At 46.3% G+C, this 47,730-nt stretch carries 38 protein-coding genes; 18 read left to right on the forward strand and 20 right to left on the reverse strand.

All coding sequences use genetic code 11. The annotated features are described in order from the left end of the window. Window positions 1-256: 256 nt before the first annotated feature. The 3 genes from QUA50_RS19405 to QUA50_RS19415 form a co-directional block, all read right to left on the reverse strand. Window positions 257-682 (reverse strand): hypothetical protein, encoded by a 426-nt coding sequence (locus tag QUA50_RS19405; protein ID WP_333052491.1) that lies wholly within the window; start codon window positions 680-682, stop codon window positions 257-259. 208 nt (window positions 683-890) lie between these two features. Then, entirely contained in the window at window positions 891-1,079 is a 189-nt protein-coding gene (locus tag QUA50_RS19410; protein ID WP_333208418.1) for a hypothetical protein, read from the reverse strand. A gap of 324 nt (window positions 1,080-1,403) precedes the next feature. Then, the gene (locus tag QUA50_RS19415; RefSeq protein ID WP_333266133.1) at window positions 1,404-2,984 is read right to left on the reverse strand and encodes a photosystem II high light acclimation radical SAM protein; all 1,581 of its coding nucleotides are present in this window, start codon (window positions 2,982-2,984) and stop codon (window positions 1,404-1,406) included. 375 nt (window positions 2,985-3,359) lie between these two features. Here QUA50_RS19415 and QUA50_RS19420 point away from each other — a divergent pair, with 375 nt between their 5' ends. The 4 genes from QUA50_RS19420 (at window position 3,360) to QUA50_RS19435 (ending at window position 6,424) form a co-directional block, all read left to right on the forward strand. After that, a complete protein-coding gene (locus QUA50_RS19420; protein ID WP_333052487.1) occupies window positions 3,360-3,749 on the forward strand; it encodes a DUF1830 domain-containing protein in 390 nt (129 codons plus the stop codon). A 237-nt stretch (window positions 3,750-3,986) separates the two neighbouring features. Next, window positions 3,987-4,577: a hypothetical protein gene (locus QUA50_RS19425; protein ID WP_333259650.1), complete on the forward strand. Its 591-nt coding sequence runs from the start codon at window positions 3,987-3,989 to the stop codon at window positions 4,575-4,577. Window positions 4,578-4,674: 97 nt separating this feature from the next. Then, window positions 4,675-4,815, forward strand: coding sequence for a hypothetical protein (locus tag QUA50_RS19430; RefSeq protein WP_333266129.1), 141 nt, complete (start codon window positions 4,675-4,677; stop codon window positions 4,813-4,815). Next, window positions 4,802-6,424, forward strand: a complete 1,623-nt coding sequence (locus tag QUA50_RS19435; RefSeq protein ID WP_333266127.1) for an IS1634 family transposase — start codon at window positions 4,802-4,804, stop codon at window positions 6,422-6,424. The genes QUA50_RS19430 and QUA50_RS19435 overlap by 14 nt, the downstream gene beginning before the upstream one ends. 432 nt (window positions 6,425-6,856) lie before the next feature. Here the strand turns inward: QUA50_RS19435 and QUA50_RS19440 are convergent, their stop codons facing one another. The 5 genes from QUA50_RS19440 to purL form a co-directional block, all read right to left on the reverse strand. After that, window positions 6,857-7,942, reverse strand: coding sequence for a DUF3474 domain-containing protein (locus tag QUA50_RS19440; protein ID WP_333266125.1), 1,086 nt, complete (start codon window positions 7,940-7,942; stop codon window positions 6,857-6,859). A 733-nt stretch (window positions 7,943-8,675) separates the two neighbouring features. Beyond that, a complete protein-coding gene (gene purF / locus QUA50_RS19445) occupies window positions 8,676-10,142 on the reverse strand; it encodes an amidophosphoribosyltransferase (RefSeq protein WP_333266124.1) in 1,467 nt (488 codons plus the stop codon). Window positions 10,143-10,505: 363 nt separating this feature from the next. Beyond that, the gene (locus QUA50_RS19450) at window positions 10,506-10,772 is read right to left on the reverse strand and encodes a hypothetical protein (protein WP_333266122.1); all 267 of its coding nucleotides are present in this window, start codon (window positions 10,770-10,772) and stop codon (window positions 10,506-10,508) included. A 17-nt stretch (window positions 10,773-10,789) separates the two neighbouring features. Then, window positions 10,790-12,793 (reverse strand): bifunctional serine/threonine-protein kinase/formylglycine-generating enzyme family protein, encoded by a 2,004-nt coding sequence (locus QUA50_RS19455; RefSeq protein ID WP_333266120.1) that lies wholly within the window; start codon window positions 12,791-12,793, stop codon window positions 10,790-10,792. 295 nt (window positions 12,794-13,088) lie between these two features. Continuing rightward, window positions 13,089-15,650, reverse strand: a complete 2,562-nt coding sequence (gene purL / locus QUA50_RS19460) for a phosphoribosylformylglycinamidine synthase subunit PurL (protein ID WP_333266119.1) — start codon at window positions 15,648-15,650, stop codon at window positions 13,089-13,091. 135 nt (window positions 15,651-15,785) lie between these two features. Here purL and QUA50_RS19465 point away from each other — a divergent pair, with 135 nt between their 5' ends. Further along, window positions 15,786-16,391: a pentapeptide repeat-containing protein gene (locus tag QUA50_RS19465; protein ID WP_333266117.1), complete on the forward strand. Its 606-nt coding sequence runs from the start codon at window positions 15,786-15,788 to the stop codon at window positions 16,389-16,391. Between the two features lie 169 nt (window positions 16,392-16,560). Here the strand turns inward: QUA50_RS19465 and QUA50_RS19470 are convergent, their stop codons facing one another. Then, window positions 16,561-17,187 (reverse strand): Uma2 family endonuclease, encoded by a 627-nt coding sequence (locus QUA50_RS19470; protein ID WP_333052464.1) that lies wholly within the window; start codon window positions 17,185-17,187, stop codon window positions 16,561-16,563. Window positions 17,188-17,302: 115 nt separating this feature from the next. Between QUA50_RS19470 and QUA50_RS19475 the strand changes: the two genes are divergently transcribed. Then, the gene (locus tag QUA50_RS19475; protein WP_333298877.1) at window positions 17,303-19,057 is read left to right on the forward strand and encodes a DUF3352 domain-containing protein; all 1,755 of its coding nucleotides are present in this window, start codon (window positions 17,303-17,305) and stop codon (window positions 19,055-19,057) included. A 130-nt stretch (window positions 19,058-19,187) separates the two neighbouring features. On the opposite strand, the gene mrdA is transcribed toward QUA50_RS19475, so the two are convergent. Next, complete coding sequence (gene mrdA, locus QUA50_RS19480) at window positions 19,188-21,011, reverse strand: penicillin-binding protein 2 (protein WP_445243182.1); 1,824 nt, start codon at window positions 21,009-21,011, stop codon at window positions 19,188-19,190. Window positions 21,012-21,563: 552 nt separating this feature from the next. On the opposite strand from mrdA, the gene QUA50_RS19485 reads away from it, so the two are divergent. Next, window positions 21,564-22,046 (forward strand): hypothetical protein, encoded by a 483-nt coding sequence (locus QUA50_RS19485; RefSeq protein ID WP_333266113.1) that lies wholly within the window; start codon window positions 21,564-21,566, stop codon window positions 22,044-22,046. Window positions 22,047-22,226: 180 nt separating this feature from the next. Next, window positions 22,227-23,033, forward strand: a complete 807-nt coding sequence (gene cysE, locus QUA50_RS19490; RefSeq protein ID WP_333266111.1) for a serine O-acetyltransferase — start codon at window positions 22,227-22,229, stop codon at window positions 23,031-23,033. 185 nt (window positions 23,034-23,218) lie between these two features. On the opposite strand, the gene QUA50_RS19495 is transcribed toward cysE, so the two are convergent. Further along, window positions 23,219-23,800: an Npun_F5749 family FMN-dependent PPOX-type flavoprotein gene (locus QUA50_RS19495; RefSeq protein WP_333266109.1), complete on the reverse strand. Its 582-nt coding sequence runs from the start codon at window positions 23,798-23,800 to the stop codon at window positions 23,219-23,221. Window positions 23,801-23,886: 86 nt separating this feature from the next. Between QUA50_RS19495 and QUA50_RS19500 the strand changes: the two genes are divergently transcribed. Further along, window positions 23,887-25,005 carry a tocopherol cyclase family protein gene (locus QUA50_RS19500; RefSeq protein ID WP_333266107.1) on the forward strand — a complete coding sequence of 373 codons (1,119 nt, stop codon included), beginning with the start codon at window positions 23,887-23,889 and terminating at the stop codon, window positions 25,003-25,005. A 96-nt stretch (window positions 25,006-25,101) separates the two neighbouring features. Next, complete coding sequence (locus QUA50_RS19505) at window positions 25,102-25,602, forward strand: plastocyanin/azurin family copper-binding protein (protein ID WP_333266105.1); 501 nt, start codon at window positions 25,102-25,104, stop codon at window positions 25,600-25,602. Window positions 25,603-25,609: 7 nt separating this feature from the next. Here the strand turns inward: QUA50_RS19505 and QUA50_RS19510 are convergent, their stop codons facing one another. The 6 genes from QUA50_RS19510 to pflB form a co-directional block, all read right to left on the reverse strand. Next, window positions 25,610-26,515 carry an MvdC/MvdD family ATP grasp protein gene (locus QUA50_RS19510; RefSeq protein WP_333266103.1) on the reverse strand — a complete coding sequence of 302 codons (906 nt, stop codon included), beginning with the start codon at window positions 26,513-26,515 and terminating at the stop codon, window positions 25,610-25,612. Between the two features lie 179 nt (window positions 26,516-26,694). After that, complete coding sequence (locus QUA50_RS19515) at window positions 26,695-27,012, reverse strand: hypothetical protein (RefSeq protein ID WP_333266101.1); 318 nt, start codon at window positions 27,010-27,012, stop codon at window positions 26,695-26,697. Between the two features lie 123 nt (window positions 27,013-27,135). Next, window positions 27,136-27,429: an ATP-dependent Clp protease adapter ClpS gene (clpS, locus tag QUA50_RS19520; protein WP_015178834.1), complete on the reverse strand. Its 294-nt coding sequence runs from the start codon at window positions 27,427-27,429 to the stop codon at window positions 27,136-27,138. A 359-nt stretch (window positions 27,430-27,788) separates the two neighbouring features. Beyond that, entirely contained in the window at window positions 27,789-30,419 is a 2,631-nt protein-coding gene (adhE, locus tag QUA50_RS19525; RefSeq protein WP_333266099.1) for a bifunctional acetaldehyde-CoA/alcohol dehydrogenase, read from the reverse strand. A 134-nt stretch (window positions 30,420-30,553) separates the two neighbouring features. After that, the gene (gene pflA, locus QUA50_RS19530) at window positions 30,554-31,294 is read right to left on the reverse strand and encodes a pyruvate formate-lyase-activating protein (protein ID WP_333266097.1); all 741 of its coding nucleotides are present in this window, start codon (window positions 31,292-31,294) and stop codon (window positions 30,554-30,556) included. A gap of 377 nt (window positions 31,295-31,671) precedes the next feature. Then, window positions 31,672-33,900 (reverse strand): formate C-acetyltransferase, encoded by a 2,229-nt coding sequence (gene pflB, locus QUA50_RS19535; protein ID WP_333266096.1) that lies wholly within the window; start codon window positions 33,898-33,900, stop codon window positions 31,672-31,674. A gap of 424 nt (window positions 33,901-34,324) precedes the next feature. On the opposite strand from pflB, the gene QUA50_RS19540 reads away from it, so the two are divergent. Further along, window positions 34,325-37,072: a bifunctional acetate--CoA ligase family protein/GNAT family N-acetyltransferase gene (locus QUA50_RS19540; protein WP_333266094.1), complete on the forward strand. Its 2,748-nt coding sequence runs from the start codon at window positions 34,325-34,327 to the stop codon at window positions 37,070-37,072. A gap of 501 nt (window positions 37,073-37,573) precedes the next feature. Here QUA50_RS19540 and QUA50_RS19545 read toward each other — a convergent pair. Next, complete coding sequence (locus QUA50_RS19545; RefSeq protein WP_015178829.1) at window positions 37,574-38,176, reverse strand: superoxide dismutase; 603 nt, start codon at window positions 38,174-38,176, stop codon at window positions 37,574-37,576. 381 nt (window positions 38,177-38,557) lie between these two features. On the opposite strand from QUA50_RS19545, the gene QUA50_RS19550 reads away from it, so the two are divergent. Then, the gene (locus tag QUA50_RS19550; protein WP_333266092.1) at window positions 38,558-39,097 is read left to right on the forward strand and encodes a phosphate-starvation-inducible PsiE family protein; all 540 of its coding nucleotides are present in this window, start codon (window positions 38,558-38,560) and stop codon (window positions 39,095-39,097) included. 475 nt (window positions 39,098-39,572) lie between these two features. Here the strand turns inward: QUA50_RS19550 and QUA50_RS19555 are convergent, their stop codons facing one another. Then, window positions 39,573-40,124, reverse strand: a complete 552-nt coding sequence (locus QUA50_RS19555) for a peroxiredoxin (RefSeq protein WP_333266090.1) — start codon at window positions 40,122-40,124, stop codon at window positions 39,573-39,575. Window positions 40,125-40,242: 118 nt separating this feature from the next. On the opposite strand from QUA50_RS19555, the gene QUA50_RS19560 reads away from it, so the two are divergent. Next, window positions 40,243-41,589, forward strand: a complete 1,347-nt coding sequence (locus QUA50_RS19560; RefSeq protein ID WP_333266088.1) for a peptidylprolyl isomerase — start codon at window positions 40,243-40,245, stop codon at window positions 41,587-41,589. 66 nt (window positions 41,590-41,655) lie between these two features. On the opposite strand, the gene QUA50_RS19565 is transcribed toward QUA50_RS19560, so the two are convergent. After that, entirely contained in the window at window positions 41,656-42,366 is a 711-nt protein-coding gene (locus QUA50_RS19565) for a tetratricopeptide repeat protein (protein ID WP_333266086.1), read from the reverse strand. A gap of 175 nt (window positions 42,367-42,541) precedes the next feature. On the opposite strand from QUA50_RS19565, the gene QUA50_RS19570 reads away from it, so the two are divergent. The 5 genes from QUA50_RS19570 to QUA50_RS19590 form a co-directional block, all read left to right on the forward strand. Then, window positions 42,542-42,688, forward strand: a complete 147-nt coding sequence (locus QUA50_RS19570) for a hypothetical protein (protein ID WP_333266084.1) — start codon at window positions 42,542-42,544, stop codon at window positions 42,686-42,688. Window positions 42,689-42,904: 216 nt separating this feature from the next. Next, window positions 42,905-43,609, forward strand: coding sequence for a pentapeptide repeat-containing protein (locus QUA50_RS19575; protein WP_333266083.1), 705 nt, complete (start codon window positions 42,905-42,907; stop codon window positions 43,607-43,609). Between the two features lie 627 nt (window positions 43,610-44,236). Then, window positions 44,237-44,968, forward strand: a complete 732-nt coding sequence (locus QUA50_RS19580) for a cytochrome c biogenesis protein CcdA (RefSeq protein ID WP_445243183.1) — start codon at window positions 44,237-44,239, stop codon at window positions 44,966-44,968. Between the two features lie 338 nt (window positions 44,969-45,306). Further along, on the forward strand, window positions 45,307-46,719 hold the full coding sequence (locus QUA50_RS19585; RefSeq protein ID WP_333266081.1) for a cytochrome c biogenesis protein: 1,413 nt from the start codon (window positions 45,307-45,309) through the stop codon (window positions 46,717-46,719). A 412-nt stretch (window positions 46,720-47,131) separates the two neighbouring features. Beyond that, the coding region (locus tag QUA50_RS19590; RefSeq protein WP_333266079.1) for a hypothetical protein at window positions 47,132-47,730 on the forward strand (599 nt) is incomplete at its 3' end.

Consider the following 47,730-nt stretch of genomic DNA (forward strand, 5'->3'; position numbering starts at 1 on the left):
TCCCGCCCGTCCACTCATGACGGGCGGGACGCCCATCCCACTTTCAAGAGTGGAAGTTATTTAATTCTCATTCCTTAAATCATGTCCAATCGAGCGATCGCAATTTTTGTAGGGGCGGGTTCACCAACAATACCTGCCAATAATTGACAATCTCAAAAACCCGCCCGGCCGAAATATTATGGTTAATCCATAGGACATGATATTAAATAAAATACACCCTAAATTTAGTGAATTTCTCATTAAATAACAGTTAGTGTTACTTAATGACAGCTTCGGTCAAAATTACCTTACCATTCTGGCGGACTTGCAGGCGTTGGGGGTTGATCGAGTAGATAATATTGCCGTTAGTCGCTTCATAACTTCCGTCATCACCTGCTGTTACTTGCATGACATTGATTTGGGTGCCATTTATTTTGCTAAGGCCGCGGTAAAAAATATCGCCTTCCTGGGTTTTGCAAATGTATATAGAAAAGTTGGGCGTTGCGAAAAATTGCACCATTTCGGCCCTCGGACATCCCTCAACTTGAGCAATTTGCAGCGGTTGATTATTGCCCAAAGTGTTGGGTGCGGGTTGATTTAGTGCAGTTGCTTCTGCTGAGGCGGTCAAAAAGCCTATCGCACTAATCCCCGCCATAACTAGAACTACTGCTTTAATGTCCTTAACTGTATCTTTATAAAACATCCTGTTACTCCTGGTTTTAACTATATAATTACATCTTAAGCTATCTTTGCTGGATATTAATAATATTTAATCTCAGAGGTGAGAGGTGCAGGGAACCCGGTATACCCTCGGTTTAAGTAAGGTGCGAACTGTGCACCTAACACCCGTGAAAATACACAAGTATGTCAATGCGATCGCAGGCAAGCAATCTCTTGTATTTATGACATTTTTAAGATTTTATGACTTGTTCACGCCGATTTGAGAAACCGGGTTTCTTCATATATTTCTCGTTACTAAACCTTTGATTTTCGTAGAAACCGGGAATCAGCGCCCCCATGTCGCGAACGGACTCTTTTATATCAATTCCGGTTGCATTGGAATGATTAAACCGCAGAGAACGCAGAGAACGCAGAGTCAATCGATTTTAGATTTTAGATTTTAGATTTTAGATTAAAGAATTGACCCCACGGATAAATTCGGGGGCTTGTTTATCGCATACAGGTTTTTTATTTCTCCGTCCTGAGTCTGCGAAGGAATGAATCCGGGGGCTTGTATCCTGGATGCTTTCGGTCAGAGAACAGAGAGATGAATACAGGACTCGGAAGGGCGGATTTGATATTACACGGTAATGTTTATTTGCACTTACCTATTTATTAAATAATAAAAAGGGAAACAGAAGATAGATTTTTCCTCCCATTTCCCCTTTTGAAAAGAACCGTCTTCCTGACTGCGAACCTGGTAATTAATTAACTGCTGCCAATTGTTTGTCTTTGATTTCCACTGGCGCGGTTAATGCTTCTTCCAAATCCGCACAGCCGAGTTTTTCCTCCAGAATTGCCATCACTTCGCGACCGAAATCATTGGAATTACGCTGCCAAGCTTCTAAACAAATTTGCCCGAAAAAGGAACCCAAAGGCTCGGGATTCCATAGCAATTTGCGCGCTGTCCAAGGCATCAAACTCATCGGATCGTAACCCGGTTGCAGAATCTCCTTTTTAAAGGCGTATTCTTCTAAAATTGTGTGCGGCTGCAACCCGATAAAGAAAATAGCTGGTTCTACTTTATCTGCTCCGAAAATCCGCTCTAGTTCTCGGTGATAAGCAATAGTTTGCCGGATGGTTTCAAAGGTTTCGTCAATGACGTTAAACGAGTAATTAACGGAAACCACATCGTTGTAACCTGCTGCTTTTAAATCGCGACAATTTTCCAAAACTACTCGCAAGTTGTAGCCCATCCGCATTTTCCGAACCAGTTCTTGGGAACCGCTGGTGATGCCGATTTCAAAGTAATTCATCCCCGTTTTTACCATCAAATCGCACAACTCTGGTGTGAGATTGTCCGCACGGATGTAAGCGGCCCAGTGTATGTCGTCCATGCCGGCGGCGATGATTTTTTGCAATAATTCAACTGCATCATCGATGAATTTGCGTGCTGGGATAAATTGAGCGTCGGTAAACCAGAAATTGCGGATACCTCGATCGTACAATTGCCGAATCTCCGCCACCACCTCATCCGCCGGATTGATCCGCACTTGTTTCCCCTCAATCACCGTATAAATGCAGTAACAGCAATTGTGAGGACAGCCGCGCTTGGTTTGGACTCCCACGTAGAAGTCCATATCCTGTAGATAATAGGAAAATTCTGGCCAAATGGTTTCGATGTAGTTATAGTCGCAAGCAGTTTTCTCGATGTTGGCTGGTTTTTCGTGAATTAGCTTCGCGCGCGGCACAGTTTCTCCCACCACATAACACCTTTCCTCGGCCAAATCTTCGCCCTTAATCAACTTCTCCAGCAAAGCTTCGCCTTCCCCCACCGAAACCACAGTGCCCGTGGGCAAACTGCGTCCCAACTGCTCGTAAAACACGCTCACAGCACCGCCTCCGACCACTGCACGAGCTTCGGGGCGGTATTTCCGGGCCCGCTTCAATCCGCGCTTAATCAGTCCCAAATTGCGCCAGAGTTCGGTGTAGTAAGACGCGGCTAAACGCAGTCCTCCGAGTGCTCCCCGGAACTTGATCAGGGGATTTTTGGCGTAGTAAAACTCGAAGGCATTTTGCAGCGGGTTGCCGCCCCGGCCGCCCACGGGGGCGTAAATTTGAATGTCCCGCCAAGAGAAAACTAGCAGAGTCGGCTTAAACTCGTCTATGCTGGCATCTAAAGCTTTAGCGAAATCCAGGGGGGGTACGGCACCTAAATCGAAAATGCGCTGTTCGACATCGGGAAACAGCTTGTGTACGTGATCCGAAAGATAGACAACTCCGATCGGGAAAATCGGATTGCAAGGGAGGCGAACGTACAGGACTCGGTTTTCTCGGTTTTCCATGATTGCCATATCCTAAAGTGGAACTTTTTCAGCTATGTTAATATTCTTTTAATATAACTTTACAATATGTCTAATTTTCGCAATTTGACATTAAATATTCTTAAATTTTTTTAAACTGGCTAAAAGCCGAGCTTGTTGGTGTCGATCGGCGACAGCAGCAGAAAAAAGCTAATTTTTAAGTGAATACAGCTTATTTTGACAAAAAATCTCTGCTAGGAGTCAAAAAGCCGATATTTATCCGGTTATATTTTAATAGAAGTTCGATCGGTCTCTCATGTATTAGGGAGTTGGTAGTCGGCTTTACAGTAGGCGGGATCGCCTAGTGTTAGCCTGAGAAGATAACTAAAACTTTTAGGCAAGGCTCCCTCAGCAGTTATGGCTCAAATTCTTGACCCCGTACCCTCAAACATTGACAGCAAGATTCTGTGCTGCTACGTCAACGCCACCAGTCAGATTCAGATTGCTCGCATCGCCAACATTCCTAACTGGTACTTTGAACGAGTGGTGTTTCCCGGACAGCGCTTAGTGTTTGAAGCGATGCCCGCTGCAGCATTGGAAATTCACACCGGGATGATGGCTAGTGCAATTTTGTCGGATAAAATTCCTTGCGATCGCTTGCAGATTAACGAAGGCCCCTATTCAAAGGTCAATCCTAGCAGATCCCCAGAGGCAGTTCAGGGCGATCGAACAATCATGGCCGGCCGCCCCAAATCCAGAGAAATCTCAGAACCTTTGACTGTACCGGCGCTAACCGCCGTTGATTAATCCCAGTTGTGAGTTTTGAGTTATATAATTGTCAGTTAATTGATAACTCCGCGCTCAAAATTCCAACTTCTGCAAAGCGGTAAAAACTCAACAGTTAAGAATCAAAGTTTGTGAAATGAATTTTAGATCAAAACTCACAACTGGAAATATTGTCCGGTTTTTCGTATTTCTCTGAGTTTGGTTGGCGGGCCCAAAAGCTGTGCAAAAATATCCTTAAACAGCTTCTCGAATTCAGCCATGTCAGCACAACCTCTTGCTTCTTCCCCATCTTCTGCCCCAGTATTTGAGCCGGCGGTATTCCGGCTTTCTCCCCTGATTAGAATCACGCTGTTGAGCTTGTACACAGCCCTGACAATTCCATTGCCGTTTTTGTCGGAAGTAACGAAAGCACCGGTTCCTCCCGCCGCACTCTGGGCGGGAATTGTTGTTGGGGCTGTGGGCCTCTACGGCGTGCTCAGTGAAAGGGTAATTTTGAGCGAGGAAGGGATTGAAGTCACATATCCCAAGTGGTTTCCGCATTTTTTTCGCAAGGGTTGGTCCCTACCTTGGACTGAGGTAAAAGCTCTCAAACCTCGATCGACCGGTCAAGGAGGTTTAGTTTACTATTTTTTGAGTCATTCGGGTGAAGGTTATTTGTTGCCAATGCGGGTGGCTGGATTTGGTAAATTAGTCGGTTTGGTGGAAGCAAAAACAGGTATTGATACTAGAGATGTCCGCCCTTTGTCGCAGCCTTGGATGTATCTTATTTTGCTGGGATGTACGCTGCTGCTGCTGTTGGTGGATGCGTGGACTATTGTTACGGCGATCGGGCTTAAAGGTAATCTGTAAATTTATTGTGGGGCGGGCCGAAGAGCTCGCCCCCAATATGCAGGTTAAATGTGGAACATCTTATTAGGAATGAGAATTAAATAACTTCCACAAGTTTGTGGGATGGGCGTCCCGCCCGTCTTTTAAGGACGGGCGGGACGCCCATCCCACAATAACAATTAAAGTTGTAAGTTATTTAACCCACATTCCGCAGGTGCGATCGCCCGATCGAGTATTTTTAAAAGATGAGCAAAATTGAAGCGCCTGATATTAGAGTACAAGATATTGACCACTGTGGACTAATTGCTGGCATCTGTGATGATATGGGATTAGTCGAACAACTCGATCGAATGCTGGGTACTCACCCGCAAGAAATCGTCACCCCTGGTCAAGCCGTCAAAGCGATGATTTTGAATGGGTTAGGCTTTGTTAGCGCCCCCCTGTACCTGTTGGAAAGCTTTTTTGTGGGTAAAGCCACAGAACACTTGTTGGGAGAGGGTATCAAACCGGAACACTTAAATGATGACAAGCTCGGGCGCGTTCTGGACAAAATGTACGCTTTTGGTCTGACAGAACTCTTCGTCACAGTGGCACTGTCGGCGGCGCGACATTTTGGCGTAGATATGCACAGCCTGCACCTAGATTCGAGTTCCCTCCACGTCGATGGCGAGTACCTCAGCAATGAAGATGACACCACAGAACCAGGTACAATTCACATCACCCACGGCTATTCCAGAGACCACCGCCCAGATTTAAAGCAATTCATGGTAGACCTCATGTGCAGCGGGGACGGAGATATCCCTTTGTACCTGAGAGTTGGAGACGGCAATGAAACCGACTCTGCTGTATTTGCCCGACTGATTCTGGAATTCAAACAGCAATGGGATGTCGATGCACTGTTTGTCGCTGACGCCGCCCTCTACACAGCGGATAACCTGCAACAAATGGCACAGTTGAGATGGGTATCCAGAGTCCCAGCTACCCTAAAGGGTGCCAAAGACTTGTTGCAAAACATCCATCCCGATGCCTTCGTCCCCAGTTCCCTGGCAGGGTATCAGATAGCAGCAAGCTGCAATTGTTATGCCTCCATTCCACAAAGATGGCTGGTGGTGAAGAGTCAGGCGCGGTTGGAATCAGACCTCAAACAATTGGAGAAACGCCTCGCAAAACACGAAGCAAAAGCCCGTGCCGCCCTCAAGCAATTACAGAGTCAAAAGTTTGCTTGCCAACCAGATGCCCTAACTGCTGCTGCTGCATTGTCGCAACAATTACCCTACCATCAATTGCAGGACTTACAAGCGATCGAAATTGTCGAACACAAAAAACGTGGCAGACCCAGCAAAAATGCCGTCGGTGAGAAACATTATCAGAGCTCTGCTGTACTTGCCCCGAAAGATAGTGTCATTGATGCCGAAAGGCAACGTGCTGGATTGTTTCTGTTGGCGACCAATGTGTTAGACGAGAAGGTATTGAGTGACGACCAAATCCTACAAGAATACAAAGCACAGCCATCAACAGAACGAGGTTTTCGGTTTCTCAAAGATCCCTTATTTTTTACTTCGAGCGTTTTTCTGAAAACTCCCGAACGAGTAGCTGCCCTAGCTGCGGTTATGGGTTTGTGCTTGTTAGTATATAGTTTAGGTCAACGCGCGCTGCGTTTGGCTCTCGAACGCGCCAAACAAACCATTGATAACCAAGTCGGTAAGCCGACGGCAAAACCAACTTTGCGATGGGTGTTTCAATGTTTTATGTCAATTCATTTGTTGACAGTTAATGGTGTCAAACAAATTACCAATCTTACCCAAGAAAGATTGTGGATTATCCAATTCTTTGGCGCTCCTTGTCGCAAATATTACCTGCTTTCTTGAGATCGAGCGCTAGAATTGGGACGAACTCCCCAACGGTTGGCGCTAAGCGTATCGCGAGGAAAAATCTAGTAAAATGAGATAGTTTGCGACGCATCTGGCGCTAAGGCAAGAGCCAACGATTGTGTTGCCCATCAGGTGCGATAGTTAGACTTTTATCTAATACGATCTCTCCCAATATCTGGTCGGTCACAAGTGCTGTGAATGTCAGAATTTTCCACCATTTTCCTGTACCTCAACCGGACACTAGAAATGCTCAATATTGCCTCTTATTTTTGCGGGTTCGGTGGTCCAATCTTTGAAAAATACTCGATCGCGCGATCGCACCTGCGGAATGTGGGATTTAATTCGCGCTCCTTATCAAACACGCATAAAAAAGAAAAACCCGGTTTTTTAAAGAAGCCGGGTTTTTGCATATTCTATTGTTTATTTAAGCTACTTAACTTCAGCAGAGCGCCGACTGTTAGGTGATTCGTAGTAAACTCCAGAACCTGTATCGGAGACAAAATGACAATCCCAGTAAGAGCGAATAAAGCTCTTCCAAATTGGATCGGTTGACTTGCGATAATAATCGCCCAACACAGGTTTAATTGCTTCCGTTGCTTCCTTCAAGTGATAGTGCGGCATTGTCGAGAAAATGTGGTGGGCTACGTGGGTGCCGATATCGTGATGGATGGAATTGATGATTCCGTAGTCGCGATCGATCGTAGACAATGCACCTTTCAAGAAATACCAATCATCTCCGCGATACCAAGGAATATCGGCTTCTGTGTGGTGCAGGAATGTTACCAAATCCAGCCACATCACGAACACTACATAGGGAACCAAGTAGAACTTGAGTAAAAACAGCCAACCAAACTGATAGGTTAGCGCGCCTAAAAAGCCTACCATCAGTACCAAGGATGCGGAACTTGTCAACACATCCCATTTTTCGGACGGACGGAAAATCGGGCTACCGGGCATGAAGTGAGAACCAGTTCGATCGGGCGATCGGCGAAATAGATAAATTGGATAGGCAAATAACATCAAATAAAAGCGTCCTAGCTTTTCGTACCAAGGCATTTGATTGTATTTGCTTTCCGATACCGGATACCAGCTTTCATCGTTATCTAAGCTGCCTGTATTTGCGTGGTGGGTTCTGTGACTGATCCGCCAACCGTGGAAGGGCACGAGAATTGGAGCGTGGGACAGGTGTCCGATCAGGTTGTTGAGCCATTTGCTCTTAGAAAATGAACCGTGTCCGCAGTCGTGACCCACTACAAACAATGCCCAAAACATGGTTCCCTGCATCAACCAAAAGATTGGATAAAAGAGCCAGGAATCCAGGGTGTAGGCGATCGCATACAAACCTGCGATGATGCCAATATCTAAAAAGAAATAAGCCAGAGATTTCCATGCCGATGGCTCAAAACAGTGGGCTGGGATGGCTGCCTTGATATCTTGAAGAGTAAAAGGTAACTCTGCTGTACGAGAGGATGAGCCTTGATTGCTCGGCTGATTGAGAACAGTATTTGATTGCACGAAGTTTCCGATTTAAGCTGACTTGAGAAACCGCATTCCGCCTTCTTTTAACAGTCAATCGATTTGAGATTTTAGATTTTAGATTTTAGATTCACTCCACAGATGAATCTGGGGGCTTAAACTAATATCTAAATTTTTGGCTCTCCCGGACAGGAGTCGGGGGGTTGTATCCCCTATGCAGGTGAGGTAACATTCAACCTGCAAGGAGCCATCTTTTTACTCTGCAAGGGTTTCTAAAGTTATTTAGTTCGCATGAATAGCCCGTCCGCGATTCTCAAGCAAGTTGGCTTGTCGAATACTTGTGTCGGAAAAATTAGTGCGATCGACCCTGTTATCTGAAAAAATCTCATGTGCCCGTTGTTGGTGCGAAATGCGACTTCCATCTGAGAGTGGACATCTGGAGGAACTACCTCCAGTCTGCAGGTAGCATACAGCGTTTCGAGCAGGAATTGTGAACGAGAGTGTAGGGAAAAACCATCGATTTTAGATTGGCGATTTTAGATTCAAGCACAAGTCTCAAATCTCCCATCTCCCATCTCCAATCCGAGGCTTGGGTTTCACACAAGTTCTACCCAAGCGACTGTTCACTACTGTTCACAAATTCTGCAAGAATTGCTAAAGCTAAGTTAATGTAACATTTCTACACACATTCTGGCAATGACTTACCAGAAAAACTTGAAAATCCATAAATTGCGGAAAGTGACGGGCGATCGCTTTCTCGCTTTTTTATTTTCTAGGCTCCAGCTTTTTCTAATATGAGCTTAGACCGTTTTACCATTTCTGGAACGTCGATCGGATAATCACCAGTGAAACAAGCCGAACAAAAACTCATCGGGTCTTCGTTAGTCGCCTTCAGCATTCCATCCCAACTCAAGAAAGCCAAGGAATCAACCCCAATTTGGGTGCCGATTTCTGCGACTGACTTAGTAGCAGCAATCAACTGATCTTGATTGTCGGTGTCGATACCGTAGAAACACGGATGAGTCACCGGCGGCGAGGAAATTCTCATGTGAACTGCTGTTGCGCCAGCATCCCGCAAGGCTTTGACGATTTTGCGACTGGTAGTACCGCGCACGATCGAATCATCGATAATAATTACCCGCTTTCCTTCCAACACATCTTTGAGAGGGTTGAGTTTCATGCGGATTCCTGACTCGCGCATTGTCTGAGTCGGTTGAATAAAAGTGCGCCCCACGTAGCGGTTTTTAATCAATCCTTCGGCGTAAGGAATGCCGGAAGCTTGAGAAAAGCCGATCGCCGCCGGGATTCCAGAATCGGGAACGCCGATGACTATATCAGCATCAGCCGGAGATTCTGCTGCCAACAAACGCCCGATCCGCAGCCGGTAGCTGTACAAACTTTCACCTTCCATCTGGCTGTCGGGGCGAGCAAAATAGATCATTTCAAAGATGCAAAGTTTGCGCTTTTGTTGCTGACTCCAGTGGAAGGAAGCCATACCTTCATCTGTAATCCAAACTAATTCCCCGGGTTCTACGTCCCGCAAAAATTCAGCACCGATAATATCCAATCCACAAGTTTCCGATGCTAAAACGTACCGTACCGGAGTTGTGGGGAGGATGCCAATTACCAGCGGGCGGACGCCCTGGGGGTCGCGGACTCCCATCACGCCTTTGGGGGTGGCGATCGTCAAACTAAAGGCTCCTTGGCACATAGCAAAGGCACTGATCGCTGCTTCCAGCCAGTCTTTGCCCTTGTCTACCTCGGAACCGATCGCCACTGCGATCGCCTCTGAATCCGTCGTGCTGACAAATTCGCACTTCCGAGACAGCAATTCTTCGCGCAATTCTTTGGTATTGACAAGATTCCCGTTATGTGCTAGAGCCAGACTTCCCAAACGAGTTTCGACAACCACAGGCTGAGCGTTGACCACGCGGGACGAGCCGGTAGTAGAGTAGCGAGTGTGGCCTACGGCTAAGTTACCGGGCAAGTGACCTAAACTCGATTCGTTGAAGACTTGGGAAACCAGTCCCATATCTTTGTGGAGGTGTACTGTGTCACCGTCAAAGGTGGCAATTCCTGCTGATTCCTGACCGCGGTGCTGCAAGGCATACAAACCGAAGTAGGTCAACTTGGCGACATCTTCACCCGGTGCGTAGATACCGAAAACGCCGCAAGCTTCCTCTGGCTTGTCGGGTTTGCTAGAATGCTCGTCAGCCGCGAAGGAATGGTTGGGAATCATAGATGGGTGGGTTCCTAATGGGGAAGGTGGGCTAGGGGGACAGTTTCAGCGGGAAATCTTGTTTGCGAGAGCGTCGCATAACTTAACATTCCCTTAATCTTGCCACGGATCTGTCATTATTTCCAACTCGTGTAGCATTTCAGACAGAAGCTATGCGGCGTTCAATGGCATTGTAGTATCGATCGCCCCCAAATCCTATATTAACCTTGATTAACGGCGGGCGAGGGATTTGTCGAGGGAGGCGGCGAGGAATTCGGTGATTGTCCAACGAAGTGGGCGCAACACCAGACTGAAGAGATAGGCGATCGTGCAATCGCAAATAAATTATAAACTTGCTTCACGGGCTTTTTCAAATATTAGAATTTAAGGGCGATCGAGCTTGACTTTTTCATAAAATTGACCTACTATATCATCATGGGAATCTGTGCGGCCATGTAAAGTCATTTTTGGGCGCGGGAAGTTATAGCAATAGCACGGAGCAGATAAGTTTTTCAGTTTAATTTGTAGGGTGCGTCGCTGCGAGATTGTCGATCGAACTTGCAGATTGTTTCGGGCGACGCACCTGACTAATTTGTGGTGCGTTGTTGTGAAATAGTCGATCGAACTTGTAGATTGTTTCGGGCGACGCACCTTACGGTTTCAACCCGCTACGCGGAAACCATAGCCACGCGAAAACCGATGTCCGAGTAACGATCGCCCGCCGAATTGCTAAGACGATACGCACTGCGACAATTCACCGCAGCGTCCTTCCATGAACCGCCACACCGCACCCGGCGATCGCTTCGATCGTTGTCGGGATGACTGCACCATTCCCAAACATTCCCGTGCATATCATAAAGTCCAAAAGCATTGGGTGAAAAATTCCCGACATCAGTTGTTTGTTTGCGGTAAAGTCCCTTCGGTGCCCCACCATAGGGATTATTGCCATTATAATTAACTAAATCTGGGGTAATAGTTTCGCCAAAATAGAAAGGTGTTTTAGTTCCGGCGCGACAAGCATATTCCCATTCCGCTTGTGAAGGTAAACGATAAGTCTTGCCTGTTTTTTGAGAAAGCCGCTTGCAGAATTCCACAGCATCATTCCAGCTTACTTTTTCCACAGGAAGTTTCGCACCTTTGAACTCAGAAGGGTTATTTCCCATCACCGCTTGGTATTGTTCTTGAGTTATCTCATATTGACCCATAAAAAAAGCAGGAATATTCACGGTACGCTGCGGCCCTTCATAGCTACTTCGTCCGGCTTCCGTATCGGGCGAACCCATCACGAAACTGCCGCCAGGAATTGCTACCATCTCTAGAGTAATACCATTACCAATATTTTCTATAAAAGCCTGTGCTTTTCCTGGACGGCGGTTGAGAATTTGCCCTGCTGAGTTGACTGTCACTGTTTCAAAAGTAAAGCTTTTTAAAGCATTGGAAGATGGCTGAGGTTTTGGAGATGGTTTTGGCGATGGACTTTCTGCTACAGATTGTGGAGATGGTTTGGGCGATGAACTTTTGGCTGTAGTTTTTGGAGATGATTTTTGAGCAGATGATTTAGGAGATGGGGCCGCATTTTTGGATGAAGGTGGAAGATTTGGCGAAGATGAAGAAGTTTTGTTGTTCAACAAACTTTGACCCAGCACAGCTAATGCAAATCCTCCCCCAGCAAAACCCGCTAATTGCAAGAAACCTCGCCTTGTTGTGTTAGTTCGTAACGGCAAAGAGTGCTGTGGAACCACAGGAATTGTGGGAGTTGGTATCGGTGCGGGAGTTTGTCTTGACTGACGTTGAAAATCTCTTAAAACTTCCTCTGCTGATTGATAGCGCTGCTGGATATCTTTTGCCAACAACTTAGATAAAATCAATTCCAATTCCTTGTCTATGGGACTTTTCAAATGTTGCTGCCAATTTGCAGTCCAGCTATAACCGTGTTCCGTCCACAAACCATAAGGATGTACCCCCGTCAGTAGATGAAAAGCCGTCGCCCCCAAGCTAAACAAATCGCTGGCTGCATAAGCTTCACCCCCTTGCATTTGTTCAAGCGGTGCATAACCGTGCGAACCAATTTGCGTTCCCAGTCGCGATACAACTGTTCCCGACAACTGTTTGGAAACTCCGAAATCAATCAGCATTAACAAACCGTCGCTGCGACGGCGCATAATATTTTCCGGCTTAATATCTCGGTGAATAATGTTTTGTTCGTGAATAAACTTTAGAACAGGTAGAAGTTCGAGTAAGAGTTGCTTAACTTGGCTTTCTTGCCAAATTCCCTGATTTTGGAAAAGCGTCAACAAATTATCCCCATCCACAAACTGCTGTACGAGATACAAATATTTGTTGTCTTCAAAGTAGGCATCAAGGGAGGGAATTTGGGGATGTTGTCCTAGCTGTTGCAGTTGTCTGGCTTCTTGCTGAAATAATTCTACCGCTTTGTTAATCGCCCAAGTTCCCTGGACATTTGGTGCTAATTGTTTAACGACACAGCGTTGATTTAGTCGATCGATATCTTCTGCTAAATAGGTTCTGCCGAAGCCACCTTGACCGAGGAGTTCGATCGTGCGGAAACGATTTCGCAGGATGGGTACGAGTTGAAGACCACAACTGATGCAATATGTTTGCCCGTCCGGGTTTTGAGGATTGGGGCAGTCGGGATTGATACAGCAAATCATTTATTGTATGAATGATATTGTTTATATTGTATAGATTGACTGGGCGATTGAATCGACGATTGATAGGGCGATTGAAAAAATTAGCCTAATTTGTAGGGTGCGTCGCTGTGAAATTTTCTAGGCAATTTGCAGATTTTTAATGCGACGCACCTTACTATTGTGTGGTGCGTCGCTGTGAAATTGTCGATATTCCTTACAGATTGTTTCGGGCGACGCACCCTACGGCTTCAACCCTTGCTGTGCGGGTGAGTGTCTGACAAGACGCGGTTTCAAACGCCGTGTGCATGCAAGGCGATTAGACAGATCCAATCCGACGCTCGATCGCACTCCAGTACCGATCGCCCATATCACCAATCCCAACCTCAAGTAACACTTGATTGTCAGCACTCAACACCCGCAAAGGCGATTCAGTACCCCCAACTAAACCGATTTTGTGCCACATTTTGGTCAAATGTTCTTGCAGGTAAGCTTCCCAAATTTCTTGATTTTTCGGTGCGACTGAAACTACAATGCAGTTGCCCATTTCACCAAACAAAATTTCATCCCAGCGACTGACATTTGCCGAATTGCAACTGAGATGAATTTCCGCACCCATTTTAGCAGAAATACAGCATTCCGCGAGGGCGATCGCCATTCCACCTTCCGCACAATCATGGGCCGAACCTACCCAACCTTGCCGAATTCCATCGCGACAAACCGATTGCACTTTTCTTTCTAACTCAAAATCTATCCTTGGCGGTTTTCCAGCTACAATCCCGTGAATTGCCGCTAAATATTCCGAACCTCCCAAAGTGGGAGAAGTTTCGATTTTTGAGCTTTCAGATGGAAGTTCTGAGTTTTGGGATGATTCCCCTATTCCCAGCACATAAATTAAATCGCCTTTCTTTAGCCAAGCTTGGCCAGAAATCTTCTTCAAATCGGGAATCAACCCCACCATTCCGATTACCGGAGTCGGATAAATTGGTTGAGGATTCCCCTCAGCATCAACCGTTTCATTGTAAAGAGAAACATTGCCGCCAGTAACAGGCGTTCCCAACTCCCGACAAGCATCAGCAATGCCGCGACAAGCTGACGCTAACTGCCAATATCCGATCGGCTTTTCGGGACTGCCAAAATTCAAATTATCAGTAACTGCGAGAGGTTCAGCACCCACACAGCTTAAATTTCTCGCTGCTTCCGCTACGACTGCTTTTGCACCTTCATAAGGATCGAGATAAACATAACGAGAATTGCAATCAACCGTTGCAGCAACTCCAGGAATCATCCCCAGGGGCGCTTCCTTCTTGCTAAGGGGGGGAGAAACTTTTGGAGTTTCCCTACCTTGTGCCTTTGTAAATAGAGGAATTACCTCTTCTTCCTGTTTGCTTTCGGAAGCTAGAGAAACAGCATTTTCTCTCTGTAGATCCCCCTTAGCAAGGGGGTGTACTTCTACCCCTTCAGCAAGGGAAGATTGGCAAGGTTCTAGCGGGCGCAATCTGACAACCGCAGCATCAGCGCCTCCCGGTAAAACAACAGTATTGTTTTGCACTTGATGGTCGTATTGGCGATAAACCCAGCGTTTAGAAGCGATGGTGGGAGTATCTAAAAGCGTCAGCAAAATCTGATTCCAAGTTTGGAAATTACCGTTAATTTCGATACCTTTAACTGTGGATTGTGGCAGAGAATCCGCTGTCCATTCCCAGACTTTTTTAGCATATTCTGGTGGTTCTGTCAACAGTTCTCGGTGATAAATTGGCGTGTTATCTGCCAAAGCAGTTGCGGTAATTTCGGCAGCGATTTCGCCTTTAAAGAGAATTCGGACGATCGGCTCTTCGATGACTGTACCCGCTACTACGGCGTGCAATCCCCATCTGTGGAAAATATCGATTAATTCCTGTTCGCGTCCTTTTTGGGCAACAAACAACATCCGTTCTTGGGATTCTGAAAGCAGGTATTCGTAGGGAACCATACCGCTTTCTCGAACGGGAACTTTGTCTAAATCGAATTCAATGCCGACGCCGCCTTTGGCTGCCATTTCTGATGTGGAACAGGTGATTCCCGCCGCCCCCATGTCTTGGGCGGCGACGACTGCACCGGTTTTGAATGCTTCTAAACAAGCTTCAATTAAGGATTTTTCTAAAAATGGATCTCCTACTTGGACTGCGGGGCGATCGTCCATTGATTTGTCGGTCAATTCGGCACTGGCAAAACTTGCTCCTCCCATGCCATCTCGCCCGGTAGTTGAACCGACATAAAGCACGGGATTTCCGATGCCGGATGCCCCGGATTTGACGATTTCTTGAGTTTCCATTAAACCCAAGGCCATGACGTTAACTAATGGGTTGCCGGAATAAGCAGGATCGAAGTAAACTTCGCCGCCAACTGTGGGTACACCGATGCAATTTCCGTAATGAGAAATACCGGATACTACTCCTTTGAATAGCCTCTGAGTTTTGGTATCATCTAAGTTGCCAAAACGCAGGGAATTTAAAAGTGCGATCGGGCGCGCACCCATTGTGAAGATATCGCGGAGAATCCCGCCGACACCGGTTGCTGCACCTTGGAAGGGTTCGACTGCTGAGGGGTGGTTGTGCGATTCAATTTTGAAGGCGAGTTGCAAGCCGTATCCCAAGTCTACGACGCCGGCATTTTCTCCAGGCCCGACGAGAATTCGAGATCCCTCTGTGGGAAACTGTTTTAATAGCGGCCGCGAATTTTTGTAACAGCAGTGTTCGCTCCACATGACGCCGAACATTCCCAATTCAGCTTTATTAGGATGGCGACCTAGACGCTGAACGATTTCTTCATATTCTTCTGGTGTGAGTCTTTCACCGGCAATTTGTTCGGGGGAAAATGGGGATTCGGAGATGGGAGACATGGAAACTCGTTATAAACCACAGGCTTAATTCTAAATGCCCTGCGCTTGGTTAATCTAAAATCTATAATCTAAAATCTAAAATCCCAGGCATTTGCTTGGTTAATCTAAAATCTAAAATCTAAAATCTAAAATCGAATGACTTTACCTCGAAATCTCAATTTTGCCAACCAAAACTTGCGGAACCGTTCTTTTAAAGGGCTTGACTTGTCAGGGGCGAATTTCAGCGGTTGCGACATTCGAGGCTGCAATTTCACCGGGGCGATTTTGAGGGGGGCAAATTTTCAGGGTGTCAGAACCGGACAAAGCCGCAGGCGGGTGAGAAATTTGATTGCCAGGGCTGGGGTGACAGCGGTGACAGTGACGGCTGCTGGGGCTTTGACGGGACTGATAGCCGGGGCGGATGCGGGGGCTGTGGCTGTGGCTGGAACCGCTGCGACGGCGATTGCTGCGACTCGGTGCGAGGCTGGGATTGTGGCGGGGGCTGTGGCTGGGGCTGCTGCTGCGATCGGCGCTAGCGGTATTGTGACATTTTTGGGCGGAGATACTCTCAGGGGAATTGTCTTATTTTTGGTTTCTGGGGTAATTCTGGGGTTAACTGCGATCGGCTTTTTTATCGCTGTTGAACAGATAGAAAAATTGTCGATAACGTCGTTTAGAAAAGCTGATTTAACTGATGCTGTATTCGATGCGGGGGTGGTTCTAGATGCAGATTTTTCTGATGCGCGAGGAGTGCCGTGGTAGACTGCACAATTACTGATTTTTTTGATTTTTTACCGAAAGCATCCAGGATACAAGCCCCCGGATTCATCCGTGGAAAAATAAAAAACCTGTATCCGATGAAACTTGCCGAACGTATTTATTCGTGGGGTGAATGCTTCAATTCTAAAATCTAAAATCTAAAATCTAAAATCTAAAATCGATTGACCCATTCCCGTAATTCTCGCACTGCTGTGGTTGCGCCTGTAGTTTGAGTGCGATCGATAAATTCCTCAACTTTTGCAGTAGGTAGCATCGGGAAAGCCCGCGAAAAATTGCACTCGGCATATTCGCCATTTTGCAATTGATAAAACTTGATGCTTCGTCCATCGTACCGCCAAATTTCGGGTACGCCTAAATCTGCATATAAATCGAATTGATTTAAGGAACTGCTGGTAATATCAATTTCCAGTGCTAAATCGGGCGGCGGATCTTGAGCAAAGTCTAATTCTGTTCTCCCTCTGACCAGTGCTTCATTCTGGATATAATAACAGGAATCTGGTTCTTTACCCGCTGCTTTTTTGCGTTTTTTGATCGTCATCGAGCCAAAGGGGTTGTACTCTAGATTGAGTTCTTCTATGAGAGTTACAATTAAGCGATCGATCAGCCTGTTGCGATTTTCATGTTCCGGTAGCGGCACCATAATTTCTAATTGACCTTGATGATAAGCAATTCTGGTGGAACGTTGGTTGCCCAGTTCCGCTAGCAGGCTTTCATATAACTGCCAACTGATATTTTGCAGTAAAACTCGCTGTTCGGGGGGCGTTGATATTGTTAGCATTTTACTTGAGTTTTAGAGCTTGAGAATATTTTAATTGATTCTTTTTTTTTGCGAACAGCACAAAAAGTATCTGCCGACAGCTACGGTCATGCGCTACTCTAGTTAATAATAGACTGTGGTCATTAGTCCTTGTTGTATGAAGTTGCGATCGTTCTTTTCTTTCCTCCTTGCTGGCGTCTTGGCACTCTTAGGCTTGAGTGCCGGTGGTTTTTACTGGCTGACAACTCACACTCCCCTGAATTTGCTCGCTGGCGGGCCGACAACTACTCCGGCTGCGGCTGTGTTTGTCTCGAAACAAGCACCTTTGTTAGCATCAATGCTGGTAAATCCCGATCGCCTCGAAGCATTGCGACAAGTTTTTGCCACTCCCGAAGAAAGAAGTCGATCGCACGCAGAATTTGAGCAAATCAAAAAAAGTTTCCTCGGCAATACAGGCCTCGATTACAGTCGAGATATCCAACCTTGGATAGGTGACGAAATTACCCTCGCCGTCACAAACCCAGATTTCGATGGCGACAGCAGCAACGGCAAACAAACCGGGTTTTTGCTGGCCGTTTCCTCCCAAAAGGTCGATCGCAGCCAAAAATTTCTTGACTCCTACTGGCGCCAACAATCTCGTGGCGATAAAACAGTGCAGTCGGAAATATATAAAGGCGTGAGAATTAATTATAAACAAGCACCAAAATCCCAGAAAAAATCTGCTTCGCTTTCGCCTTTTAATCCGTTTTCTCTGCCGACTTCCAAGTTGCCATCCAGCTTCGCAACAGCAGCCATCGGCGGTAATTTTAATTCTGGGAATAATCAAAGTTTTGTTTTATTTTCCAATAGCCCGATTGTGATTCGAGATGCAATTAATAACCTTGAAACAGCAAACCTAAATCTCAACAATACCCCGGAATATCAAAAAGCTTTGCAGCAGCTAACTCAAGGCAGAATCGCTTTAGCATTTGTCAATCTCCCGCAATCAGCAACCGAGCAAAATCCCCAAGTTTCTCTTAATTCCCTCGCAGTTGCTGTCGGAGTCAACCGACGGGGATTGCTGGCTCAAACTGCTTTAGTGACATCGCGAGAAAACACAGCTTCTCCAACGCTTTCCGAACCTGTGCAAGCCTTGCAATACATTCCCTCAGCGAGTCCTTTCGCGGTCGCCAGCACCGACTTAAGGAATTTTTGGGCTGATTTGTCATTGGCGGTTTCTACTAATCCAGAAGTCTCAAATTTAGTCGATCGCACCCTGGGAGATATTCAGCAACTTTGGGGCGTCAACCTGCCGCAGGATATATTTGACTGGGTACAAGGAGAATACGCTTTAGCAGTGCTTCCGAATTCGTCAAATGGTGCCGACTGGATTTTTGCCGCCGAAAACTCTGCTGATTCCCAAAAGGCGATCGACAAACTCGATGAAATTGCCCGCAGCAAAGAGTACAGCATCGGCAGCTTCACTCTGAGAAACCAGAAAATTACCGCTTGGACGCAGTTGACAACTAGCCAGAATTATGGTAAAGAAAATAATAGAAAAAGTGCGATCGAAACCGAGGCAAAAGGAGTCCGAGCCACCGTCGGCAAATACGAAATTTTCACCACTTCAGTAGAAGCAATGGACGCAGCACTAGAAGCAGCAGAAACAGTCTCTTTAGTTGCCAATCAAGATTTTCAAACCAGCATTGAACCGCTTCCGCCCTCTAACGACGGCTATTTTTATTTAGACTGGCCCTCCAGCAGGGCAATTTGGGAAAAACAAATCCCGCTGTTGAGGTTAATTGAACTTTCGGCAAGACCATTGTTCGATCACTTGCGATCGCTAACTGTCACCAGTACGGGAGAAATAACAGGAATTCGCAAAGCTACTATATTTATGCGGCTCAATTAGTTAGTAGTCAGTAGTCAGTAGTCATTAGTCAGTAGTCAGAAGTCAGAAGAAAAACAAGACACTATGCCCAATTCCCCATTCCCAATAACTAAGGACTAATGACTAATGACTACTGACTAAGGACTAAGGACTAAGGACTAATAACTACTGGCTGCTTCACATTTTTCTGTGGCCCAAAATAAGCTTGAAATACCTCTTTGGCGATCGGGGCGGCGGCAACAGAACCATAACCGCCATTTTCCACAACCACGGCGATCGCAATTTCCGGTTTCTGGGCGGGCCCGAAGGCGACATACAAAGAGTGATCCTCCTGTCCGATGACCTCCGAAGTCCCTGTTTTGCCCGCCGTCAGCGGAATCGAACCGTCATTCAATCCCTGTCCAGTACCCTCGGCAACTACCGCGATCAGTCCTTCCTTAATCACCTGAACTGTTGAAGGTTTCATCCCCGTATGTACCCGTTGAGTCTCCGCTGTGCCGGTCATAGAAGTCAAAAGATGAGGCTTCACGCGATAACCCCCATTAGCGATCGAACTCACCATTACCGCCCCCTCCAAAGGAGTCATCAACACCAACCCCTGCCCGATCGACATCGTTACCGTATCACCCGCATACCAAGGTTCTTTATAAAGTTTCTCCTTCTCCTCCGGCGTCGGGATTTGACCGTAATCGCCACCGCCTAGCCCCAAAAGATTCAAATCCGTATCCTTGCCAATTCCCAAGCGCTGTCCCCACTTAGAAATTTGCTCCGGCCCGGTACTAATCCCCAATTGATAAAAAAACGTATTGCTGCTGAAAGCCAAAGCATCCCGAAAGCCGATGTCGCCGAAACCGCCACTGTGTTCGTTAAAATCAATTCCCCCCACAGTAATGTAAGACGAAGTACCGAGAATTGAGTCCGGCGAAAATTTGCCCGACTCCAGGGCCGCGACGGAAGTCACAATTTTAAAGGTGCTACCGGGGGGATAGCCCTGCGTGGCCCGATTCAAAAATGGATTTTCCGGATCTTGAAGAGTTTTCCACTCATCCTTAGTGATTTTTCGCGTAAACAGATTGGGGTCAAAAGTCGGGTGGCTGGCCATAACTAATACCGCCCCGGTGTTGACATCCAGCGCCACTACTGCTCCCCGGCGGTTCCCCAGGGCTTTTTCGGCTGCTTTTTGCATGGACAAGTCTATGGTTAGCTGCACCGCCTCACCGGGTTTGGGCGGTGTCTCTCCCATCAGCCGCAATTCTTCATTTTGGGCATTTACTTCGATCAGCCGATCGCCCCACACTCCCGCAATCTTCTCGTTAGAGCTCGCTTCTATGCCCATTTGACCGACAATCATCCCCATCGGATATTCAGGATGAGCTTCCAAGTCGGCTGCGGTAGCTTCGCCGATATATCCGATCGCGTGAGATGCCAAACTGCCTTCGGGATAGTAGCGGTTCGCTTCTGGCCGCACTTCCACTCCCCGCATTTGTCCCACCTCTTCTGCTAGTGGCACGAACACCTCTGGCGGCATTGCTTGCTTGAGCCGCACCGGTCTATAGGATTGAGGATCGACCTCTTTTATTTTTTTTAAAATTTCTTTTGCTGGAATTTTAACCAGCGGACTCAACTTTTCTGCTGTCACTTTCCACTGTTCCGGCGTTTGTTCTTTCGGCCACAAATATACCGATCGAGCTAAATTGTTTGCAGCTAGCAACTTGCCTTTGCGATCGATAATGTGTCCGCGATTCGCCGGCATGGGCACTAGGCGAACGCGATTGTTTTCGGCTCGTTCCCGGTGTTGCTTCCCTTGTATCAGTTGCAATTCCACCAGCCGACTAGCGTGCAGGCCCAGCAAACCTGTTGCCACCAGCATTAACACGATCGCCCGGTGTATCGGACGATCCTGTTTTTTAGGAGTTTCCCCCAGGCTTTTGTCAGGAGAGTGAAATGCTGAGATCGAATAAACTTGTCGTTGCATCATTCTATAGGTAGATGTCAAATCCTAGATTTTAGATTCTTGAATTGTCAATTGTGAAGTATACATCATCAGACCGGGGCGATCGGGCCTTGACCCTTGGGGGAAGCGGAATGATTGAGCGTTAGCTATTGACTAATCACTAATTAACTCATGACTGCTTACTAATCCCCCAAGCACCAAGAAATAGCCAGAAAAATCAAGGTCAGGCTCAGCCAATTAGGCAGGTGGAGCCAGCCAGATAGACCTATAGGTAACAATACCAAGACCTGTGTCAATAGGGAACCGAGGGCCAACAGCAAGGCTAAAAGTATCAAATTTATCATCTTGACACCGTACAATTTCGGATATGAGTCGATCGCCTGTGGCAGAAATCCGAGTGGCACAAGCGAGCGCGATCGTAGAGGGATTGTCCTGATAGACATAAGGAAGATAAGCCAGGAGGTGTTGAACTAATTTAAAAAAAATTATTCTTCCTCCATAGTTTGTATTCCAGGGGCTGCGATGGGTAAATTCTGAGTTGTGATTTTAAGTTGTGACGCCAGGAGTATGGCCATGTTGTTTAATCAGGGAGCCAATTTCAAAAACGGTGCGCTCTTGGGTGCGATCGCGGCGATCGTCGCCCTACCAGTTTTAGCAGAAACAGCCAATTTCGGCACTTTAACTTTATCGCGAGGTTTTGCAGCCCCAACAGCAGTTTTGAGAGGTTCCACAGGCGGATCCTACTCTCTATCTGCCATAGCCAACGCCGATCGCCACAAAAACAAATGTTTGGGTTTTGCCACCCCAACTCCCGACCACATCATAGTCTTGCAGCAAAACTTTTCAAAACTCACACTCCAAATCAACAGCGGAGGCAAGGACACAACCTTACTCGTACAAGGCCCCGGTAATGCGGTGCGCTGCGGAGACGATATAGGTCAGAATAAAGATGCTGGCATACTTGATTCTGACTGGCAAGCAGGCTCTTACAGGATTTGGGTAGGTACTGTCGAACCCGGAGTCAAGTCTAACTATACAATCTCAGTACAGGAATAGAACGCAGCGGCGCTGTTGGATGGAGACAATAAAATATCATCAAATTCTCCCCCAATCTCCCACTCTCCCACGGTTCCACTCCGTAATATCCCCCAATCTCCCGATCGAGCGCTCACTTCCCCATCCAGTAAAATGTAAAATCGAAAGTGGCGTGTTTAACCAAAATAGGTAACTCCGAAAGTGCTAAAGACTCTTAGAGCTGACTTCAGTATAATTTTCGATCGCGACCCTGCAGCTCGCAACTGGCTGGAAGTTTTGTTTTGCTACCCCGGTCTTCAAGCCCTAGTGCTGCACCGCCTCGCACACTGGCTTTACGTGTTGGGACTTCCCTTCATCCCCCGCTTGATTTCCCACATAGCTCGCTTTTTGACCGGAATTGAAATCCACCCAGGGGCAACCATCGGCAAAAGCGTCTTCATCGACCACGGTATGGGGGTTGTGATCGGCGAAACAGCGATTATCGGCGATTTTGCCCTAATTTACCAAGGTGTCACCCTAGGCGGTACTGGCAAACAAAGCGGCAAGCGTCACCCTACAGTCGGCGAAAACGTAGTTGTCGGTGCCGGCGCCAAGGTACTCGGCAATCTGCTAATTGGCAACAACGTTCGCATCGGCGCAGGTTCCGTCGTGCTTCGCGACGTACCATCTGACTGCACAGTGGTAGGGATTCCCGGCCGCATCGTCTATCGATCGGGAGTGCGCGTCAATCCCCTAGAACACGGCAGTTTGCCGGATTCGGAAGCTGTGGTAATTCGCTCTTTGCTCGATCGGATCGAGTCCCTCGAACAGCAAGTAAAAAGTTTGGTTCCTCAAGCATCTGTATCCTTAACTTCTGATCCCACTTCCCACAATTTCCACTCAGTATCACAAGCTTTAAACCAAGCCAGCAATGTAGCCTTAGCCGAAAAAACACAGCTAGTTACAACCCCTAGCTGCAACTTAAAAGATAAAGCAATTCAAGAATTTTTAGACGGCAGCGGCATCTAAAATTTGAATTGGCAAAACAGGGAATTGGCAAAACAGGGAATTGGCAATGGGGCCTGGAAGGTTATTGGTAACAAATAATTAATAACCAATAATCACTGAGTAATAACTACCCAGATTTATCAGTGGAGTCGCTTTCTTCAATCTAAAATCTCAAATCTCAAATCTCAAATCGGTTGACTTCTTTTTCAAGGATTAACCGATCGCACAGACCAATTTCCCTCCCCGTCGCGCCGATAAAGCGATCGGTTTTGCGGTTCCCCCCGCAACTCCAAAAAATCCACCGTTTCCGGTTCCAACAACAGCAAGCAAAAATTAGGCAGCGGCTCGATCGCATTTGGGGAAGCAGAATCAAAAGCACCAGCCGGGGCTTTGTCCTCCCCCGGATGAGGCCAAGCAAACTGTGCTCTAGCAGCCTCAGAAAGCTCCTGCCAAGTTGTGCGGCGCGACGAGCACAACTGGGCCTCTGGATAATCTGCCCCTACCAAAACTAGCTTTCCAGCAATCCGAAATTGTTCGCGAGTTTTGGGGAAATACCAGCAAATTTCCCCCCAAGGATAGAGGTTAATTTCCTCAGCCTTTTCACTGCGAATATCAGTAATAAATTTCAACTGATTAGTATCTCCTAAAAAGCCTCGAAACACCACAGTGCGGTTGGCCGGACGCCCGGTAGCCCGAACAGTTGCTAGTTGCAAGTAACGGGCAAAAGCAAGACTGCGGTTGCGGTGGAGCGCGCGAGCTAAGGGCGATCGCCAAAGTGCTAAAGACATAAAGGAAGAAGGAAGAAGGAAGAAGGAAGAAAGAAGAAGGAAGAAACAGTTATCCGTGAATTCCCTGTCATGCTATTGGTAATTCTATGTCAAATTCACTCTCAAAACTCAAAACAATAGAAACTCCCCACAGTGGCTACCACTGGGACGGCAGTTCCCGGCGCTTTTTTGAAGGCTGGTACTACCGAATAACATTACCCATTCACGGACAATCCTTTGCATTCATGTATTCCATCGAAGACCCCAGAGGCGGTCAACCTTACAGTGGCGGTGCAGCTCAAATTCTCGGCCCGAAAGATAGCTATTTGTGTCGCACCTTTCCCGATGTAAATAAGTTTTGGGCGCACAGAGAAAGCTTAGGTTTCGGACATTGGGGCAAAACAAATTTACAAATTAAACCCCAATATTTAGAGCCGCAAGTATTCGACAGCAGCGTCGAAGAAGGCTATCAAGCTACTGCTACTTTAAATCAAGGTTATCTGCACGATCCGGGAAGCGACAGCCACTGTTTTTGGCAGTACGAAATTAAACCTATCTATGGCTGGGGAAACTCTGAAGAAATCCAGAAATCAACGGCGGGAATGCTATCTTTACTGCCCGTATTTGAGCCTGGATGGCAAATTTTAATGGCTCACGGTTTAGCCACGGGCTGGATTGATTGGAATGGCGAACGCTACGAATTTAAAGATGCTCCCGCTTACAGCGAAAAAAACTGGGGCGGTGCTTTTCCGCAAAAGTGGTTTTGGATTAATTGCAATTGTTTTCAAGGCGAAAATGATTTAGCTTTAACGGCTGGGGGCGGCAAGCGGGGCGTGCTGTGGTGGATGGAATCGGTAGCAATGATTGGTCTGCATTACCGAGGCAAATTTTACGAATTTGTGCCTTGGAATTCGCAAGTTAGTTGGACTATTGAACCTTGGGGAAGCTGGAAAATGCAGGCTAGAAACAGCCAATTTGAAGTTGAGTTGATTGGCACTACAAACAGTCTTGGTACTTATGTGCGAACTCCTACCGAAAAAGGCATGGCTTTTTGCTGCCGGGATACGACGCACGGTGAATTGCGCTTGCAACTGCGAGAGTTGTTGGGGGGAAATGTGGAAAAAAATGGCAAGCAGCGTTCTAGAATTATCTTAGAGGCTCAAAGTTCTTTATCGGGTTTGGAAGTTGGGGGCGGGCCTTGGGATGAAGTTTGGCGATCGAATTAAGTCAGTAGTCATTAGTCATTAGTCATTAGTCATTAGTCATTAGTCATTAGTCATTAGTCATTAGTCAGTTAATAGTTAACAGTAGTCATAACAGCCATGAGCAATTTACTCGGTTTGCAATTAGGTGAATTTTACCGCAGCCAGCGGTTACAACAAGCTCTCAAGGTGATTTTGGGACTAATTTTGTGTTTGGGGACAATCTTGATGCCGGCGGCAATTGCTAGTGCTGCCGGTGATTTGTCTCGCCAACCTGTCACCGAAATTACTGTTAGTTTGGGTAACGAAGCTGGGGAACTTAAGTTTTTTCCCAATCTGCTAGAATTTGAATCGGGCAAGCGCTATAAATTATTGCTAAAAAATCCCAGTTTGCAGAAACATTATTTTACTGCTAAAAACTTTGCTGATGCGAGTTGGACTCAAAAAGTTGAAGCTGGGAAAGTGGAAATTAAAGGAGCAATTCACGAATTGGAACTTAAACCGGGCGCTATGGCAGAATGGGTGTTTGTGCCGATGAAATCTGGAACCTACAACCTGCGCTGTACGGTAGCTGGACATACGGAAGCGGGGATGATTGGCAAAATTACGATCGCCTCTTAAATCTCAGTTAAGACATTAACAGATTGACTAATTTTTGTGTAATGGGAAAACCAGTCTGACGCTCAAAATGTCTGAACATCGGACTAGGATTAGCCTCTAAAAATACATACTCACCGTTGGGCTTGAGACGCCAATCAATAGCAGTCCAATCGAGCATAAATGCTTTTAATATTGCTAAACATTGTTGGTGAACTGATTCGGGCAAATCTATCGGAATTAACTCGGACTCTATATCTTCCCGAAAGTCCAAAGCTTGACTGCGAATTTCCGCAGAATAAACTGATTCACCAATAACATAACTGCGAATATTTGTCCCAGGAATATACTCTTGTATTGTGATTGGTGAAATGCTTAAAGCCAAGTTCAGCCGATTAGGTTCTAAATGCGCCTCTGTCACCAACTTGGTATGAGCACCACCATAAACTGGCTTAAAAATTACTTTTTTCTGAGATTGGAAAAATTCCATAACTTGGTCTGGATTGTTACTGATTAAAGTTGCAGGAATCGTCACTCCTATTTGCTTTGCCAGACTCAGTTGTAGGGGTTTTTCTTTATGAAATTGGTATGCCTGCCAGGAATTAATCCAGCGAGCCCGACAAGCTTGCATTAGCGATCGCACCGTACTCATGGAATCGTTCCATGCAACTTGCTGTTGATTTGCATCTTTTAAATGTGCAACGCCAACACCGGAAAAATTGCGCCAAAATACACTGTGAATATCTTGAAAATTCAACTGGCGACCTCCGGGTAGCGTCAAGCACCCTACCAGAGTATCAGGTTGCCAAGACAGACGTAACTGTCTGGGAAACAGATAGGTATCTAAATAATCTACTTCTGCACCGGCTTGAGTGAGAGCATCTTTTATATGAGCAGCATGAGCATCTGAATCGTTACCCAGAATTAAAATGTTCATGGGAAATTTGAAAATTAAAAATGTGCTAAAATCAAGTACAAATATGAAAAGTCGCATCACTTGTTTTGAGAGTGTTGCAACTTTTTATATATTGAAAAAAAACATCGAGTGAAGCTGAATCTTTGAAAGTCTTATTCAGGAATTAGGCAGAATCTCTACCATTGTCGGCACGAATGATATTACCAATCAAGAGGGCCTCCACCGCCTTCAAACCAAGCTTTCGTGTAAGGTCCTCCACCCTCTTCACCTATAGCCAGAGTGGTCACCGGAGGGTCAATGGGAATAGGCTTGGGAGGAAATCCTCCTCCTCCTTCACTTCCCGGACAGGGAGCTGAGATACAGTGTATCGGACCACCCCCACCTTCTTCACATAGAGCCAGAGTCGTGAAACGAATTCCACCTCCGATGCGGGTGGACTCTTCATCAGTTAGCGTCTCTTCAAAATCCAAATCAACTGCTTCGAGATCGGCAATATCTAGATCGAAAGGATGATTCATAAGAGTATCCTACTTGAGTAAAAGATTAGGTGTATTGACACATAATCTAAATCAAGAGGATGAAGTGATGTTGCCATTTTGGCAAGTTTCAAAGTAAGTATTGTAACTGTCAGTTAAAAAATGTTAAGCTGACTCTAGCGGAGCCATTGTCAGCCCCGCACGGCTCAATTGCATATGATAAAGTTCTGCTTGCTCTTGGGGGCCAACCCAGACGGTGGCCTGGCCTTCGTGGTGGATTTGGTTGGCGAGTTTCCAAGCTCGATCGCTCGTCATCCCTGGAATGTATTTCGTCAAACATTCCACAACGTGCTGAAATGTGTTGAAATCGTCGTTGAGAACTATTACCCGATAGTTGGGATAAGGTTTGCGGGTAACTTGACTCGATCGAACGGGTGCTATGGTTGGTGAAGAGGTCATCGCGCGAACAGCCACTGAAACTACAAAATTCGTAAAATAGTTACCTCTAAAATTATAACACAATTTCAGAATTTTTTAACCCCTACTTGGTATTTCGATCCGCTTCGGGGTTTATTTTCACCACCGAGCCCTGCGTTAAAATTCTCCAGAAACTCTTGTGGGGAGTAGGAGTTAGGTATCCTGCCCCCCATTGATATCATGTCCGATCGATTAACCATAATATCCCGGTCGGGGCGGGTTTTTGAGATGGGAGATTGTGGGCAGGCATTGTTGGCGAACCCGCCCCTACAAAAATCGCCGTCGCTCGACCGGACATGATATGACAGGCTTGTGAGGAGAAATCTATGGCACCGCGGCGATTAAACTGCAGTTAACACTCGATCGACCTCAGAAGTGTCGCCGTCAGAGTACGCTTGCAGCAGAAGTTGCTTTAAATCTTCAATCAGCGGATAGCGGGGGTTCGCTCCGGTACACTGATCGTCAAAAGCGCGATCGGCCATTTCCTCAACGCGAGCAAAGAAGAAATCATCGCTCATTCCCTGACTGGCGAGAGCCTCCTGAATCGTACTCGGAATATCTACCTGACGCTTCAAATCTTCCACGGCTGCGATCAACTTTTCAACTTTCTCATCTTCCGTATCGCCGCCCAAATTCAGATAATCTGCAATTCGAGCATAACGCCACTTGCTGTTAGGATACTTGTTTTGAGAAAAAATCGCTTGTTTGAACGGAACATCCGTTGCATTGTAGCGAATTACGTGGGAAATCATCAGCGCATTTGCTAAACCGTGAGGGACGTGGCAAGTTGCACCTAATTGGTGAGCCATTGAGTGACAAACCCCCAGAAAAGAGTTGGCAAATGCCATCCCGGCGATCGTAGCAGCATAATGTACTTTCTCCCGCGCTTTCGGATCGTTAGCACCATTTTTGTAAGCGCTGGGCAGGTATTTAAACAGCAAACGAATCGCTTCTAAAGCCAAACCATTTGTATACTCAGAAGCCAACACAGAAACATAAGCTTCTAAAGCGTGGGTTAGCGCATCAATGCCGCCGTAAGCAGTCAGTTTCCGGGGCATATTCAGCGTAAGTTCTGGATCGACGATCGCCATACTCGGAGTCAGAGCATAATCAGCCAGCGGATACTTAATCCCCGATCGTTCATCCGTAACAACCGCAAAAGGCGTGACTTCCGAACCCGTGCCCGAAGTAGTTGGAATTGCCACCATAATTGCCTTTGAACCCAAAGGCGGCAGTTCGTATACCCGCTTCCGAATATCCATAAACCGCATCGCCAATCCTTCAAACTCAATTTCTGGATGCTCGTACATCAGCCACATTACTTTAGCAGCATCCATCGGCGAGCCACCACCAAAAGCAACAATCACATCTGGATGGAAACTGTTGCATATTTCTAAACCTTTGCGAACAGTAGCAAGCGAAGGATCTGGTTCCACATCGTAAAATGTGTAGTGATCGATGCCGATTTCTTCCAAACTATCTGTGACTTCCTTAATCAATCCCAATTCAAACAAAGGTTTGTCCGTCACGATCAAAGCACGTTTCTTACCTGCAAGATCCCTCAAAGCTACAGGAAGACAACCCGACTTAAAATAAATCTTCGGAGGAATGCGGAACCAGAGCATATTCTCGCGCCTTTCTGCTACGGTTTTGATATTGAGCAGGTGATGGGGTGTCACGTTGACAGAAATCGAATTATCGCCCCAGCTACCGCAACCGAGGGTAAGGGAAGGATCGAGGCGGAAATTGTACAAATCGCCGATCGCACCTTGAGAAGAAGGGGTATTAATCAGCACCCGCGAAGTCTCTAGTTTGCTTTCAAAATAACGAATGTGGTTCTGATTGTGGGGGGCGGTGTAGAGTACAGAAGTATGTCCGTGTCCGCCAAAAATTATCAGCGCTTCGGCTTTTTCTACTGCTTCCGTAAAGTCCTTGGCGCGGTACATTGCGAGAATCGGCGAAAGTTTTTCACAAGCAAAGGGTTCTTCTTTACCTATCGCATCCACTTCTCCAATCAAAACCCTGATGTTTGACGGCACTGTAAAACCCGCAATCTCCGCCACTTTTTGCACCGATTGACCGACAATTTCGGCATTCAATCGACCATCAATTAAGATTACCTGCCGCACTTTTTCCCGTTCTTGTGCATTGAGGAAATAAGCACCGCGCTTGATAAACTCCAGTTGCACTGCATCGTACACCTCATCAACAACAACCACCGATTGTTCCGAAGCACAAATCGTGCCGTTGTCGAAAGTTTTGCTGAGCAAAATTGAGCTGACAGCCATTTGGATGTGGGCGGTTTCATCGATGATGGCGGGAGTATTGCCCGCGCCGACACCGAGGGATGGATGTCCTGAAGAGTAGGCAGCTTTTACCATTCCCGGCCCGCCAGTTGCCAAAATTAGTTTGATATCGGGGTGCTGCATCAAAGCTTGGGAAAGCGGCACAGTGGGCTCGTCAATCCACCCAATAATATCCGGTGGTGCTCCTGCTGCTACAGCAGCATCGAGGATGATTTTTGCCGCCGCAGCCGTGCAGGATTTTGCCCGGGGATGGGGCGAAAATATAATGCCATTTCTCGTCTTGAGCACGATTAAAGATTTAAAAATGGTGGTGGAAGTCGGGTTAGTTACAGGAACGATTCCCGCTAGCAATCCCACGGGTTCGGCAATGCGTTCGTAGCCAAAATGCCGATCGGACTCGATGATACCGCAAGTCTTGTCGTTTTTGTATTTGTTGTAAATCATTTCCGAGGCAAAATGATTTTTGATTGCTTTATCTTCGATGACTCCCATTCCCGATTCTTTGACTGCTGCTTTGGCTAAGGGAATGCGGGCGGCATTAGCGGCTAAAGCTGCTTGCTTGAATATGCGATCGACCTGTTCTTGAGTGTAGGTAGCAAATTCAGCTTGGGCTGCTTTCACTTTTTGAATGAGCAGTTCTAATTCATCTAAATTGGTAACTTTCATGGGTTCGATCCTGATGTTGTTTTCTTGATAATTATTGCCTAACTTTGTGAGGGGTAGGAAAACCGCAGATTAACGCAGAGCACCGCAGATATTTTCAAGATTGTTTGCGATTTTTGCACGAGGTATTTTAATTATTATATACCGCTAGCTCCGATGGCTTTTACCCCGCGGCTGCGAAAAATGTCAACTGTTTGTTGCACGAGCTCCGGTGAAGCTGGAGGTGTATCTTTGAGCTCGTAATCCAGTTTTAATTGTTCCCATTTGTATTCTCCCATTTTATGAAAGGGTAATACTTCGACTTTTTCCACATTGTTCAGATTGGCAATAAACTCCGCTAGTTTTTCTACGTTTTCTATGTGATCGGTGAGGTGAGGAACTAGAACGAATCGAATCCAGGTCGGCTTATCAATTTCGCTGAGATATTTGGCCATTGCTAAAGTAGGCTCGATGGAAACGTTGGTGACTTTGTAATACAGTTCGGGAATGTAGGATTTGATGTCCAATAAAACCAGATCGGTCTTTTCTAGAACTGGTTTAGCAACTTCTAAAAGACAGAATCCTGATGTGTCTAGGGCTGTATGCAAGCCCATTTGATGACAGCGGGTAAAGATTTCTCTGACAAAATCCGGCTGCATCAACGGTTCGCCGCCGCTGACGGTCACGCCTCCTTTCCGCAGGTATGATTTACATTTTGTAATTTGATCGATTAAATAATCGACGGTTACTTCTTTACCATCGTGGGAGTTGCGGCAGTCGGGATTATGACAGTACAGACAGCGTAAGGGACAGCCTTGGGTGAAGACGATAAACCGGATTCCGGGGCCGTCTACAGTGCCAAATGTTTCGATTGAATGAATGCGACCAATTCCAGACATTGATTTTGCTGTTTGTTGGGATTTTGAGACTAGGGATGAGCGGGATGGCTGGGTTAACTTAAGCCTGGAAACTTGCGGATTTTTCGTTTGGTTGCTGAGGCTAGATCCCCCTAAATCCCCCTTAAGAAGGGGAGTAGGGGTTGACTTTGAGAAGTGGGCGTTTCCCCTCGAATCCCCAGATAGTCGGGGGAATTCAAGAATACTCTTGTTCCCCCCTTCTTAAGGGGGGTTAGGGGCGATCTGGCTTCACGGTTCAACAGCGAAACTAGAAGAAAAAAGAGTTATGCAGAACCAATTATGTAGGCGCTTCTTGAGTCCCCCTCGGCTCGGACTTCGTTTGACTCTTGAGCGGTTTAAACCGCCGATTCCAATGGGATTTAGACGCGTTCGTGGAAAGTCCGTTTAATCACATCTAATTGCTGTTCGCGGGTAAGTTTGATGAAATTAACTGCATAACCGGAGACGCGAATTGTTAGCTGGGGATAGTTTTCTGGATGTTCCATCGCATCTAGTAATGTTTGCCGATCGAGCGCGTTAACATTGATGTGATGGCCGCCATCGTGGAAGTAACCGTCTATAAGACTAACTAGGTTGTTAGTCCGATCGCTCTCCATTCTGCCCAAGGCTTGCGGTAGAATCGAAAAAGTATTCGATATGCCATCTTGACAATCACTGTAAGGCAGTTTTGCTACAGAAGATAAGGATGCGATCGCCCCACAGGAATCTCGGCCGTGCATCGGGTTAGCGCCCGGAGCAAAGGGTTCGCCTGCTTTGCGTCCGTCGGGAGTGCTACCAGTTTTTTTGCCGTAAACTACGTTAGAGGTAATAGTGAGTACCGATTGAGTCGCTACAGCGCCGCGGTAGGTTTTGTGCTGGCGAATTTCGTTCATGAAGCTTTGCACGAGTTCGATGGCTATACTGTCTGCGCGATCGTCATTATTGCCGTATTTGGGGTATTCTCCTTCGATCGAGTAATCTACGGCCAAACCTTCCTCGTTGCGAATCACCTTAACTTTAGCGTTTTTAATCGCCGACAGGGAGTCCGCCACCACCGACAATCCGGCAATTCCGCAGGCCATTGTCCGGTAAACATCGCGATCGTGCAATGCCATTTCCAGGCGTTCGTAGCAGTATTTGTCGTGCATATAGTGAATGACATTCAACGTATTGATATACGTTTTTGCCAACCACGCCATCATGTCGCGGAACCTGGCTCTTACCTCGTCATAATCGAGATATTCGGTAGTAATCGGCGGGAACTGCGGCGCGATTTGGTCGCCGGACTTCTCATCTTTACCGCCGTTAATCGCATAGAGCAAAGTCTTGGCCAAGTTAACTCGCGCGCCGAAAAACTGCATTTGCTTGCCAATTCGCATGGCGGAAACACAACAGGCGATCGCGTAATCATCGCCGTATTGAGGGCGCATCAAGTCGTCGTTTTCGTACTGAATCGAGCTCGTCTCGCTGGATACCTTGGCACAGAATTCTTTGAAGTTGTCCGGCAAGTTTTCCGACCACAAAACGGTGAGATTTGGTTCGGGTGCAGTACCGAGGTTTGAGAGGGTGTGCAAGAATCGGAAACTGTTGCGAGTTACCAATGTTCTACCGTCATCGCTGATACCGCCGATCGCCTCTGTTACCCAAGTTGGATCGCCAGAAAACAGAGCGTTATAGTCGGGAGTTCGCAAAAACCGCACCATGCGGAGTTTCATGACAAAATGGTCGATTAGTTCTTGCAATTCCACTTCGGAATTCGCGCCGCTTTGCAAATCGCGATCGAAATAAATGTCTAAAAACGTCGATACGCGGCCGAGAGACATCGCTGCCCCGTTTTGTTCTTTCACTGCTCCCAAGTAGCCAAAATACACCCACTGGACAGCTTCTCGTGCATTTGCCGCCGGACGGCCAATATCAAAGCCGTAGCTGGCAGCCATTTCTTTTAACTCAAACAATGCCCGAATTTGCTCGGATAACTCTTCGCGCAAGCGAATTGTTGCTTCGTCCATCGCGTCTAGTTCGAGCGATTCTTGCTGTGTTTTTTTATCATCAATCAGGCGATCGACACCGTACAAAGCCACGCGCCGATAGTCACCGATAATGCGCCCGCGTCCGTAGGCATCTGGCAAACCTGTGATGATACCAGAACGTCTCGCCAGACGCATCGAGCGCGTGTAAGCATCGAATACACCATCGTTATGAGTTTTGCGATATTTCGTAAATATTTCTTCTGTTTGCCGATCGAGCTGATAGCCGTAAGCTTCTAAACCTGCCTTGACAACGCGAATCCCGCCAAAGGGCATAATCGCGCGTTTCAAAGGTCGATCGGTTTGCAAACCTACTATTTGTTCTAAGTCGCGATCGATGTATCCTGCTGCATGAGCGGTGATGGATGTGGGAACTTTTGTATCAACATCCAATACACCTTTTTCGCGCTCTTGCTTCATTAGTTCCAGGACTTTTTGCCAAAGCTGCTGGGTTTTTTCGGTTGGTGCTGCGAGAAATTCTGCATTCCCTTCGTAGGGGGTGTAATTTTTTTGAATGAAGTCTCTGACGTTGACTTCCTTTGTCCAGTTGCCTTCAGTAAAGCCGTGCCATTGTACTAACATAGCTTCCTTTCACCTCAATCTTTGTGTTAGCGATATACTTTTTATTTTTCTACCGCTATATCTACTATATATTTAATCTCAATATTTTAAATAGCCTGTTCGCTCTTTGTTACAAAACTTGACTTGCTAATTATGTGGGAAGAATTAAGATAGATAGTATGCAGAACATCCTCTGGGATGTTTGAGGAAGCTCTGACAAAATGGGATTCCGAACTAACACTTTGACAACGGAAATGTTGTTTAATGGCGGGTCGGTAGGAAACCCGCAATGAGATTTTTGGTCGCGAACCGCGAAGACCAGAAGAAGAGGAAGAAAAAGCAGAAAAATAGCAGAAGAATAGCAGAAAAATAGTTCGGATTTGATGCCAGAAGTTTTATCGAAAGTAGAGCAATATTAATTGCTGATTAATTGAAGTAGGGTATTATGCAGATAAATGTAAGAAATCAAAGCACTGCGAGCGATCCGGCTCACGATATTTGGAAAGAACAGCGTCATCCGCTCGATCGGATTTTTAAACCTCAGTCCGTGGCTGTAATCGGCGCAACAGAGAGAGAAGGAAGCGTCGGGCGCACTCTCCTGTGGAACTTGATTCGGAATCCGTTTGGCGGAACAGTTTTTCCAGTGAATCCGCAGCGCCGCAGCGTCTTGGGACTCAAGTCTTATCCTGACATTGCTAGCGTCCCGGAAAGAGTCGATCTGGCGGTGATTGCTACGCCTGCTGCTGGGGTGCCGCAAGTGATCCGCGAATGTATCGCTGCTGGGGTGAAAGGGGCAATTATTGTTTCTGCTGGCTTCAAAGAGATTGGTGCGGCTGGGGAGGCTTTAGAACAGCAAGTTATGGCCGAGGCGCGTCGGGGCGGAATGCGGATTATCGGCCCGAATTGCCTGGGCGTGATGAATCCCGTGCTCGGGCTCAATGCTACTTTTGCAGGTACGATCGCCCGTCCGGGTAATGTCGCTTTCATCAGTCAAAGCGGCGCCCTCTGTACTTCGATTCTCGACTGGAGTTTGGGGGAAAATGTCGGTTTTAGCGCCTTTGTATCGATCGGCTCTATGCTCGATGTCGGCTGGGGCGATCTGATCGAGTATTTCGGGGACGACCCCCACACCCACAGTATCGTTTTGTACATGGAATCAATGGGTGATGCTCGTTCGTTCCTGTCCGCCGCCCGCCCAGTGGCGATCGACAAACCGATCATCATTCTCAAGGTAGGACGTACCGCCGCCGCCGCCCAAGCCGCCGCTTCCCATACGGGAGCTTTGACCGGCAGCGATGACGTGCTTAACGCTGCTTTCCGCCGCTGCGGCGCGTTGCGGGTACATACGATTTCCGATTTGTTCGACATGGCAGAAATTCTGGCCAAGCAACCGCGACCGCAGGGCAACCGACTGTCGATCGTCACCAATGCAGGAGGCCCGGGGGCGATCGCCACCGATGAGTTAATTAGCGGTGGCGGTGCCCTGGCAGATTTGGCACCGGAGACGGTGCAGCGGCTTGATGAGTTTTTGCCACCTCAGTGGAGTCATCACAACCCGATCGATATTTTGGGCGATGCTAGTAGCGATCTTTACGCCAAAACACTAGAAGTTGTCGCTCCCGATCCCAATAGTGACGGATTGCTGGTCATTCTGACACCACAAGCGATGACAAATCCCACCCAAACCGCAGAAAAACTCAAGTCTTACAGCAAACTCCCAAAGCCCTTATTAGCAAGCTGGATGGGCGGTGTGGAAGTTTCAGCGGGAACGAAAATTCTCAATCAGGCAAATATTCCGACTTTCCCTTATCCCGATACCGCCGTCAGGTTATTCAACTATATGTGGCGGTACACGTACAACCTGCGCGCTATCTACGAAACGCCATCTCTCCCCGCTGATTGCGAAATCGAGACTTCCGGGTGTGCGACTGCTGCGAAGATTTTGACTGCCGCCCGCCAAAAAAATCGCACTTTGTTAACCGAGTACGAATCAAAACAGTTGCTAGCAGCTTACGGGATTCCCACCGTAGCGACAGAAATTGCAGCGAGTGCGGCCGAAGCTGTGGAAATTGCCGATCGCCTGGGTTATCCAGTGGTGCTCAAACTCCATTCTGAGACGATTACTCACAAAACTGAGGTGGGGGGCGTACAACTAAATTTAAGCAGTTCTAGCGCTGTAATTAGTGCCTTTGAGGGGATATCAGATCGGGTGCGGGCGATCGAGCCCGCAGCGTTTCTCGGCGTCACCGTGCAGCCGATGGTGCATTTAGAGGGCTACGAATTAATTTTGGGTAGCAGTATCGACCCGCAATTCGGGCCGGTGATGCTGTTTGGTTCCGGCGGACAATTAGTGGAAGTCTTTCAAGATCGATCGCTCGCACTTCCGCCTTTAAATACTACCCTAGCGCGGCGGATGATGGAGCAAACGCGCATCTATAAAGCTTTGCAAGGAGTGCGCGGTCGATCGGCAATTGACCTGGTACAACTCGAACAGTTATTAGTTCGTTTCAGTCAACTGATTGTCGAGCAACCTCAAATTTCCGAGCTCGATATTAATCCACTGTTGGTTTCTCCTGAAGGTGCGATCGCTCTTGATGCCCGTGTTGTTCTCCAGACAACGGAAAACCCCATTTCACCCGCGATTCGCCCCTATCCTACGCAATACGTTCAAACATGGTCAACTAACGGCGATCGTCCCATCACCATCCGTCCGATTCGTCCAGAAGATGAGCCGCTGATGGTGCTGTTCCACGAAGAACTTTCGGAAGAGAGCGTCTATTTGCGCTACGCTCACATGGTAAAGTTAAAGCACCGCATCGCTCACGAACGTTTGACCCGGATTTGTTTTATTGACTACGATCGAGAAATGGTGTTAGTAGCCGATCGCAAGGACTCGGAAACCTCAGAACACCGGATTTTGGGAGTAGCGCGTCTGAGCAAACTCCACGGCACAAACCAAGCCGAATTTGCCCTCATCGTTAGCGATAGCTATCAGCAGCGAGGTTTGGGAACAGAATTATTGAGGCGGATGTTGCAAATTGGTCAGGAAGAGAAATTAGAGGCGATCGTCGGCTACATTCTCAATAGCAACTACAAGATGCAGAGCCTCTGTAAAAAACTCGGATTTGAACTCCAACCAGACCGAGACGAAGGAATGTTGAAAGCTGTTTTTGTTTGCAGCAAGTTTGGTTAAATAATACTGAGATGTTGCACCATTCTCGATAAACCTTTTAGGGGCGGGCTCTCCTGCCCACCCCACAAGAAAATTTACTCTTTGTGGAACATGCATCTTGCCTGTTCTTGATAATGGTGCAACATCTCAGATAATATCAATTCCGGCTGCGCCCCAATGATATCAAATCCGCGTTTCATTGTCCTGATAAAGTTGAATCAAGCTGCCAACAAACAAGCGCGCCATTTTCAGTTTTTTGACTCACAGTCAACAGTCAACAATCACGGACGGTGCAACCGGAATCAATATAATTCTCATTCATCACAACTTTAGTCCTCACTACAAACTTTATCGGTTTGTAGTGAGATAATGTCCGGTCGAGGGACCGTAATTCTTGTAGGGGCGGGTTCACCAACAATACCTGCCAACAATGGACAATCTCAAAAACCCGCCCCGACCGGGATATTACGGTTAATCGTGAGGACATGATATGAGGACTTTAGTCCTCAAACTAAGATGCTACTAAGCCGCAGCCAAATTTGCTGCTGCGAAATCCCAGTTAGCCAAATTATCCAAGAAATTAGTAATGTAGTCGGGACGGCGGTTTTGGAAATCCAAATAATAAGCGTGTTCCCACACATCCAAAGTCAGCAACGGAGTTTGACCGTGTGCTACCGGCGTGTCAGCGTTAGCAGTTTTGGTAACTTTCAAAGTACCGTTGTCTAAAACTAGCCAAGCCCAGCCGCTACCGAACTGAGTTGTCGCAGCCGTCTTGAATTCTTCTTTGAATTTGTCGAAGCTGCCGAAGTCGGCGTTAATTTTGTCAGCTAAAGCTCCTGTCGGAGTGCCGCCGCCGCCCGGTTTGAGGGAATTCCAGAAAAAATTGTGGTTCCAAACTTGACCTGCATTGTTGAAAATGCCGGCTTTGGATGGGTCTTTAGCAGATTCCTTGACAATTTCTTCAAGGGATTTGCTCGCCATTTCCGTTCCTTCAATCAGTTTATTCAGATTGGTCACGTAAGCAGCGTGGTGCTTGTCGTGGTGGAACGAAAAAGTGTTGGCCGACATATGAGCTGGCTCTAGGGCGTCAGCGGCGAAGGGTAACGGTGCAAGTTCAAATGCCATTGTGTTCAATCCTCTCTGGATTACTTTTGGTTTTTGGGCTAACTTTCCGGCTTTTGTATGATTAAAGCCGAGAGTTGCTAGCTTGAGTTTATCAAGCTGTGGTAAATAATTCTTTACAATTTTCATATTTTATAGCAGTTGGGGCATTTCAGCATTCAGACTTGTATTTTTTAGCTATCAAAGCTACTTATTGCAGGATTCACATAGCATAAAGTCTCACTAAATGTCAAGCCACCTGGGTGGCAAATAAAAGTGTGTGTGAAATTGTCAACCGATAGAAATTTTATGAGACTGATAAAGAGATTAAACCTGTAAATTGCCATAGATTAACCTAAGTTCAATTAAGCTGTAAGAAAGCCAAACAAGTTGCAGGATCTGTCAATGGAAAAGCCTTTAAACAACTCGTCGAGTAACCCCCCTCAATGGTTGAATTTGCAATTAATCGTCACCGGTCTGGAAACAGTCCAAGACTTAATTGTAATTTCCCTATGTATTGGTTTGTTTTGTTTCATGGTGCTAGAACTGCGAGAAATGTTCTTCTCGCTGCTACCTCCTTTGAATTTCCAGGAAGTCACGGCAGATATTTTATTTCTATTAGTTTTAGTGGAATTATTTCGCTTGCTAATTATTTACTTGCAAGAAAAAAGAGTTTCGATCGGTGTAGCTGTGGAAGTTTGTATTGTATCAGTTTTGCGAGAAGTGATAGTGCGAGGAGTGCTGGAAACTCCCTCGGTTCAAATATTATCAACAGGCGCATTTTTGCTGGTTTTGGCAGTGTTGTTGGTAGTCCGAGTTTGGTTGCCGCCAACCTTCGAGGGAATTGACCCAGAACGTCGCATGGCTAACAGAAATAGAAAATTTTCAGCGCCTGAATCTTTTTCCGATCCTGTTGCAGTTGATAGCAAGTTTAATTCTCATTGAATATGGCAGGACAGGCGATTTTAGATTTAGTCTTTTATCGCTTGTCACGTTACAGCTATCATTTCCGGTAAAACTGAGATGTTGCACCATTGTCAAGAACGGGCTCTGGGGCCCGTTCCACAAAGAGTAGATTTTCTCCTAGGGTGGGCAGGATATCCCACCTAAAAAAGGATGATTGAGAATGGTGCAAGATGTGAGTTAAGGATCGCGAATTAAATAACTTATAATTTTAATTGTTCTTGTGGGATGGGCTCTTATAGCCCGTCATGAGTGGACGGGCTATAAGAGCCCATCCCACTTTCAAGAGTGGAAGTTATTTAATTCTCATTCCTAAAATCAACCTGATAACGTTTGCAGCGAAAACTAAAATCCTCTGAAAATACAGAGTAATGTAGTCTTAAATACAAACACAAGCTTCATCAGTCATTCCCAATGATTCCCATCTAAAATCTAAAATCTAAAATCTAAAATGGAATTACCCGTTAACCTGCAATTCCTGCAACCGGGCAAACACTTCTTTAGAATGAATCGCCGGATTAATCTTCACAAAAGTTTCGCGCAAAACGCCTTCAGGGTCAATAATAAAACTGTGCCGCGCCGAGATGAAACTCATCCAAGAACCGTAAGCTTTACTCACTTTACCATCCGTATCAGCTAACAGCGGAAACTTCAAACCTTCCGAATCGCAAAATTCCGCGTGGGAATCGACATCATCAGCGCTAATACCGATAATTTGAGTATTCTTTGCCAAGTATTTCGGCAAGTCTTCCTGAAATCTCCGTGCTTCGATCGTACATCCCGATGTAAAGTCTTTCGGATAAAAATAGACTACCAGCCACTTACCGCGATAATCGGACAGGGACACTTGTCCGTCGCCGCTGTTTGTCGGCAAACTAAAATCCGGTGCTGGTTGATTCACTGTCGGAAGCTTGCCACCGAGGGCAAATGCAGGTGTGGCCAAATTGAAACTTAGAAAAACTAGACAAATTGCCAATAAAGTGCTAAAAAACTTGCGACGGGACATCATAAATTTAGAAGTAGAATTGTACTTAAGACAAGTTTACAGTTTTCTGATTAAATGGTAGGGGCAATTCGCGGATTGCTTCTAAAACCCAAAGATCACTCACTCAAATAGCAATTTACCCATGAGCGCTGCACTCCCGTTAACAGGCAAAGCTATAGTAGTCCAGGTAATTAACGGTCAACCCGTTACGATCGAAGTAGACGGCACTAATGCCCCGATTACTGGGGGAAATTTTGTTGACTTAGTTGAACGCGGCATTTACGACGGGGTGATGTTTCACCGAGTTGTGCGCCAGCCAGATCCTTTTGTGGTGCAAGGAGGCGATCCGCGCAGCAGAGATACTACAATTCCAGCAAGTCAATTGGGAACTGGTAGTTTTATTGACCCGGAGACTAATCAGCCGCGTTTTATTCCTTTGGAAATCAAGCCGCAAGGGGCCGCGCAACCTGTTTACAACCAAGTTGTAACTCAGACGCCACAGTTACAGCATAATCGAGGGGCTGTGGCAATGGCTCGTTCTAATGCTTTGGATTCGGCTTCTTCGCAGTTTTATTTTGCTTTGGATGATTTGCCATTTTTGGATGGTAGTTATGCTGTTTTTGGCAACGTTATTGGAGGTTTTGAAACGGTGAATGCGGTGCAGCAGGGCGATCGCCTTTCAACTGCAAAAGTCGTTCAAGGAATCGTTCCCAGCCGGGTTTCTAGCATCATTACCGATGTTAATGCGCTCAACGATTTAATTAATACTACCAATTTCGTAAATCTATCTTTGCGATCCCTCAAGTTGCCAAACACCCCTAACAACTATCAAGTCACTTCCCAAGACTCTCAGCAAAATCCCAGCGGTGTAGTGGGAGGTAGCGCCAACGATCGCATCCTCGGTTCACCGACGGCTGATGCAATTAACGGCAGCCAAGGTAACGATACCCTCACGGGCGAAGCAGGCGACGACTTTCTCAGAGGCGGCAAAGGTAACGACTCCATTAGCGGCGGTGTGGGCGACGATATTATCAACGGAAATCTCGGCGACGATATTATCAATGCCGATGCTGGTAACGACTTTTTGCGAGGCGGCAGAGGTAACGATGTTTTAATCGGCGGCGATGGTAACGATGTTTTAATCGGCGATACTGGCAGCGATACTCTCACTGGTGGTAATGGTGCAGATACTTTTGTTGTAAGCACCTCGGACATAACTACGCTTTTGTTAAATAATGACACCGATATCATACTTGATTTTAAACCGGGAGAGGGCGATCGTATTGGCATTGCTACCAGCAATTTATCAACTGTCTCATTCATTCCGTCCGGAAGCAACACTCTCATTCGATTGATAGATGGTGGAACGGCTGTGGTTCAAAATGTTGCCCCCGCAGTAGTTCAAAGTGCTGCTTTTGCAATTACAGCTAGTAATGTTTCCCCACTTGGTGGCTTGCCACCCGGAGATTCTGCTATCAGAATCGGCTAACTTTAACTATAGGTGTAGGGTGCGCCACAAGCACCTTACCAATGACCAATGACCAATGACCAATGACTAATACCATAGCTGACTAATTTTAGAAACCGCATCTTGATAATAATCCATTCTCCCCTGCAGCTTAAAAAGCCCCGCTGCCTTCTGGAAATCCTCAAATGCTCCATGAACCTCTCTCAATTTATATCTAATCACTCCTCGGTTAAAATAAGCTTTAGCAAAATCGTTATCGAGGCGAATTGCTGACTCAAAATCAGCTAGTGCTGCTAGGGAATTCTCCATTTGCAGGCGGATAGCACCTCGGTCAAAGTAAGATTGAGCTAGATTAGGGTTGAGCAGGAGTGCCGAGTTGTAATCGGCGATCGCCGCAGTATAATGTTTTAAACGAGTCAGCATGAACCCCCGATTGCTGTAATACTTGGCTCGGTAAGGATTGAGTTCGATGGCGGTAGTTAAATCTTCGATCGCCGATTGCTTGTAGCCTAATTTGTAGCGGGCCACACCGCGATCGTTGTAAGCTGACGCGAATTGCGGATTAATGTTAATTGTGGCAGTAAAATTTTTAATAGCGCCCTCCAAGTCTTGTTGTTCGAGATTTTTTAAACCCTGAGTGTAAAACTTTTTGGTACTAACTTTTAAATTTGCCTCTTGTCGGGATTCAGTTTGCTCCCCCGAAAATACGCCGGTAATATTAGTGAATCCCAAAGATTCGATCGAATTGAAAATAGTTGTGACAACTAATTGGGTTGGGAGAAGGGGGATAGTAGGCATGGGAGGAGTGGTGTTCAACTGTATGCTCTTATTTTCCTCCTTACTTCAGCTACTGACAGTGATATCCGTAGTGTCAGGCTCGTGATAAGTTTGATGAGATTTGGTGATGCTGGGGCATTGACTTGTGTGATGAAAGTTCGGCTTAGTTAGTGATGACGATCGCAATTGTGAACAAATGCGTCTACAACCCTTTAAATATAAGGTTTCCCTGCTATATTTGCGCTTTCTTTCTTCCCATATTGAGCAGTTCCTACCGGGATTGTTTGCAGGTATGCCCCTGGGAGAGCGATCGCAACTGTCGGCAGCAAGTATTACTTTGTAGCGATATTCGATCGGGATTTGTCCATCGAACACGGCCATCTTAAACCCGGTTTTTACTCGCCCCCAGAGCACCATTCTCAAGAACAGGCTTTCCGGCCTGTTCCACAAATCACTATTATTTTTGAGTAATATTGCTGAGGAAAGTTGCCGATTATTTGTTATGCTTTGATTAGGCATCAATAATTTATGGCACAAATTAGTGTCACTGAAAAAAGTTATGAGGTTGAAAATTTTCTTCGCTGCATTGTTGGCGATCGTCCTGTTCACTCTCTACTTAACTCCTCCTGTGATGGCCGCGAATGGGGAGGATTTGAGTCACCTATTAAAAGATAATTGGTGCGTCAGCTTTCTGTGGAAGCAATGCGATTTGAGCGCTGTCGATTTGCGGGGCGCTAATCTCCAAGAAGCTAATTTGAGCGGCGCTAATTTGAGCGGCGCTAATTTGTCCGGTGCTAACTTAAAAAATGCTGACCTTTCTGACGCAGACCTCACCGGCGCTAATTTAGCAAATGCTGATATTTTAGGCACGGATCTCAGTCGAGCCAATTTGACAGAAGCTAATTTCAACGGCACGAAGTTGTGGGATGCTAATCTGACTTTGGCAAATCTGAGCCGCGCCAATTTACAAGATGCTAATGTCTTAGATTCTCGACTTTGGGGAAGCAATCTCACGGAAGCTAATTTGGCTGATGCGACGCTGCACGGTGCGGATTTGCAATATGCTAATTTGGCCGACAGTAATTTGACAGGTGCTGACTTGCACAGCTTCTTTTTCCGAGGTTCCAAACAAGTCACAAATTTGAGCAATGCTAATTTAGAAGGCGCTACTTTAACGAGAGCAAATCTCAGAGGTGCGGTGCTGGCAGGGGCAATAATGCCGGATGGGTCTATTAATGAAGAAAGTGGCTTTAATTTACAGTAGAGTAAAATTAAAGTCTGCTTGAATAATTTCAACAACAGGCTTTCATGCCGATTTCGCATTATCGGGTGTAGCTGCGCCCGTTGCCAACAGCTTGTTGAGGATGCTGTCAATCGATTGCGCGATTTTAGATTTTAGATTTTAGATTGAAGCCTTGACCCCACGGATAGATACGTTCGGCAAGTTTCATCGGATACAGGTTTTTATTTCTCCCTCCTGAGTCTCCGAAGGAATGAATCACGTGGCGGGTATCCTGGATGCTTGCGGTCAAGATATCAATTTAAACCAGGGTGCGATCGACCTTTTAACTCCCAACCAGTAAATCTCGCTAAAATCTTAAATCTCAAACCGAACCTGCGCGCATCTGTTACAATTTTCAACAAAGCCAGAACAGCCCCGAACCTGAAGTCACCTGCCTAGGGGTACAAGCCCCCGACAGGAGTCGTGGAGAGCAAAAATATTAGATATTGAGTTTAATCTCCCAGATTCATCTGTAGAGTCTCTCTAAAATCTAAAATCTAAAATCGGCTGTGGAGTCCATCTAAAATCTAAAATCTAAAATCGATGGGCTGTGGACTCAATCTAAAATTTAAAATCTAAAATCTAAAATCTAAAATCTAAAATCGACTGATGGAAACCTTGCAAACTCAACTTTACGAACTCGCACAATTTGCTAATAACTTAGTAAATACTCAACTGACAAACCTCAGTTTAGTCAGCGTCGGAGTCATCTTTCTGGCAGGGTTGCTAACAAGCTTAACGCCCTGTATGCTTTCAATGTTGCCGATCACGATCGGCTACATCGGCGGATACGAAGCAAAAAGTCGCCTGCAAGCAGCAGCCCAGTCGGCGTGGTTTTCCCTGGGATTAGCCACCACCCTTGCGGGTTTAGGTATTGTAGCATCATTTGCCGGACAAGTTTACGGCAAAATTGGCCTGGGTTTGCCAATTATTGTCAGCATTATTGCTATTCTAATGGGGCTGAATTTACTCGAAGCTTTACCCTTGCAAATGCCGTCTTTCGACGCTGTGGGGTGGGTACCGAAAGATTTGCCGGCGGGCGTGCGATCGTACTTATTGGGCTTAACTTTTGGTTTAGTAGCCTCTCCCTGCAGCACTCCGGTTTTAGCTACACTCTTAGCTTGGGTTTCCAAAACGGGAGATACAGTTTTAGGCGGTGTGTTACTGCTGTTTTACGCTGCTGGCTACGTCGCTCCGCTAATAATAGCAGGTACTTTCACTGCCAGCATAAAAAAGCTGTTAGAATTACGTCGGTGGTCGAGTTGGATTACGCCTGTTAGCGGTGTTTTGCTAGTAGGATTTGGCGTTTTCTCTCTGCTTTATCGCATCCTTCCCGCGTAACTTTCGTTCTCTGGACTTCAGTCCTTATTGAGAGATATAGCAATCACTATGGAATGCGTGAATTAACTTTTTTTTCACGAACCGCGAAGACGCGTTAGGCGAAACCGCGCGTAAGCGCTAGAACACGAAGGAAGAAAGAAAGAAAAGAGAAAGAATTCAAAATTGATTGAGACTTTTTCAATAAACATAATAATATTTTGTTCATCTTTTTTTACCTCCTTTCTCTTCCTTCTCCCTTGTGCCATCCGTTACATCCCGTACATTGCTCGTTGCCGAACTTGCTGACATCCGTTACATCCCGTACATTGCTCGTTGCCGAACTTTCTTCCTAATTACCAATGACATCAAAAGAAGTATTTCTATCAAAAGTCTCAAGCTGGGCGACTGCCCCTCAAAAGTTTTTCAAGCGAGAAATTTTGCCGGTGCTAGCAGATTTGCGGCTGGCAATTATCTTGCTGCTGGCGATCGCATTTTTCAGCATTTCCGGCACTGTCATCGAACAAGGCCAATCAGTACCCTTTTACCAATCTAACTATCCAGAACACCCTGCTTTGTTCGGCTTCCTAACTTGGAAAGTTGTGCTAATTGCAGGACTTGACCACGTATACCGCACTTGGTGGTTTTTGTCAATCCTAATTTTGTTCGGCAGCAGCTTAACAGCTTGTACATTTACCCGACAATTTCCCGCACTAAAAGCCGCCCGCCGCTGGAAATTTTATGAAGAACCAAAGCAGTTTGAAAAATTAGCTCTCAGTGCGGAATTAGAAACAGTTGCTTTAACTTCGTTAGAACCACTTTTGCAGCAAAAAAACTACCGCATATTTCGAGAAGGCGAAAAAGTTTATGCCCGCAAGGGAATAATTGGCAAAGTCGGCCCGATTATTGTTCACGCCAGTATGCTAATTATTTTAACTGGGTCGATATGGGGCGCAATGACGGGATTTCTAGGTCAAGAAATGGTTGCCAGCGGCGAAACATTTCAGGTGCAGAATATCTTGGATGCGGGGCCTTGGGCGGGGCCGCAAATACCGAAGGATTGGTCGATGCGAGTTAATCGGTTCTGGATTGATTATAGTCCGAGCGGTGCGATCGACCAATTTTACTCTGACCTGTCAGTTTTGGACAAAACAGGCCAAGAGGTCGATCGTAAAACCATTCACGTTAACGAGCCCCTCAGATATCGGGGAGTCACATTTTATCAAGCAGATTGGGCAATAGCCGCCGTGCGAGTTCGCCTCAACAAAAGCCCGGTTTTACAATTGCCAATGGCTCAGCTAGACACCCAAGGTAAAGGCCGAATTTGGGGTGCTTGGATTCCCACAAAACCAGATTTGAGTGCGGGAGTTTCTCTGCTAGCAAAAGACTTGCAAGGAACGATTTTAGTGTACGGTACGGATGGCAAATTGTTAACTACAGTTCGCGCCGGCACGGCGGTGGAAGTTAACGGAGTCATGCTGACAATTGACGAAGTTGTAGGCAGTACGGGATTGCAAATTAAAGCCGATCCTGGTATTCCGATCGTTTATACTGGCTTCGGGTTGCTAATGCTTAGTGTGCTGATGAGCTATCTGTCTCACTCGCAGATTTGGGCTTTGGAAAAGGACGGCAAACTATACGTCGGCGGGCGCACAAATCGCGCTCAGGTGACTTTTGAAAGAGAAGTTGTGGAGATTTTGGACAAGTTGGCAGAATCGAAACAAGAGGAAGAAAAGAGCGAAATAGCGCCGACTTCTCTAGCTAGTCAAAATTAATTTTATGGTGGGCATTGCCCACCATTGATGTCAACAACCAGGTAAAAGGTAGTATCAGTCTTCTGTCTGAGTCACAATCCCCTCGATCTCTCTTAGCCCCCCTTAAAAAGGGGGAAGAGCATTCAAAGTCACGCCCTACTCCCTTTTTAAGGGGATTTAGGGAGATAGAGACTCGACTACAAGCGACCTTCATTATGGGTTTGAGCCTGGTTGGTGACACGAATGCAATAGATTTTATATCGGAAAATAAGTGAATTTACGTAAATTATGGTACTGCTAATCAGGTAATTTTTAATAAAAGTCAGTGACTATACAATTGTAAATCTTCACAACAAGAGATATCATCTACCCATAGTTATTTAAATTTAAAAAAACTCAATAACTATGGATCAACTTATCCTGGTATTTTTTTATGCCAATTATCGTTCCTTTTGTCCTTCAAACAGTTTTACCTATACTCAGTGCGCTTTTCGCTCTTTTGATTCCTGTACTGGCTCCTGTTATCAAGTTCGCTCTGACTCGCATTCCCAAAATTCCCTCATATATTCGGCTCCTCAAAATTTTGTATTCAGATATTGACTCATCTGCCACAGAGCGAAAAATTATTACTGTTGGACTACTGGTAATTAGTAGCATTGTGACTTTCATGGCTTATTCCGTTATACCTTGGACGGGTGTACCCCTGATCGGTGCTATTACCAGTCCCATTGCTGGCGCTATTGCTCTTGTGGTGGCACTGGCACTTTTAGATATGATTTTTGACATGAATAAAGGCTATTACTTAGAGCGACTAAGAGGAAAAGGTTTTGCTGGATTAAATGACATAGAAACCGATATTAAAGATTTAAAAGATATTTTTGGCAAATCCTGGAAGAAAGTTAAATCTACTATTAACGATGCCAGCCAGAAAATTTATGAAGAGGGCTGTAAGCGTCAGGGTAAACGCATCTTAACTGGAACCCAAAATATGCTACAGTTAAATCCGACTAAATTTCAATGTAGTTTGTTGTA

The organism is Microcoleus sp. M2_D5, from assembly GCF_036701935.1.
In the GTDB taxonomy this organism is placed as follows: Bacteria; Cyanobacteriota; Cyanobacteriia; order Cyanobacteriales; family Microcoleaceae; genus Microcoleus.

Bases quoted from the DNA above. Each gene is read 5' to 3' on its own strand.
- QUA50_RS19555 (WP_333266090.1), bottom strand. From the start codon at position 40,124: ATGATGTCCCGTCGCAAGTTTTTTAGCACTTTATTGGCAATTTGTCTA.
- QUA50_RS19550 (WP_333266092.1), top strand. From the start codon at position 38,558: ATGGAAAAGCCTTTAAACAACTCGTCGAGTAACCCCCCTCAATGGTTG.
- QUA50_RS19465 (WP_333266117.1), top strand. From the start codon at position 15,786: ATGACTTTACCTCGAAATCTCAATTTTGCCAACCAAAACTTGCGGAAC.
- QUA50_RS19580 (WP_445243183.1), top strand. From the start codon at position 44,237: ATGGAAACCTTGCAAACTCAACTTTACGAACTCGCACAATTTGCTAAT.
- purL (WP_333266119.1), bottom strand. From the start codon at position 15,650: ATGTCTCCCATCTCCGAATCCCCATTTTCCCCCGAACAAATTGCCGGT.
- QUA50_RS19575 (WP_333266083.1), top strand. From the start codon at position 42,905: ATGAGGTTGAAAATTTTCTTCGCTGCATTGTTGGCGATCGTCCTGTTC.
- mrdA (WP_445243182.1), bottom strand. From the start codon at position 21,011: ATGCAACGACAAGTTTATTCGATCTCAGCATTTCACTCTCCTGACAAA.
- pflA (WP_333266097.1), bottom strand. From the start codon at position 31,294: ATGTCTGGAATTGGTCGCATTCATTCAATCGAAACATTTGGCACTGTA.
- QUA50_RS19485 (WP_333266113.1), top strand. From the start codon at position 21,564: ATGTTGTTTAATCAGGGAGCCAATTTCAAAAACGGTGCGCTCTTGGGT.
- QUA50_RS19435 (WP_333266127.1), top strand. From the start codon at position 4,802: ATGAGCAAAATTGAAGCGCCTGATATTAGAGTACAAGATATTGACCAC.
- QUA50_RS19470 (WP_333052464.1), bottom strand. From the start codon at position 17,187: ATGCTAACAATATCAACGCCCCCCGAACAGCGAGTTTTACTGCAAAAT.
- purF (WP_333266124.1), bottom strand. From the start codon at position 10,142: ATGATTCCCAACCATTCCTTCGCGGCTGACGAGCATTCTAGCAAACCC.
- QUA50_RS19515 (WP_333266101.1), bottom strand. From the start codon at position 27,012: ATGAATCATCCTTTCGATCTAGATATTGCCGATCTCGAAGCAGTTGAT.
- QUA50_RS19510 (WP_333266103.1), bottom strand. From the start codon at position 26,515: ATGAACATTTTAATTCTGGGTAACGATTCAGATGCTCATGCTGCTCAT.
- QUA50_RS19415 (WP_333266133.1), bottom strand. From the start codon at position 2,984: ATGGAAAACCGAGAAAACCGAGTCCTGTACGTTCGCCTCCCTTGCAAT.
- QUA50_RS19455 (WP_333266120.1), bottom strand. From the start codon at position 12,793: ATGATTTGCTGTATCAATCCCGACTGCCCCAATCCTCAAAACCCGGAC.
- QUA50_RS19585 (WP_333266081.1), top strand. From the start codon at position 45,307: ATGACATCAAAAGAAGTATTTCTATCAAAAGTCTCAAGCTGGGCGACT.
- QUA50_RS19425 (WP_333259650.1), top strand. From the start codon at position 3,987: ATGTCAGCACAACCTCTTGCTTCTTCCCCATCTTCTGCCCCAGTATTT.
- QUA50_RS19540 (WP_333266094.1), top strand. From the start codon at position 34,325: ATGCAGATAAATGTAAGAAATCAAAGCACTGCGAGCGATCCGGCTCAC.
- pflB (WP_333266096.1), bottom strand. From the start codon at position 33,900: ATGTTAGTACAATGGCACGGCTTTACTGAAGGCAACTGGACAAAGGAA.
- QUA50_RS19560 (WP_333266088.1), top strand. From the start codon at position 40,243: ATGAGCGCTGCACTCCCGTTAACAGGCAAAGCTATAGTAGTCCAGGTA.
- QUA50_RS19405 (WP_333052491.1), bottom strand. From the start codon at position 682: ATGTTTTATAAAGATACAGTTAAGGACATTAAAGCAGTAGTTCTAGTT.
- QUA50_RS19570 (WP_333266084.1), top strand. From the start codon at position 42,542: ATGCGTCTACAACCCTTTAAATATAAGGTTTCCCTGCTATATTTGCGC.
- QUA50_RS19420 (WP_333052487.1), top strand. From the start codon at position 3,360: ATGGCTCAAATTCTTGACCCCGTACCCTCAAACATTGACAGCAAGATT.
- QUA50_RS19545 (WP_015178829.1), bottom strand. From the start codon at position 38,176: ATGGCATTTGAACTTGCACCGTTACCCTTCGCCGCTGACGCCCTAGAG.
- QUA50_RS19565 (WP_333266086.1), bottom strand. From the start codon at position 42,366: ATGCCTACTATCCCCCTTCTCCCAACCCAATTAGTTGTCACAACTATT.
- clpS (WP_015178834.1), bottom strand. From the start codon at position 27,429: ATGACCTCTTCACCAACCATAGCACCCGTTCGATCGAGTCAAGTTACC.
- QUA50_RS19505 (WP_333266105.1), top strand. From the start codon at position 25,102: ATGAGCAATTTACTCGGTTTGCAATTAGGTGAATTTTACCGCAGCCAG.
- adhE (WP_333266099.1), bottom strand. From the start codon at position 30,419: ATGAAAGTTACCAATTTAGATGAATTAGAACTGCTCATTCAAAAAGTG.
- QUA50_RS19495 (WP_333266109.1), bottom strand. From the start codon at position 23,800: ATGTCTTTAGCACTTTGGCGATCGCCCTTAGCTCGCGCGCTCCACCGC.
- QUA50_RS19500 (WP_333266107.1), top strand. From the start codon at position 23,887: ATGTCAAATTCACTCTCAAAACTCAAAACAATAGAAACTCCCCACAGT.